Source organism: Rhodococcus tukisamuensis NBRC 100609, from assembly GCF_001894985.1.
GTDB lineage: Bacteria > Actinomycetota > Actinomycetes > Mycobacteriales > Mycobacteriaceae > Rhodococcus_G > Rhodococcus_G tukisamuensis.
Genome location: NZ_BCXG01000003.1, coordinates 286,677 through 333,206 on the forward strand (window position 1 = coordinate 286,677; position 46,530 = coordinate 333,206).

General features: G+C 69.0%; 42 protein-coding genes and 1 pseudogene (1 of these 43 cut by a window edge). 12 read left to right on the forward strand and 31 right to left on the reverse strand.

Annotated elements, in window-relative coordinates; genetic code table 11:
• On the forward strand, nucleotides 1–1,240 hold the end of the coding sequence (locus RT2_RS05295; protein WP_245709246.1) for an FAD-binding and (Fe-S)-binding domain-containing protein. Its footprint begins 1,574 nt before the window's first position; 1,240 of the gene's 2,814 nt are visible here — the last part of the coding sequence; its start codon lies off the left edge, out of view; it ends in the stop codon at nucleotides 1,238–1,240.
• Between the two features lie 90 nt (nucleotides 1,241–1,330).
• Entirely contained in the window at nucleotides 1,331–1,708 is a 378-nt protein-coding gene (locus RT2_RS05300; protein ID WP_371851142.1) for an SHOCT domain-containing protein, read from the forward strand.
• A gap of 177 nt (nucleotides 1,709–1,885) precedes the next feature.
• Here RT2_RS05300 and RT2_RS05305 read toward each other — a convergent pair whose 3' ends face one another.
• The 8 genes from RT2_RS05305 to RT2_RS05340 form a co-directional block, all read right to left on the reverse strand.
• Nucleotides 1,886–2,287, reverse strand: coding sequence for a DUF1801 domain-containing protein (locus tag RT2_RS05305; RefSeq protein ID WP_072843464.1), 402 nt, complete (start codon nucleotides 2,285–2,287; stop codon nucleotides 1,886–1,888).
• 109 nt (nucleotides 2,288–2,396) lie between these two features.
• Entirely contained in the window at nucleotides 2,397–3,185 is a 789-nt protein-coding gene (locus tag RT2_RS05310; RefSeq protein WP_072843465.1) for an SDR family NAD(P)-dependent oxidoreductase, read from the reverse strand.
• A gap of 108 nt (nucleotides 3,186–3,293) precedes the next feature.
• Nucleotides 3,294–3,944 (reverse strand): PaaI family thioesterase, encoded by a 651-nt coding sequence (locus tag RT2_RS05315; RefSeq protein ID WP_072843466.1) that lies wholly within the window; start codon nucleotides 3,942–3,944, stop codon nucleotides 3,294–3,296.
• Nucleotides 3,941–4,813 (reverse strand): MaoC/PaaZ C-terminal domain-containing protein, encoded by an 873-nt coding sequence (locus RT2_RS05320; protein ID WP_072843467.1) that lies wholly within the window; start codon nucleotides 4,811–4,813, stop codon nucleotides 3,941–3,943. Before RT2_RS05320 ends, RT2_RS05315 begins: the two co-directional genes overlap by 4 nt.
• A 2-nt stretch (nucleotides 4,814–4,815) precedes the next feature.
• A complete protein-coding gene (locus tag RT2_RS05325; RefSeq protein WP_072843468.1) occupies nucleotides 4,816–6,030 on the reverse strand; it encodes a lipid-transfer protein in 1,215 nt (404 codons plus the stop codon).
• Between the two features lie 20 nt (nucleotides 6,031–6,050).
• Nucleotides 6,051–8,246 carry an acyl-CoA dehydrogenase family protein gene (locus tag RT2_RS05330; RefSeq protein WP_072843469.1) on the reverse strand — a complete coding sequence of 732 codons (2,196 nt, stop codon included), beginning with the start codon at nucleotides 8,244–8,246 and terminating at the stop codon, nucleotides 6,051–6,053.
• 82 nt (nucleotides 8,247–8,328) lie between these two features.
• Nucleotides 8,329–9,492: a steroid 3-ketoacyl-CoA thiolase gene (locus RT2_RS05335; RefSeq protein WP_072843470.1), complete on the reverse strand. Its 1,164-nt coding sequence runs from the start codon at nucleotides 9,490–9,492 to the stop codon at nucleotides 8,329–8,331.
• 216 nt (nucleotides 9,493–9,708) lie between these two features.
• Nucleotides 9,709–10,332, reverse strand: coding sequence for a TetR/AcrR family transcriptional regulator (locus tag RT2_RS05340; protein ID WP_072843542.1), 624 nt, complete (start codon nucleotides 10,330–10,332; stop codon nucleotides 9,709–9,711).
• Nucleotides 10,333–10,513: 181 nt separating this feature from the next.
• Here RT2_RS05340 and RT2_RS05345 point away from each other — a divergent pair, with 181 nt between their 5' ends.
• Nucleotides 10,514–12,046 (forward strand): FAD-dependent oxidoreductase, encoded by a 1,533-nt coding sequence (locus tag RT2_RS05345; RefSeq protein ID WP_072843471.1) that lies wholly within the window; start codon nucleotides 10,514–10,516, stop codon nucleotides 12,044–12,046.
• A gap of 68 nt (nucleotides 12,047–12,114) precedes the next feature.
• Here the strand turns inward: RT2_RS05345 and RT2_RS05350 are convergent, their stop codons facing one another.
• From RT2_RS05350 to RT2_RS05375, 6 genes are all read right to left on the reverse strand, one after another.
• Nucleotides 12,115–12,756 carry a CoA transferase subunit B gene (locus tag RT2_RS05350; RefSeq protein WP_072843472.1) on the reverse strand — a complete coding sequence of 214 codons (642 nt, stop codon included), beginning with the start codon at nucleotides 12,754–12,756 and terminating at the stop codon, nucleotides 12,115–12,117.
• Nucleotides 12,753–13,499 (reverse strand): CoA transferase subunit A, encoded by a 747-nt coding sequence (locus tag RT2_RS05355; RefSeq protein ID WP_072843473.1) that lies wholly within the window; start codon nucleotides 13,497–13,499, stop codon nucleotides 12,753–12,755. The genes RT2_RS05350 and RT2_RS05355 overlap by 4 nt, the downstream gene beginning before the upstream one ends.
• Entirely contained in the window at nucleotides 13,496–14,683 is a 1,188-nt protein-coding gene (gene fahA, locus RT2_RS05360; protein ID WP_072843474.1) for a fumarylacetoacetase, read from the reverse strand. The genes RT2_RS05355 and fahA overlap by 4 nt, the downstream gene beginning before the upstream one ends.
• Entirely contained in the window at nucleotides 14,680–15,558 is an 879-nt protein-coding gene (locus RT2_RS05365; RefSeq protein ID WP_072843475.1) for a hypothetical protein, read from the reverse strand. The genes fahA and RT2_RS05365 overlap by 4 nt, the downstream gene beginning before the upstream one ends.
• The gene (locus RT2_RS05370) at nucleotides 15,555–16,754 is read right to left on the reverse strand and encodes a homogentisate 1,2-dioxygenase (RefSeq protein WP_072843476.1); all 1,200 of its coding nucleotides are present in this window, start codon (nucleotides 16,752–16,754) and stop codon (nucleotides 15,555–15,557) included. The genes RT2_RS05365 and RT2_RS05370 overlap by 4 nt, the downstream gene beginning before the upstream one ends.
• Before the next feature lie 224 nt (nucleotides 16,755–16,978).
• Nucleotides 16,979–17,569: a MarR family winged helix-turn-helix transcriptional regulator gene (locus RT2_RS05375; RefSeq protein ID WP_072843477.1), complete on the reverse strand. Its 591-nt coding sequence runs from the start codon at nucleotides 17,567–17,569 to the stop codon at nucleotides 16,979–16,981.
• 290 nt (nucleotides 17,570–17,859) lie between these two features.
• On the opposite strand from RT2_RS05375, the gene RT2_RS05380 reads away from it, so the two are divergent.
• The 3 genes from RT2_RS05380 to RT2_RS05390 all read left to right on the forward strand — a co-directional run bounded on the left by RT2_RS05380 (nucleotide 17,860) and on the right by RT2_RS05390 (nucleotide 22,485).
• On the forward strand, nucleotides 17,860–18,543 hold the full coding sequence (locus RT2_RS05380) for an IclR family transcriptional regulator (protein ID WP_072843543.1): 684 nt from the start codon (nucleotides 17,860–17,862) through the stop codon (nucleotides 18,541–18,543).
• 246 nt (nucleotides 18,544–18,789) lie between these two features.
• Nucleotides 18,790–21,096 (forward strand): cytochrome P450/oxidoreductase, encoded by a 2,307-nt coding sequence (locus tag RT2_RS05385; protein WP_072843478.1) that lies wholly within the window; start codon nucleotides 18,790–18,792, stop codon nucleotides 21,094–21,096.
• Between the two features lie 39 nt (nucleotides 21,097–21,135).
• Entirely contained in the window at nucleotides 21,136–22,485 is a 1,350-nt protein-coding gene (locus RT2_RS05390) for an MFS transporter (protein ID WP_072843479.1), read from the forward strand.
• 133 nt (nucleotides 22,486–22,618) lie between these two features.
• Here the strand turns inward: RT2_RS05390 and RT2_RS05395 are convergent, their stop codons facing one another.
• From RT2_RS05395 to RT2_RS05420, 6 genes are all read right to left on the reverse strand, one after another.
• Complete coding sequence (locus RT2_RS05395; protein ID WP_072843544.1) at nucleotides 22,619–23,104, reverse strand: nuclear transport factor 2 family protein; 486 nt, start codon at nucleotides 23,102–23,104, stop codon at nucleotides 22,619–22,621.
• Between the two features lie 23 nt (nucleotides 23,105–23,127).
• Nucleotides 23,128–23,937 (reverse strand): SDR family NAD(P)-dependent oxidoreductase, encoded by an 810-nt coding sequence (locus tag RT2_RS05400; RefSeq protein ID WP_072843480.1) that lies wholly within the window; start codon nucleotides 23,935–23,937, stop codon nucleotides 23,128–23,130.
• A gap of 83 nt (nucleotides 23,938–24,020) precedes the next feature.
• Nucleotides 24,021–25,367, reverse strand: a complete 1,347-nt coding sequence (locus RT2_RS05405) for an MFS transporter (RefSeq protein WP_245709198.1) — start codon at nucleotides 25,365–25,367, stop codon at nucleotides 24,021–24,023.
• Nucleotides 25,368–25,413: 46 nt separating this feature from the next.
• Nucleotides 25,414–26,865: an FAD-dependent oxidoreductase gene (locus RT2_RS05410; RefSeq protein ID WP_072843482.1), complete on the reverse strand. Its 1,452-nt coding sequence runs from the start codon at nucleotides 26,863–26,865 to the stop codon at nucleotides 25,414–25,416.
• 164 nt (nucleotides 26,866–27,029) lie between these two features.
• Nucleotides 27,030–27,866, reverse strand: coding sequence for an SDR family NAD(P)-dependent oxidoreductase (locus RT2_RS05415; protein WP_072843483.1), 837 nt, complete (start codon nucleotides 27,864–27,866; stop codon nucleotides 27,030–27,032).
• A 91-nt stretch (nucleotides 27,867–27,957) separates the two neighbouring features.
• Complete coding sequence (locus RT2_RS05420; RefSeq protein WP_072843484.1) at nucleotides 27,958–28,395, reverse strand: nuclear transport factor 2 family protein; 438 nt, start codon at nucleotides 28,393–28,395, stop codon at nucleotides 27,958–27,960.
• Nucleotides 28,396–28,529: 134 nt separating this feature from the next.
• On the opposite strand from RT2_RS05420, the gene RT2_RS05425 reads away from it, so the two are divergent.
• A complete protein-coding gene (locus RT2_RS05425) occupies nucleotides 28,530–29,255 on the forward strand; it encodes an IclR family transcriptional regulator (RefSeq protein ID WP_072843485.1) in 726 nt (241 codons plus the stop codon).
• Between the two features lie 146 nt (nucleotides 29,256–29,401).
• On the opposite strand, the gene RT2_RS05430 is transcribed toward RT2_RS05425, so the two are convergent.
• From RT2_RS05430 to RT2_RS05440, 3 genes are all read right to left on the reverse strand, one after another.
• Nucleotides 29,402–31,312, reverse strand: a complete 1,911-nt coding sequence (locus tag RT2_RS05430) for an FAD-dependent monooxygenase (RefSeq protein WP_072843486.1) — start codon at nucleotides 31,310–31,312, stop codon at nucleotides 29,402–29,404.
• A 2-nt stretch (nucleotides 31,313–31,314) separates the two neighbouring features.
• Nucleotides 31,315–32,640 (reverse strand): MFS transporter, encoded by a 1,326-nt coding sequence (locus tag RT2_RS05435; RefSeq protein WP_072843487.1) that lies wholly within the window; start codon nucleotides 32,638–32,640, stop codon nucleotides 31,315–31,317.
• Between the two features lie 126 nt (nucleotides 32,641–32,766).
• A complete protein-coding gene (locus RT2_RS05440; RefSeq protein ID WP_072843488.1) occupies nucleotides 32,767–33,702 on the reverse strand; it encodes a LysR substrate-binding domain-containing protein in 936 nt (311 codons plus the stop codon).
• A 132-nt stretch (nucleotides 33,703–33,834) separates the two neighbouring features.
• Between RT2_RS05440 and RT2_RS05445 the strand changes: the two genes are divergently transcribed.
• Nucleotides 33,835–35,790, forward strand: a complete 1,956-nt coding sequence (locus RT2_RS05445) for an acyl-CoA dehydrogenase family protein (protein ID WP_072843489.1) — start codon at nucleotides 33,835–33,837, stop codon at nucleotides 35,788–35,790.
• 48 nt (nucleotides 35,791–35,838) lie between these two features.
• Here the strand turns inward: RT2_RS05445 and hsaA are convergent, their stop codons facing one another.
• Nucleotides 35,839–37,005 carry a 3-hydroxy-9,10-secoandrosta-1,3,5(10)-triene-9,17-dione monooxygenase oxygenase subunit gene (hsaA, locus tag RT2_RS05450; protein ID WP_072843490.1) on the reverse strand — a complete coding sequence of 389 codons (1,167 nt, stop codon included), beginning with the start codon at nucleotides 37,003–37,005 and terminating at the stop codon, nucleotides 35,839–35,841.
• Between the two features lie 176 nt (nucleotides 37,006–37,181).
• On the opposite strand from hsaA, the gene RT2_RS05455 reads away from it, so the two are divergent.
• The 3 genes from RT2_RS05455 to RT2_RS05465 are packed head-to-tail and all read left to right on the forward strand — an operon-like array spanning nucleotide 37,182 to nucleotide 39,392.
• On the forward strand, nucleotides 37,182–38,342 hold the full coding sequence (locus RT2_RS05455; RefSeq protein ID WP_072843491.1) for a 3-ketosteroid-9-alpha-monooxygenase, oxygenase component: 1,161 nt from the start codon (nucleotides 37,182–37,184) through the stop codon (nucleotides 38,340–38,342).
• A gap of 16 nt (nucleotides 38,343–38,358) precedes the next feature.
• Entirely contained in the window at nucleotides 38,359–38,586 is a 228-nt protein-coding gene (locus RT2_RS05460) for a hypothetical protein (RefSeq protein ID WP_371851139.1), read from the forward strand.
• A 14-nt stretch (nucleotides 38,587–38,600) separates the two neighbouring features.
• Nucleotides 38,601–39,392 carry an SDR family NAD(P)-dependent oxidoreductase gene (locus RT2_RS05465; protein ID WP_072843493.1) on the forward strand — a complete coding sequence of 264 codons (792 nt, stop codon included), beginning with the start codon at nucleotides 38,601–38,603 and terminating at the stop codon, nucleotides 39,390–39,392.
• An 85-nt stretch (nucleotides 39,393–39,477) separates the two neighbouring features.
• On the opposite strand, the gene RT2_RS05470 is transcribed toward RT2_RS05465, so the two are convergent.
• A complete protein-coding gene (locus tag RT2_RS05470) occupies nucleotides 39,478–39,846 on the reverse strand; it encodes a VOC family protein (RefSeq protein WP_072843494.1) in 369 nt (122 codons plus the stop codon).
• Between the two features lie 174 nt (nucleotides 39,847–40,020).
• On the opposite strand from RT2_RS05470, the gene RT2_RS05475 reads away from it, so the two are divergent.
• The gene (locus RT2_RS05475) at nucleotides 40,021–41,169 is read left to right on the forward strand and encodes an alpha/beta hydrolase (RefSeq protein ID WP_072843495.1); all 1,149 of its coding nucleotides are present in this window, start codon (nucleotides 40,021–40,023) and stop codon (nucleotides 41,167–41,169) included.
• Between the two features lie 58 nt (nucleotides 41,170–41,227).
• Here the strand turns inward: RT2_RS05475 and RT2_RS05480 are convergent, their stop codons facing one another.
• The 6 genes and pseudogenes from RT2_RS05480 to RT2_RS26290 all read right to left on the reverse strand — a co-directional run.
• Nucleotides 41,228–41,959, reverse strand: coding sequence for a flavodoxin family protein (locus tag RT2_RS05480; RefSeq protein WP_072843496.1), 732 nt, complete (start codon nucleotides 41,957–41,959; stop codon nucleotides 41,228–41,230).
• Nucleotides 41,960–42,027: 68 nt separating this feature from the next.
• The gene (locus tag RT2_RS05485; protein WP_083577090.1) at nucleotides 42,028–42,645 is read right to left on the reverse strand and encodes an RBBP9/YdeN family alpha/beta hydrolase; all 618 of its coding nucleotides are present in this window, start codon (nucleotides 42,643–42,645) and stop codon (nucleotides 42,028–42,030) included.
• 20 nt (nucleotides 42,646–42,665) lie between these two features.
• The gene (locus RT2_RS05490; protein ID WP_245709197.1) at nucleotides 42,666–43,985 is read right to left on the reverse strand and encodes an MFS transporter; all 1,320 of its coding nucleotides are present in this window, start codon (nucleotides 43,983–43,985) and stop codon (nucleotides 42,666–42,668) included.
• 346 nt (nucleotides 43,986–44,331) lie between these two features.
• Entirely contained in the window at nucleotides 44,332–45,315 is a 984-nt protein-coding gene (locus RT2_RS05495; RefSeq protein ID WP_072843497.1) for an NADPH:quinone oxidoreductase family protein, read from the reverse strand.
• A gap of 52 nt (nucleotides 45,316–45,367) precedes the next feature.
• A complete protein-coding gene (locus tag RT2_RS05500) occupies nucleotides 45,368–46,351 on the reverse strand; it encodes a phosphotransferase family protein (protein WP_072843498.1) in 984 nt (327 codons plus the stop codon).
• A 52-nt stretch (nucleotides 46,352–46,403) separates the two neighbouring features.
• A pseudogene (locus RT2_RS26290) lies at nucleotides 46,404–46,530 on the reverse strand (acyl-CoA dehydrogenase family protein); the annotation flags it as partial.

Sequence of the window (46,530 nt, forward strand, 5' to 3'; positions counted from 1 at the left end):
CGGGAAGTGCCGCGCCGACAACTCCGCGGCGGGCGGGTTCATGTGCCCGTCCTTCCTGGCCACCCGGGACGAGAAGGACAGCACCCGCGGCCGGGCCCGGGTGCTGCAGGAGGTGCTCAACGGGACGCTGGTGACCGCCGGGTTCGACGCCCCGGAACTCGCGGAGTCGCTGGACCTGTGCCTGTCATGCAAGGCCTGTGCCTCGGACTGCCCCGCCGGGGTGGACATGGCGGCCTACAAGTCGGAGTCGCTGTACCGAAAGTACAAGGGCCGCAGGCGCCCGGCCGCGCACTACACCCTGGGCCGGCTCCCGCTGTGGACCCGCCTCGGCGCCCGGGCGCCCGCACTCGCCAACACGGCCACGGGACTCGCGCCGGTACGCCGCGTCGCTCTCCGGTTGGCCGGCATCGACCCGCGCCGCGACGTTCCGGCGCTGGCGCCGCAGTCATTCCGGAAGTGGTGGGGGCGCAGGGGCGATTCGCCGAGCCGCGGCACCGAGGTGCTGCTGTGGATCGACACCTTCACCGACGCCTTCTCGCCGGCTGTGGCGAAGGCAGCGGTCGCCCTGCTCGAGGATGCCGGGTACCGGGTGCTGGTCACCGAGCGTGCGGCGTGCTGCGGGCTCACCTGGATCAGCACCGGCCAGTTGGACGGGGCGAGAAGACAACTCACCGCCACCCTCGACCAGCTGCAGCCACACGTGCGGGCCGGTCGTCCGATCGTGGGACTCGAGCCGTCGTGCACCGCGGTGCTGCGCTCCGACCTGCTCGAACTGCTGCCCGACGACCCGCGCTCACGCCTGGTCGCCACATCGACGCATACCCTGGCCGAGTTCCTCACCGCCACAGTCGGACCCGATGGCGAGCCGTGGTCGCCGCCGCGACTGGACGGGGTGTGCGTCGTGGTGCAACCGCACTGTCACCAACACGCGGTGATGGGATTCGAGGCGGACCGGCGACTGTTGGAACGGTCCGGTGCGACCATCACCGAACTGGCCGGATGCTGTGGCCTGGCCGGGAACTTCGGCATGGAACGTGGGCACTACGACGTCTCGGTCGCGGTGGCGGAGAATGCTCTGCTCCCGGCGCTGCGCGAGTCGGGTCCCGACGTGGTGTTGCTGGCGGACGGCTTCTCGTGTCGAACCCAGGCCGACCAGTTGGCGGGCCGCCCCGGCGTCCACCTTGCGGAGCTGCTGAACGAACAGGCGCAACGGCTGATCTCACCCCTGCAGGACGGCTGAAGTGGGCGCCCGCCGAAGAGTCTGCTACGAATTAGCTGCGGTCACCGTCCCGAATCCGGGACACGCGCCTGAAGGGGGAATTTCACTGTGATGGATTCGATCTGGGATCTGCTCTGGTACACGCTCTTGGTTTTCGCGTTTGTCGCCTACCTGCTGGTCCTGTTCCAGGTCCTCACCGACCTGTTCCGCGATCGAAAGATGTCGGGCGTTGCCCGCGTCCTGTGGATCATCTTCCTGATCCTCCTGCCGTACCTCACTGCCTTCGTCTACCTGCTCACCCGCGGCAAGGGCATCGCGGAGCGGAACCGCGAGGCAAACGTCGAGGCCAAGCAGGCCGCCGACAGCTACATCCGCGAGGTCGCCGGCCAGTCCGGGGCCGCCCAGATCGCCGAGGCGAAGACACTGCTCGACGCGGGCACCATCACGCAGGCCGAGTTCGAGCAGCTCAAGGCCAAGGCCCTGGTCTGACGCTCGGCTGCGGCTGATCGTTCACCCGTCCGATGTCGGTGGGCGCCATGTCTCCTGCGCCCACCGACCGGCCGAAGCGGCGCTCCCTTCGGAGACAGCCGCATCAGCGGCACTGGGGTCGGGTCACGAGCGAGCACCTGTCCGACGCCCAGTGACCGCCGAATGGCGCTAATCGCATCACTTCCCGCGGCGCGTGCCTGCCGACGACGTGTTCAGTGCCACGGCGGCATGAACGAGTGCCTTCAATGCCTCTTCGTCGACTGCATCGCCCTCATGGAAGTCGATGGCACGCCTGGTGTTGCCTTCGAGGCTGGAATTGAAGAGGGAGGCCGGGTCGGCCAACGACGCGCCCTTGGCAAAGGTCACCTTCACCGCGCTCTTGTACGTCTCACCGGTGCAGATCATGCCGGCGTGCGACCACACCGGGACCCCTCGCCACTTCCACTCCTCCACCACGTCGGGGTCGGCCTGGTGGATGAGACGCCGGATCCGGTCGAGTGTCTCGCCCCGCCAGTCGTCCAACTCCTGGATTCTCGCGTCGATCAGCTGAGAGGGAGTACCTCCGCCTTCTCCGTCCATCGAGCAGCTCCTCACCGGTCGTCCTCGTCACGATTGTCGTCCGTCGATTCGAGTATCCGCGCCGACCGCCGTGACCGCATCGCGAATCGGTTCGGGCCGGGATGACAATTCAGTCCACCTGCGGCGCCCACTGCACACCGTTGATGTGTCCGCCGCCGTCGACGAACATCGTGTTCCCGGTGACGTACCGCGACTCGTCACTCGCCAGGAACGCCACCACCGGACCGATGTCGTCGAGCGGGTCGCCGATGCGTCCCATCGGATTGGCCGAGGCCATCGACGCGGCCATCTCAGGATTGGCGTCGGCCACCCGCTGGTATGCCGCACTCTGCGCGCCGGGGCAGATCACGTTGCAGCACACCTGCTTCGGTGCCCACTCCCGGGCAGCTGTGCGGGTGAGGGTGCGCAGAGCCTCCTTGGCCGCGTTGTAGGACACGGAGTACATGTGCGCATTGACGCCGTTGAGACTGCACATGTTGACCACCCGCCCGGTGCCGTGCTTCGCGAGTTCCGGAAATGCGCGCTGCATCGACCAGAACGCGGCCATCACGGCCATGTCGAAACCGGCGCGCATACTCTCCGCGTCGGTCCTCTCCAGGCGGTCGTACCCGAGTGTGCGCCAAGCATTGTTGACCAGGATGTCGAGCCGGCCGAACTCCTCGACCGCCGCGTCGACCATGGAGTGCACCTGGTCCTGCTCCGTGACGTCGGTGCTCACGAACCTGGCCCGCACGCCCCACTCGTCACGCAGCCACCTTGCGGTGTCGGCGCCCGCACGGGCGTCGATCTCCGCGACCAGCACGTCCGCGCCCTCGCGCGCCAGCGCACCCGCGACGCCGCGGCCGATGCCCATGCCCGCACCGGTGACGATCGCGACCCGTCCGGCCAACTTGCCCATGCTCGCACTCCTCTGCAACAGAAACTTCGGCTCGCTCCGGTCAACCGAATGTCGCATTCGTTCATCTGGACTGAACAAATGCGACATTCGGTCGGGTGCGGGGGTGGGTCAGCGGGGGCGCGGCACCGCCGCGTCGATGAACAGACCCTCGACCGAGACGCACACGTCGCCGGTCTCCGTCTTGATGTCGCCGACGGTGTGGATCTTGCGACCCTCCACCGACATCTGCTTGCCGGTGATCGTCAGCGGCTCGAACAGCGGGGTCGGGCGGTGGTACCGCACGTTCAGCTGCGCGGTCATGCCCGCCTTGCCGCCCCACGCGTTCGCGACGCCGAGCACATGGTCGAGGATCAGCGCCGAGACTCCGCCGTGCACGCACCCGGGAGGTCCCTGGTACGGCAGGGTCAGCGTGACGACGCCCTGTACCGAGCCGTCATCGAGTCCCGCCAGCACCAGCGGCGGCGCGATCGCGTTCTCCGGTCCGGTCACCGGGTCGTGGCGCGTGACGCCCTCGCCACCCCACATGTCGATGAGCCGTTCCGCCACCTCGGGAGCGTGCTCCTCGAGATGGTCGGCGATGCTGTTGAGCTCCTCCGCGACCCGGTCCAGGTTCGCATTGCCCCGGTCGGTGCGCAGCATCGCGTCGATCACGCGGCGGGCCGCGGCGGTCGCCCGGTCCACCGGCGCGTCCTGCGGCGCCGACGTCAGCACCGTCCCGTGTGCGTGGGTCTGGGCGGTGGGGTGCTCGCCGACGTTCAAGACCGAACCTCCATGGTTGCGTGGGTCAGCACGGTCGAGCCGTCCCGTTCCGGACAGGTCGCGAGCAGGGTCAGGCTGTCCCCGTCCCGCCAGACGGAGGTCTCGATCGTCTCGCCCGGGTACACCGACCCCGCGAAGCGCACCGACAGGCTGCGCACCCGCGACGGGTCGCCGTCGAGCAGCCCGTCCACGACCGCCTTGCAGACGATGCCGAACGACGCGAGCCCGTGCAGGATCGGCTGCTCGAACCCGGCCATCTTCGCGAACGCGGGGTCCGCGTGCAGCGGGTTCATGTCGCCGCTGAGCCGGTAGACCAGCGCCTGCTGCGGGCTGGTCGCCGACACCAGCACCGTGTCGGGCGCACGCTCGGGTACGGCCGCGGAGGCCTCGGGTCCGGCGTCCCCGCCGAAACCGCCCTCACCGCGGGCCCAGATCTGCATCTCGGTGGTCCACAACGGGTTTCCGTCGAGGTCTGCGGCGGCCTGTTCGAGCACGATCATCGCGGCCTTGCCCTTGTCCCACACGTTCGCCACCCGGGACGAGACCCGGGCCGCGCCGTTCGCGGGGATCGGGGCGTGCACGGTCAGCGACTGCCCCGCGTGCAGGATCTTGCGCAGGTCGATGTCGATGCCCGGCATGTTCATCCCGGCAGGCTTCAGGTTGCCCGCCGAGACGCCCTGGCCGGCGACCATCGCGAACGTCGGCAGCACCCGCAGGCCCTTTTCGTAGACCCAGCCGAGCTCGGCCGGATCCAGCGAGTTCACACCGGCACCCAGGCCCAGGTGGTAGAGCAGCACGTCGCGCTCGGTCCAGTTTGCCTCGCGGACAGTGGGTTCGGCGGCCAGTGCGGCCGCCACATCGATCGGCATGCTTACTGAGACTCCTTCGAGATGGTGCCGGCCCGGTACAGCGTGACCACGCACGCGCCACCGAGGCCGAGGTTGTGTTGCAGGCCCACGCGGGCGCCGTCGACCTGGCGGGCGTCGGCCTGGCCGCGCAGCTGCCAGGTCAGCTCGGCGCACTGCGCCAGGCCGGTGGCGCCGAGTGGATGCCCCTTCGAGATCAGCCCGCCGGACGGGTTGACGACCCACTGGCCGCCGTACGTGGTGGCGCCGGACTCGACGAGCTTGCCGCCCTCGCCCGCGCCGCACAGGCCGAGGCCCTCGTACGTGATGATCTCGTTGATCGCGAAGCAGTCGTGCAGTTCGATGACGTCGACGTCCTCGATGGTGAGGCCGGACTCGGCGAACACCTGCTCGGCCGCGGCCCGCGTCATCGGGGCCCCGACCACGTCGATCATCGACTGCTCCCCGAACGCCTCCGCGGTGTCGGTGGTGAGCGCCTGGGCGACGATCTCGATCGCCTGGTCCTCGAGGCCGTGCTCGCGCACGAAGCGTTCGCTGACCACGATCGCGGCGCCCGCACCGTCCGAGGTGGGCGAGCACTGCGAGCGGGTGAGCGGGGCGTGGATCATCTTGTCTTCCAACACCTGTGCCAGCGTGTACTCGTCACGGAACTGCGCGTACGGGTTGTTCACCGAGTGCTTGTGGTTCTTCACCGCGACGGACGCGATCTGCTCGACGGTGGTGCCGTAGCGCTCCATGTGCTCGAGCGCCGCGTTGCCGAACAGCTGCGCCGTCATCGGGCCGCGACCCCACTCGTGCTTGGCGGTCATGACCTTGAGGTGGTCGTCGAGCGTGGAGACCTTGGGCACCTCACCGGTTCCGGTGAGGGCCGTCTTGGTCATCTTCTCGAAGCCCACCGCGAGCGCGACGTCGACGATGCCACCCTGCACCCACTCGCGGGCCATCATCAGAGCCGACGACCCGGTGGCGCAGTTGTTGTTGACGTTGACGATCGGGATGCCGGTCAGGCCCGTCTCGTACAGCGCGCGCTGGCCGGCGGCCGACGGCTGGAAGACGTAGCCGACCGCGGCGCGCTGCACCTGGTCGTACGAGACGCCGGCGTCGGCGAGGGCGGCACCCACGGCCTCGGACACCATGTCCGGGTACTGCCAGTCACGAGACTCGATCTTCTCGAACTTGGTCATGCCGACGCCGACGACGAAGGTTCGGTTGGTCCGCATTTGATCCGACACAGTAGAACTCACTTTCCGGGCTCGGGGTCACGCGGGAGCCCGAGGATCCGCTCGCCGATGATGTTCAGCTGAACATTGGTGGTACCACCTGCGATGGACATGCACTGGGAATTGAGGAACATCTGGGTCGCCGACATCCGGTGCTGGTCGCCGAGCAGCGAGGACGGCCCCGCCCACTCCATCGCGACGTCCCACACCTGCTGCAGGTGCTCGACACCGATCAGCTTGGCCACCGAGGACTCCGCGCCCGGCTGGGCGCCGGTGAGCGAACGCAGGGTGGTGCGCAGGCCCAGCAGGCCGCCCGACTGCGCGTCACACAGCACCTTTCCGAGGACGGTGAGCTGCTCGGCGTCGATGCCGCCGGGGAGCGTGTCGACGAGGTCGAGCAGCGCCTCGCCGCCGGAGCCGAGGGACGAGTCGTTCGAGAGCGAGACCCGCTCGTTGGCCAGGGTGGTGCGGGCCAGCTTCCAGCCGTCGCCCGGCCCGCCGACCAGCAACTCGTCCGGGACGAAGACGTCGTCGAAGAACACCTCGTTGAACAGTGCCTCGCCGGTGATTTCGCGCAGCGGCCGGATGTCGAGGCCCTCGGTGTTCCGCATGTCGATCAGGAAGTACGACAGGCCCTTGTGCTTGGGCACGTCGGCATCGGTGCGCGCGAGGCAGATGCCCCAGTGCGCGTCGCGGGCCATCGACGTCCAGACCTTCTGGCCCTGCAGCTTCCAGCCGCCGTCGACCTTGGTGGCCTTGGTGCTCAGGCCGGCGAGGTCGGAACCGGCGCCCGGCTCGGAGAACAGCTGGCACCAGACAATGTCGCCGCGCAGCGACGGCGGCACGAAGCGCGCCAACTGCTCGGCGTTGCCGTGCGCGATCAGGGTCGGGACGACCCAGTTGCCGATGATCATGTCGTGCGGTTCGAGCTCCGCCGCGCGCAGTTCCTCGGCGATCACCAGCTGGCTGACCGCGTCGGCGCCCTTGCCCCAGGGCGCCGCGAAGTGCGGTGCGGTGTAGCCCTTCTCGGCCAGGTACGCGGTGCGCTCGGCACCGGAGAGCTCGACCGCGGCGGCCAGCTCGGCGCGCACGTCGGTGCGCACCTGCTCGGCCTCCGGCGGCAGTTCGACGCTGAGCACGCGACGGGTCCCGTCGACTGTCAGCTGGGCGACGCGGCGACGCCAACTCGCGGTGGAGCCGAGCAGGATGCGCAGCGACTGCGCGCGGCGTAGGTACAGGTGCGCGTCATGCTCCCAGGTGTAGCCGATTCCGCCGAGCACCTGGATGCAGTCCCGGGTGACCGAGAAGCCGGCCTCGACCGCGGTGGCGCCGGCCACGGCCGCCGCGAGGGAGGCCTCGCCCGCGGTGACACCGTTGCCGGGGGTCATCGCCCGCGCCGCGTCCCACGCGCAGACCCGGGCCTGCTCGGCCAGGGTGAGCATCCGCGCGGCCTTGTGCTTGACGCCCTGGAACTGCCCGATCGGCCGCCCGAACTGCTGACGCACCTTCGCGTACTCCGCGGCGGTGGTGACCGCCCAGTCAGCGAGGCCGGACGCCTCCGCGGCGAGGAGCGTCGCGGCCAGGTCCAGCACCCGTTGCGGGTCCACCGCGAGCAGTTCGTCTGCAGCGAGCTCGAGGCCGTCGACGGTGAACTCCGCGTTGCGACGGACCACGTCGTGACTGGGCAGGTCGGTGAGCTCGAGGCGGTCCCTGCGCAGCAGCACCCACGCGGTGACGTCGCCGTCGCGGGCCGCGACGAGGAGGAGGTCCCCGACTTGCCCACCGAGCACGTGGCTGGAGGTGCCCGTCAGCCGGACACCGCCGCCCTCGCGAACCAGGCGCAGCGTCCCCGGCTGCAGCGCGACCGCGCCCAGTGTGGAGCCGTCCGCCAGGCCGGCGAGCTCGCCGGTGCGGCCGGCGTCCGCGAGCACCGCGCTGACCAGCACGGTGGGCAGGAACGGGCCGGGGACCATCGAGCGTCCGAGTTCCTCGACGGCCACGGCGAGCTCGACCAGCCCGTAGCCGGCGCCGCCGACCTCCTCCGGCAGGTGCAGTCCGAGCAGCCCCTGCTCCGCGAGCGCCGCCCAGTACCCGGGACGCTCCTCGCGCTTGGCCTCGACGGCGTCCCGGACGACGGCGGGCGTGGCGTGGCGCGCGGCCCAGCCCCGCACCGAGTCGCGGAGGTCGCGGTCTTCGTCACTCAGTCCAATGGTCATCGACAGTCCTCAAAAAGTAGAAGAAATTCTATAGATCTCGGCGAGCATGGCCCACCCCCGAGGGGTCGGCCGGACTCTCCGGTCAGATGCGTTCGATGACGGTGGCGGTCGACAGGGCGCCGCCGGCGCACATCGCGATCAGCGCGGTGGAGGTGTCCGACCGCTCGAGCTCGTGCAGCGCGGAGGTGATCAGCCGGGCGCCGGTGGAGCCGACGGGGTGGCCGAGCGCGATGGCGCCGCCGTTGACGTTGACTTTGCTCATGTCGGCCTCGAGCACCTGGGCCCAGGACAGCACGACCGCCGCGAAGGCCTCGTTGATCTCGACGCGGTCGATGTCGCCGAGGGTCATGCCGGCCTTGGCCAGCACGTGCCGGGTGGCGTCGATCGGGCCGTCGAGGTGGTAGTACGGGTCGGATCCGACCATGCCCGAGCTGACGATCCGGGCGCGGGGACGCAGGCCCAGCTCCGCGGCCTTCTCCTCGCTCATCAGCAGCACCGCCGCCGCGCCGTCGCTGATCTGCGAGGAGTTGCCCGCGGTGTGGACGCCGCCCTCGACGACCGGCTTGAGCGCAGCCAGGGCCTCGGCGGTGGTCTCGCGCAGGCCGCCGTCGCGGGTGACGGTGACGATCTCGCCGGAGGGGGTGCCCTCCTTGTCGACGACGGGCGCCTGCACCGGCACGATCTCGCGATCGAAACGCCCCTCGGCCCAGGCCTGGGCTGCCCGCCGCTGGGACTCGAGCCCGAGGGCGTCGACGTCGCCGCGATTGATGCCGCGGTTGATCGCGATCCGCTCGACGGACGTGAACTGGTCACCCAGGTCGATGTTCCAGTCGGCCGGGTAGGGCAGGCCGGTGCCCGGCGCCAGCGCCTGCCCGAGGAACACGCGGCTCATCGACTCCACGCCGCAGCCGATGCCGGCGTCGATCTGGCCCGAGGCGATGAGGCCGGCGACCAGGTGCACGGCCTGCTGCGAGGAGCCGCACGCGCAGTCGATCGTGGTCGCTGCGGTGGTGTGCGGCAGTCCCGCGTGCAGCCAGGCGTTTCGCGCGACATTGTTGGACTGCTCGCCGACCTGGGTGACGGCGCCGCCGATGATCTGGCCGATCTGCTCCGGGGCCACCCCGGCACGCTCGAGGACGCCGCGCTGCGCGGCACCGAGCAGTTCGGTGGGGTGCAGGCCGGCCAGGGCGCCGCGGCGACGGCCGATCGGCGTCCGGGCGGCCTCGACGATGACGACATTGCTCATGACAGTTCCCCTTGCTCAGATGCCGACGCACGGCGCCGGGACCGGGGCTCGACCGCGGCGCAGTTCGAGCTCATTTCTGGAATGTATTCTATTTAACATTCGGTGGCAATGGCCGGTCCACACGCCCGTCGTGGCGACGCCTCGAGCACCCCGGACACGACGCGACCCCGGTGCCGCGAGCGGCGACCGGGGTCGTGGACGGGAAAGTGCGAGTGGTCAGCCGCGCCCGGGCGAGCTGGACAGGTCCACCAACAGCAGGTCGCAGGCCGTGCGCAGGTCCGACTCGGTGTCCGGGATCGACGCCCGACCGTTCAGCCCCGACTGGATCAGGCCGAACCACAGGGCGACCATCAACCGGATGACGGTGGTGTCCCGGACGGTCGGCTCCACGATCCCCGCAGACCGGAGCAGCATCGCCTCGAAGTGCCGGTCGATCTTCGCGACGTCCGGAATGGTCGCCGCGTTCGAGCTCGCCGTCGACTGGATCATCGCGGTCGCCAGCTTGGGACGGCGCATCAGCGCACGGTTCGCCCGCAGCAGCAGGTCGTACACCCCGTCGGCCGGCGACGCGAAGGTCCGCGGTCGCCGCGCGAAGCCGTCCGCCATCTGGTCGATCTGGTCCACCATCACCGCGACGAACAGGTGTGTCTTCGACGGGAAGTACCGGTAGAGGGTGCCGATCGCGACCCCCGCCAGCTTCGCCACCTCGTGCATCTGGACCCGCTCGAGGTCCTTCTCCGCTGCAAGCTGCGCGGCCGCGTCCAGGATCCGGCCGTGCCGGGCCACCTGTTCCACCGAACTCGGTTCGGCCGCGTCCCGCGCTTCCGAAAGCCTCGGCATGATCCCCACCTTCTGTTCACACTTCACATACGCCGGTCAATCCTTACATCTGTAGAGCATGCACGACCCCGGGTTCCGCTCAGTGGGAATACGGGTCCCGCCGAGGACCCTCCTGCGATTGCCTTTTGCCGGTGAGTCGACACTGCCCAGTGCGTCGACCGGCACGATGGAGGGAAATCCAATGCAGGCTTGGACCGACGAGTTCGACGTGGTGGTGGTGGGGTCCGGCGGCGGCGCCCTGACCGGTGCATACGCTGCGGCGTCACAGGGGCTGCGCACCGTAGTGCTGGAGAAGACCGACCTGTTCGGCGGCACCTCCTCGTACTCTGGCGCCTCCATCTGGCTGCCGGGCACTCAGGTCCAGGAGCGCGCGGCCCTGCCCGACTCCACCGAGAACGCCCGCACCTACCTCCGTTCCCTGCTCGGCGACGCCGAGGCGGCGCGGCAGGACGCCTACGTCGACACCGCCCCCGCCGTCGTCGCGCTGCTCGAGCAGGACCCGAACATCGAGTTCGAGTTCCGGGCCTTTCCCGACTACTACAAGGCCGAGGGCCGGATGGACACCGGCCGCTCGATCAACCCGCTCGACCTCGACCCGGCCGCCATCGGCGACCTGGCCGACCAGGTGCGTCCCGAGCTGGACCAGGACCGCACCGGGCAGGGCCACGCACCCGGCCCGATGATCGGTGGACGGGCCCTGATCGGACGCCTGCTCGCCGCAGTGGTGGGCACCGGGAACGCCGTGCTGCGCACCGGTGTCCGGGTCACCGGCCTCGTCGTCGAGGACGGTCGCGTGGTCGGTGTCGAGGCGGAGAGCAACGGCGAGAAGCTGCGCATCGGCGGCAGCCACGGCGTGCTGATGGCCGCCGGCGGCATCGAGGGCAACGCGGAGGTGCGCGAGCAGTCCGGCACCCCCGGCAAGGCGGCCTGGAGCATGGGTCCGTTCGGCGCCAACACCGGCGAGGCGATCGCTGCCGGCGTCGCGGCAGGCGGCGCCACCGCGCTGCTGGACCAGGCCTGGTTCTGCCCCGGCGTCGAGCAGCCGGACGGCTCGGCCGCGTTCCTGGTCGGCATCCGCGGCGGCATCGTGGTCGACGCGACCGGCGAGCGCTACCTGAACGAGTCGCTGCCCTACGACCAGTTCGGCCGGGCCATGCACGCACGCAACACAACCGGCGATGCCGTCCCGTCGTGGATGATCTTCGACTCGCGCGAGGGTGGCGGGCTGCCCGGCATCAGCATCCCGAACACCGCGCCCGCGAAGCACCTCGAGGCCGGCACCTGGGTGCAGGCGGACACCCTCGAGGAACTCGCCGCCAAGACGGGGCTGCCCGCGGAGGCGCTGCGCGCCAGCGTCGAGCAGTTCAACGGCTTCGCCAAGACCGGCGTCGACGAGCAGTTCCACCGCGGTGAGGACCCGTACGACGCGTTCTTCTGCCCGCCCAACGGCGGCCCGAACGCGGCCCTGACGGCGATCGAGAACGGCCCGTTCTACGCGGCGCGGATCGTACTCAGCGACCTCGGCACCAAGGGCGGCCTGGTCACCGACGTCGACGCCCGGGTGCTGCGCGCCGACGGCACCGTCGTCGAGGGCCTCTACGCGGCCAGCAACACCAGCGCCTCGCTGAGCGGCGCCTTCTACCCCGGCCCCGGCGTCCCGCTGGGCACCGCGATGGTGTTCTCCTACCGCGCGGCGCAGCACATGGCACGCTGACCACCTGAGCGGAACACGACGACGGCCCCGCCCGACCGAGAGGTCGGACGGGGCCGTGGCCTTCCGGTTCAGACTGTCAGTTCGACGACCAGCTCGGCGCCGGTCGATTCCTGCACCTGCTCGACCGTCACGCCGGGCGCGAGTTCACGCAGCACCAGTTTCTCGCCCTCGACGTCGATCACGGCCAGATTCGTGATGATCCGCTGCACCACGCCCTTACCGGTCAACGGCAACGTGCACTCGTCCACGATCTTGGCGCCGCCGTCCCGGTCGGTGTGTTCCATGACCACGATGACCCTCCGGGCGCCGTGCACCAGGTCCATCGCGCCGCCCATGCCCTTGACCATCTTGCCCGGCACCATCCAATTGGCGAGGTCGCCGTTCCGCGAGACCTGCATGCCACCGAGAACCGCGGTGTCGATGTGCCCACCGCGAATCATGCCGAACGACAACGCCGAATCGAAGAACGCCGCACCTGGATTCACCGTGACGGTCTCCTTGCCCGCGTTGATCAGGTCCGGGTCGACCTTGTCCTCCGCCGGGTACGGACCGGTGCCGAGGATGCCGTTCTCCGAGTGCAGAACCACCTTCACACCGTCGGGGAGGTAGTTGGGGATCAAGGTCGGCAACCCGATCCCCAGGTTCACGTACTCGCCGTCAATCATCTCGGCCGCGGCGCGCGCGGCCATCTGCTCCCGTGACCAGCTCATGCCGACACCGTCCGCTTCTCGATTCGCTTGTCCTGCAGGCCCGTCTGCACCACTCGCTGGACGAACACCCCCGGCAGGTGCACCTGCGCGGGATCGAGTTCACCCGGCTCGACCAGCCTCTCGACCTGGGCGATGGTGACCCGGCCGGCCATCGCGGCCAGCGGGTTGAAGTTCATCGCGGTCTTGTTGAACACCAGGTTGCCCTCGGTGTCGCCGATCTCGGCGTGCACCAGCGCGTAGTCCGCGACGATCGACTCCTCGAGCACGAAGGTCTTGCCGCCGAACTCCCGCGTCTCCTTCGCCGGTGACGCGATCGCGACCGAACCGTCGGCGTGGTAACGCCACGGCAGCCCACCCTCGGACACCGGGGTGCCGACGCCGGCCGGGGTGAAGAACGCGGGGATCCCCGCGCCGCCGGCCCGCAGCCGCTCGGCGAGCGTGCCCTGCGGCGTCAACTCCACCTCCAGCTCACCCGAGAGGTACTGACGGGCGAACTCCTTGTTCTCGCCGACGTACGACGCAGTCACCCGGCGGATCTGACGCGCGGACAGGAGAATTCCCAGACCGCAGTCGTCGACGCCACAGTTGTTGGAGAACACCTCGAGCCCGGACACACCGCGCTCGGCGAGCCCGTCGATCAGCGCGTTCGGGATTCCGCACAGGCCGAACCCGCCGACGGCCAGCGAGGCACCGTCCTGAACGTCCGCGACGGCCTCGGCCGCGCTCGCGTAGACCTTGCTCATCGGGCACCGTCCGTCACGGCCGGGAGGATTCGGGCGCGGACCTCGCCGAAACCGATGCGGGAGCCGTCGGCGCCGGGGGCGGTCGCGGAGATCGAGACCTCGTCCCCGTCCTCGAGGAAGGTGCGCTGCTCGTCACCGACGGCGACGGGTTCGGCCCCGCCCCAGGTCAGTTCGATGAACGCGCCTCGCTGATCCTTCTCCGGACCCGAGATGGTGCCGGACCCGAACAGGTCGCCCGTGCTGGCCGCGGCACCGTTGACGGTGGTGTGCGCGAGCATCTGCGCGGGCGACCAGTACATCTGCGCGTACGGCGGGCGCGAGACGACGTGCCCGTTCCACTCGACCTGGAGATCGATGTCCAGGCCCCACTTCTCGTCGCCCTGCAGGTACGGCAGCGGCGTCGGATCCTGGGCCGGGGTGTCGACGCGGGCCGCCTCGAGGGCGAGCAGCGGGACGACCCACGGGGAGATGGAGGTCGCGAAGCTCTTGCCCAGGTTCGGGCCCAGCGGCACGTACTCCCAGGCCTGGATGTCGCGGGCGGACCAGTCGTTGAGGATCACGGCGCCGAAGCAGTGCTCGGCGAACTGGTCCGGGGTGATCGACGAGCCCATCGGCGAACCGACGCCGACGACGAAGCCCATCTCGGCCTCGATGTCGAGGCGGATCGACGGACCGAACGACGGCGCCGCGTCGGCCGGAGCCTTGCGCTGACCGCACGGGCGCACGATGTCGGTGCCCGACACCACGACGGTGCTGGAGCGGCCGTGGTAGCCGACCGGCAGGTGCTTCCAGTTCGGCATCAGCGCAGCGGAATCCGGGCGGAAGAGCCGTCCGAGGTTGGTCGCGTGGTTCTCCGATGCGTAGAAGTCGACGTAGTCCGCGACCGCAATCGGCAGGTGCATCGTGACGTCGCCGATCCCGAAGACCGCGGCGTCGGCGATCTCGCCGGCGACCAGTTCGGTGATCTGTGCGCGGACCGCGACCCAGCGTTCGCGGCCCTGGGCCATGAAGGCGTTGAGGGTCGGCTGCGCGAACACGTCGTCGCCGAGGGCCTTCGCGAGGTCGACGACGCTGTCGCCCACCCGGACACCCACCCGTGGGCCGGAATCCGCCGTCGAGAAGACGCCGTACGGCAGGTTTGCGACGCCGAAGAGCGATTCGTCGGAGATGGAGATGACTGTCATGCGATGGATCCTTCGTCGAGGGTCGTGGAAACAGTGGCGGGCACCAACCCGAGGTCGACCAGTTCGGTCAGCGGGTCACCGATGCTGCAGGTGCCGAAGGACAGGAAGCACGCACGCAGCGTGTCCACCGCCTCGGCGGGCAGGGCTGCCAGTTCGGCGGCCAGCCGAGCCCCGTCCCGGTCGGCGAGCGTCGCGGCGATCTCCTCGGCACCCGCACCGACGGCGGCCCGATGGGTGGCCAGCATGACGTTGAGGAAGCCATGCTGCTCGAATCCCGTGTCCGGGTCCGTGTTCCGGACTGCGTGGTGCAGTCCTGCGGTCGCCTTGAATCGCCCGCCCGATCCAGCGACGGCCGAGATCGCGGCGGCCAGTTCGGCCTCGTCCGGGTAGGCGGCAGCCACGACGCCGCCGGTGCGGAACTTCGCCGCGTATGGCGTGCCGGCCAGTCCGCCGAGAACGTCGGCGCGACGGTCGTCCCGCGGCACCTCGACAAAGATGTCCACACCCGGTGCCGCCGTGGCGATCTCGTCGAGCGCAGCGAACAGGTCCGCCGTGGCCTGCCCCTCCGGCACGGCGATCTCCATGGCGACCAGCGTCGCGCCGTCGATGGCGCGCAGCTTCTCGAGCGCCGCCGGAACGGCGTCGGTGCCGCCGGGCACGGTCAGGCTCAGCTCGAGCTTGCCGGCCTGCGCCGCGACGATCGCGGGCAGCTCATCCAGCCGCGGCGCCGGAAACACGAACGGCCCCACCAACGCAGCGTGGTCACTGCACAGGTGGGCGAGGTGCGCGGGCACCGCGGCGTCCATCGGCGCATTCCCGGGGGGAAACAGCGCCGCGTCGTCGCACAGGCCCTTCAGCAGAGGAGAAATGGTCACTTGGCGGGCCCCCGTCCTGACCAGGACCACGCGTAGGCGTCGTCCTCACAGGCCAGCGCGCCCTCCCCCAGCTCGAGCGGACGGAAGGTGTCGACCATGACCGCAAGCTCGTCGAAGAACTCGACGCCGATGCTGCGCTCGTACGCGCCCGGCTGCGGGCCGTGCGCGTGACCGCCGGGGTGGATCGAGATCGAGCCCTGGCCGATGCCCGAGCCCTTGCGGGCCTCGTAGTCGCCGCCGACGTAGAACATGATCTCGTCGGAGTCCACGTTGGAGTGGTAGTACGGCACCGGGATCGACAGCGGGTGGTAGTCGACCTTGCGCGGCACGAAGTTGCAGATGACGAAGTTGTCGCCCTCGAACGCCTGATGCGCCGGCGGCGGCTGGTGCACGCGACCGGTGATGGGCTCGTAGTCGGAGATGTTGAACGTGTACGGGTACAGGCAGCCGTCCCAGCCGACGACGTCGAACGGGTGCGTCGGGTAGACCATCCGGGTGCCGACGATGCCCCGGGAGGTGCGGTGCTTGACCAGGACCTCCACGTCGGTGCCCTCGGCCAGCAGGGGCGCCGCGGGGCCGTGCAGGTCACGCTCGCAGAACGGGGCGTTCTCGAGCAGCTGACCGAACCGGGAGAGGTACCGCTTGGGCGGCACGATGTGACTGTTCGCCTCGATGGCGTAGGCACGCAAGGCCTTCTCGCCCTTCGGGATCCAGCGGTGGGTGGTGGCCCGCGGGATCAGCACGTAGTCGCCTTCGCGGGCTTCGAGCACGCCGAAGACGGTCTCGACGGTCGCCTCACCGGATTCGACGTAGACCATCTCGTCGCCGATCGAGTTGCGGTAGAGCGGCGACTCATTCGCCGCGACCACGTACGACAGGCGCACGTCGGCGTTGCCGAGGATCAGCCGGCGACCGGTCACGACATCGGTCTCGGCCCAGGTCTCCTCCGGGAAGAGGTCGTGGAGCTTGAGGTGACGCGGCTTGAGCGGGTGGTTCGGGGTGGTGCTCTGGTCCCGCAGTTCCCACACCGTCGCGTCGACGATGGCCGACGGAATCTCGCGGTGGTAGAGCAGCGAGGAGTCCGAGGAGAAGCCCTCCTCTCCCATCAGCTCCTCGAAGTAGAGGGCTCCTGCGTCGTCCCGGTGCTGGGTGTGACGCTTCGGCGGAACATTGCCGAGCTGCCGATAGAACGCCATGGCCGGCCTCCTGTGTCGTCGTGCCCCGGTCGAACCGAGGTGGGTGGTCGTCACGTCGGCGGAGCCGCGACGCGAGCGGCGCCCGCCGGTCTCAGGGCGAGCGATGCTCGCAGATTCCCACCGAAGTTAGTAAACAGATTAACTAATTCGCCGGCATGGGCGCAACCATCGGACCGATCCAATTTTCGGAATGCGACCGGACCCGGGCGCCGGGCCGGGAAGCGTCAGTTCCGTCCGCGGACGTCGAACTGGCTACGGTTGGTGATCAACTTGTCCAGCAACATCACGAGAATGTGCTGCTCAGCCTCGGTGAGCACGCTCGCCCACGCGTACTCGCGCTCGTTGTGCTCCCGGTAGGTCTCGGCCATCTCCCGCCGGCCCTTGTCGGTGAGGGACAGCTGCACCGACCGACCGTCCCGCTCGTCCGGCGCCCGGTCCAGCAGACCGCTCGCGACCAGCGACTTCGTCAGGTTCGAGACGGCAGCGCGACTCATCCCGGTGAGGCCGGCCGCGGTCTTGGACTCGATCGGACCCGCCAGCCAGGTCACGAACAACAGCCGGAACGCGGACCATGACAACCCCCTGGGCCGGTGCACCGAGGACTCCAGGTCGTAGGTGACCACGTTCGCGGCGCGATTGAGGGTGAGCAGGACCTGCGTCGCCAGCTGGTGACTGGACCCGTACTCGGTGCTCAGCCGCTGGTTGGCGAGGTCGATGAACGACCAGAAGTCGAGCGGGCCGGGCGCGGCCTCGGCCGGCTCCCGGGCCTCCGTCGCGCCGCCCTGGTCCCTCGTCACACCTTCGCCCCTGGTCATCAGTCCACCCTCTCGCGGCCACCCTATCGCGGCGCAACCCCCGGCCCGCACGGCTCGTGCGGCGTCCGCAAGTGTGTGCCATCGCGAACATTTAGTATATCCCTGAACTATTTCCCTGGTCGGTAACCCGGCCAGGCGCCGCGGCCGGGGATTTCCACGAGCCGCCCACCCGGACCGCGGCACAGACTGTGCCGCAAGGGGTTATTCGCCCCGGCTACTGTCTGCACACAGGACTTCCCCTCGAATTCCGCCTCGACAACGAGCGCGGACGAAACCCCGACAGGATGAACATGAGCACCCTGCAGACCCTCGATCGTGGGCTGCGCGCGCTCGACATCGTCGCCCAGGCGCCCGCCGGAATCTCGGTCGCGGACCTGGCGAAGGAGCTCGACGTGCATCGGGCGATCTGCTATCGGATCGTCGCCACCCTGGAGGCGCATGCACTCGTAACCCGCGCCGAAGACGGCCGCATTCGGCTCGGGGTGGGCGCCGCGGTGCTCGCCTCCCGCTTCGAGCCGCAGTTCGCCCGCGACGTCCAACCGCTGCTCCGCGCCCTCGCGAACGAGACGCGGGCGACCGCCTTCGTCTCCGTCGCAGAAGCCGCGGACTGCGTGGTCATCATGGTCGCCGAACCCGAGGGCACCCTGCTGAAGGTCGGCTACCGCGTCGGCAGCCGGCATCCCCTCGACCAGGGCGCCGCTGGAATCGCGATCCTTGCGATGCGGCCTGAACAGCCCCGCGACTCGGACGCCGTGCGGCAGGCGCGCGCCGACGGCTTCAGCCTCACCCGTGGCCAGCTCGAACACGGCGCCGTGGGTATCGCGGCCGGAATCGTGCTGCCCGCCAACCTCGCCGCCACCGCCGGGTTCGAGCGCAGCGTCGGCGTCGTCGCGATCGACGGCCTCGACACCGACCAGGCCGCCGTGGCCGTGCAGCGGACCGCGCGGCGACTCGCGGTACTGGTGGCCGTCTGATCCCGACCGCCTGAGCAGACACGACCGCAGGCCGGCGCCCCACTGGGGGCGTCGGCCTTCTTCGTCTGCCGCGCACGCCCTCGCCGCGCAAACCGGGAGTCGCGGACCAGCCCGTTCGGGCCGCTGAGCGGGGCCGCCTTGACCCCGAATGTGACCGCGCTTACTCTGTGCGAAGTTCGCTCACCGATACAGGATGTGCGCTATTAGTAACTTTGCAGTTCAAGACAGTTCGGAGAAGTCAAAGTCATGAGCCTGTGCCCGATCGACCACACCGCCCTGCAGAACACGGGGTGCCCGGTTTCCGCGAATGCCGCCGCCTTCGACCCGTTCGAGGGCCCGTACCAGGTGGACCCTGCCGCGTCGCTGCGCTGGTCGCGCGACGAGGAGCCGGTGTTCTTCAGCCCCGAAACCGGCTACTGGGTGGTCACCCGGTACGAGGACGTCAAGGCCGTGTTCCGCGACAACATCCTGTTCTCGCCGTCGATCGCACTCGAGAAGATCACCCCGGTATCCGACGAGGCGACGGCGACGCTCGCGAAGTACGACTACGCGATGTCACGCACCCTCGTGAACGAGGACGAGCCCGCACACATGCCGCGCCGGCGGGTGCTCATGGACCCGTTCACCCCCAAGGAACTCGTCCACCACGAGCCGATGGTGCGGCGCCTCACCCGCGAGTACGTGGACCGCTTCGTCGAGACCGGCCGCGCCGACCTGGTCGACGAGATGCTCTGGGAGGTCCCCCTCACCGTCGCCCTGCACTTCCTCGGGGTGCCCGAGGAGGACATGGACGAGCTGCGCAAGTACTCCATCGCGCACACCGTCAACACGTGGGGCCGGCCCGCACCCGAGCAGCAGGTCGCGGTCGCCGAGGCGGTCGGCAAGTTCTGGCAGTACGCCGGCCAGGTTCTCGAGAAGATGCGCAGGGACCCGTCGGGCCACGGCTGGATGCCGTTCGGCATCCGCATGCAGCAGGAGCAGCCTGATGTCGTCACCGACTCCTATCTGCACTCGATGATGATGGCGGGAATCGTTGCGGCACACGAGACCACGGCCAACGCGTCGGCCAACGCCTTCCGTCTGCTGCTCGAGAACCGCGGCGTCTGGGAGGAGATCTGCGCCGATCCGAGCCTGATCCCCAATGCCGTCGAGGAGTGCCTGCGCCATTCGGGTTCGGTGGCAGCCTGGCGCCGTCTGGTCACCGCCGACACCACGATCGGCGGGATCGACATCCCAGAGGGCTCGAAGCTGCTGATCGTCACGTCGTCCGCGAACCACGACGAGCGGCACTTCGACAACGGCGACGAATTCGACATCCGCCGCGAGAACTCCAGCGACCACCTCACTTTCGGCTACGGAAGCCACCAGTGCCTGGGCAAGAACCTCGCCCGCATGGAGATGCAGATCTTCCTCGAGGAGTTCACCAAGCGTCTGCCGCACATGGAGCTCGTGCCGAACCAGGAGTTCACCTACCTGCCCAACACCTCGTTCCGTGGACCGGACCACGTTCTGGTGCAGTGGGATCCGGCGAAGAACCCGGAGCGCACCGATCCGTCGATCCTCGACAACCGCCAGCCGGTCAAAATCGGCGAACCGTCCAAGACCAACCTCGCCCGGACCGTCACCGTCGACGCGATCACCCCGGCCGCCGACGGCGTCGTGCGCGTGACCCTGTCGGATCCGTCGGGCAAGGCGCTGCCGAAGTGGACCCCGGGTTCGCACATCGACGTCGACCTCGGCGACCTGTCCCGGCAGTACTCGCTGTGCGGCGACCCGAACGACCTGTCCACGTACGAGATCGCGGTCCTCGAGGAGCCCGAGAGCCGCGGCGGTTCGCGCTACGTGCACCGCACTCTCGAGGCCGGCCACACCCTGAGGATGCGCGGTCCGCGCAACCACTTCAAGCTCGATCCCGACGCCGAGCGTTACGTGTTCATCGCCGGCGGCATCGGCGTCACACCGATCACCGCGATGGCCGACCACGCGAAGGCCGTCGGCCGGGACTACGAGATCCATTACTGCGGACGCGATGTCGCGACGATGGCACTGCTCGACCGGCTGACCGCCGACCACGGCGACCGTCTCACCGTGCACGCGAGCGCCGCCGGCAACCGCCTCGACATCCCGGCCCTGCTCGCGACGCCGGTGGACGGCACCCAGATCTACTCGTGCGGGCCCGAACGCCTGCTGTCCGCCCTCGAGGAGGCCTGCGCGCACTGGCCCGAGGACTCGCTGCATGTCGAGCACTTCACCTCAAATCTCGCGACCCTGGACCCGGCCAACGAGCACTCCTTCGAGGTGGAGCTCCGCGACTCGGGTCTGACCATCCAGGTCGCTGCCGACCAGACGGTGCTCGACGCCCTGCGGGCGTCGAACATCGACATCCAGAGCGACTGCGAGGAGGGACTGTGCGGATCGTGCGAAGCCCCCGTCCTCGACGGCGAGGTGGATCACCGCGACATGGTGCTCACCAAAGCCGAACGGGCTCAGAACAAGTCGATGATGACCTGCTGCTCCCGCGCGTGTGGCACAAAGGTCACCCTCGCGCTCTGACCCACCTCCCCTCCTCTTCAGCACCCGAAAGGATCCATCATGGGATCACCGACCGTCATCGAGCCCGCTGTGCCCCCGGGCTCACCTGTGAGTGACCAGCCGTCCAAGTCCAGCTTCAAGCGCGTACTCACCGGCAGCATGGCCGGCGCAGTGCTCGAGTGGTACGACTTCGCCATCTACGGCATTCTCGCCGCGACAGTCCTCGGACCGCTGTTCTTCCCCGGCGAGGACGGCATCACGAAGTTGCTGCTGGCGCTGGCCACCCAGGGCCTGGGCTTCGTCGCACGCCCGCTGGGCGGCGTCGTCTTCGGCCATCTCGGCGACAAGTACGGCCGCAAGCCGATGCTCGTCACGACGTTCATCTTGCTGGGCACCGCGACCGCCGCCATCGGCCTGCTGCCGACCTATGACCAGATCGGCATCTGGGCCACCGTCCTGCTCGTCGTGCTGCGCATGATCCAGGGCTTCGCGCTCGGCGGCGAGTTCGGCGCCGCGGTGCTGCTGGTCAGCGAGTACGGCGAACCGAAGAGGCGCGGCTTCTGGGCGTCGTGGCCGCAGGCCGGCGCGCCGATGGGCACGGTCCTCGCGACCGTCGTCGTCTCGGTCCTCGCGTTCTTCCTCGCGGACGACGCGTTCGACCAGTGGGGCTGGCGCGTCGCCTTCCTGTTCGCGATCCCGCTGCTGATCGTCGGCTTCTGGGTGCGCCGCGGCGTGGAGGAGTCGCCGGTCTTCAAGGCCGCGCAGGAGCAGGCCGCCAGGGCGCCGCAGGTGGAGGAGCGCTCGAGCATCCTCGAGGCACTGTCTCGGCCGCGTGCCGTGCTCACCGGCCTCGGCATGCGCCTCGGCGAGAACATCGCGTTCTACGTCTACACCGTGTTCGTGATCGCCTACGCCACCACGTATTTCGACTTCCATCGCGGCGACGTCATCATGGCCGTCACGTTCGCCTCCCTGTTCCAGTTCGTCGGCATGATCGGCGGCGGCGCGTGGTCCGACCGGGTGGGCCGCAGGACCGCGATGCTGGTCCCCGCGGTCATCCTCGTGGTGTGGGCACCGGTGTTCTTCTGGCTGGTCCAGCTCGAGAGCCTGCCCATGCTGTGGCTGGGTGTGTGCGTGGGTGCGTTCTTCCACGGCATGCTCGCCGGCCCCGAGGCAGCTTGGATCACGGAGCTGTTCCCGACCCGCTACCGCTACGCCGGATCGTCGCTTGTTTTCCAGGGCTCGTCGATCATCGCCGGTGCCCCCGCGCCGTTCATCGCGGTCTGGCTGATCGACAACTACGGCGTCGGTATGGTGGTCGGCTACCTGGTGGTCACCATGTCGATCACCGTGATCGCCCTACTGCTGAGCCGCGAGACCAAGGGCGTCGATCTCGACGAGATCGCCTGACCGCGACGGCTCGGTCCGACGGGCCGTGGCCGCCGCGGACACCAGACAGCGCCGGCACCCCGAGGACGGGGTGCCGGCGCTGTCTGGTTTGTCGGGGAGGTGGTGCGTCGAGTGTGGTCGTGGACCGCGGCCCTCAGGGCTGCCGGGTGAAGACCGGGTCCTCGGAGGACCGTCGCGACCGCACCCAGGCGGGGTCGAGGACGTCCTCGACCGGTTCCGTCACCGACTCGTCGAACACGACGATCCGGTCGGCGATCCGCCACTTTCCGTCGCGGCGCTCGAAACGGTCGACGTAGCGGCACTTGATGGTCGCCCGGGCCTGACGCCCGTCCGGGCCCGGATCCTGACGCAGGTAGCACAGGCAGTACGACTCCACGTTCGCCACGTCGCCGACGAGGTCGACGAGCACGTTGGTGACGAAGTGCATCGACGAGTCGATCGTGCGGTGCCGCACCTTCATGTCCGCGATCAGTCCCTCGACGGTCCCGACGTAGCCGCCGTGGTTGTCGATCGCATCCGAGAAGTAGCAGTCCGCGACGGCGTCGAAATCCTTGCGGTCCACCGCACGCGCGTAGCGGTGGAGGACCTCGGTGATCTCCAGCTTGTCGGTCAGTGACACGGTGGCACTCTCCTCCGGGTCGCTCACGCGTCGCCGCGCTCGCGCAGGTCGCTGAGGATCCTGTGGTAGATGCCGCCGGACGTCAGGCCTCCGTCGACGACGATCTCCGTCCCGGTGATGTACGTCGAGCTGTCCGAGAGCAGGAAGAGCACGGTGTCCGCGATCTCGTTCGGGTCCGCCACCCGGCCTGCGGGGACCCCGCGCAGGCTCTCCTCCACGAACGCGGAGGAACCGGAGTTCAGCAGCGGGGTCTCCACCAGGCCCGGGTGGATCGAGTTGACGCGGATGCCCAGGTCGGCGAATTCGAGGGCGGCCGTCTTGGACAGCCCGCGCACGCCCCACTTGCTGGCCGCGTAGCCGGCGGCGAAGTAGCCGAGGAGTCCGGAGATCGACGAGACGTTCACGATCGATCCGCCGCCGGCCCGGGCCATCAGCGGCGCCAGCGCCCTCATCCCGTAGAACACGCTCGACAGGTTGACGTCCATCACCCGGCGCCAGTCCTCGTCGGTGGTGTCGAGGATCCCGAATCGGTGGCTGACGCCGGCATTGTTGACCAGGCCGTCGAGCCGGCCGTCGCGCTGCTCGACCTCGTCGACGAACCGGGCCCACGCGGCCGGATCGGTCACGTCCAGTTCCACGAATCGGGCCGAACCACCCGCGGCCTCGATCTCACGGGCCACCGCCGAGCCGCTCTCCGCCGAGATGTCCGCGACCCACACGGTCGCGCCCTTTGCGGCCAGCGCGAGCGCCTCGACCCGGCCCATGCCGCTGCCCGCACCCGTGACGACCGCGACCCGGCCGTCGAACGCGCGATCGGAAACTTCTGTCTTCACTGCAAATTCCTTCGAATGTAGGTGTCCGGATACGCAAAAGGCCGGGTGGGCACGTAGTTCCTGCCCACCCGGCCTGGGGACGACTAGTCCGCCCGGAGCTCGATGCCCTTGGTCTCCTTGACGAAGAACACCGTCACGAGCGTCAACACGGCGCAGAACACGAAGTAGCCCGCCGGCGCCAGGGAGTTCCCGGTGACGCTGATCAGCCAGGTCGCGATGAACGGCGCGGTGCCACCGAGGAGCATGTTGGTGATGTTGTTGCCCAGGGCCAGTCCGCTGTAGCGCACCGATGCCTTGAGCATCTCGACGTAGGTCACGTACGAGGCACCGTTGACGACGGAGACGGTGATGAACAGCACCGACTGCCCGAGGACGGCCTGCCACACGCTGCCGTTCTGCATCAGCATGAACATAGGCACGCCGAGCACGACCGCCGCCGCGCTGCCGGCGAAGAGCACCGGTCGGCGGCCGTACCGGTCGGCCAGGTAGCCCGCGATCGGCAGGGTGATCACGCCGAGCACCAGCGCCAGCGAGGTGGACAGGAACGCCATCGAGGACGAGTGCCCGCCACTCTTCTGCAGGTAGGTGGCCGCGTAGACGGAGGCGATGTAGTAGCCGCCGGTGATGAGCGCGCCGAGGAAGACGATCTTGACCAGGCTGACGCCGGAGGTGGTCAGCAGCTCGACGATCGGCAGCTTCTTGGTCTCGCCCTTGTCCTCGAGCTCCTTGAACTGCGGGGTGTCCTCCATGTGGTTACGGATCCAGATGCCGACGACACCGATCACGACGCTGAGCAGGAAGGGAATGCGCCATGCCCACGACAGGATCTGGTCGTGGGTGAACACCGTGGTCAGCGCGAGGGCGGTGAGCGAGGCCACCAGCGAACCGATGTAGGTACCCGAGTTGACCATCGAGGTCTGGAGGGCACGCCACTGCCGCGGCGCGGACTCGGACACGAAGGCGTTGGCACCACCGAGTTCACCGCCGGCCGCGAAGCCCTGCAGGCACCGCGCGAGCACCAGGATCGCGGTGGCCCACACGCCGAGCGTGACGTAGGTGGGCATCATGCCCATCGCCGCGGTGGCGACCACCATCAGCAGAATCGTCCAGGACAGCGCGTTCTTGCGGCCGTACTTGTCGCCGATGTGACCGAAGAAGATGCCGCCGGGGACCCGGAGGAAGAATGCGACCGCGAAGGTCGCGAACGTCCCGAGGAGGGCCGCCGTGTCGTTCTCGGACACGAAGAACAGCGCCGCGATGATGGTGGCCATGTAGCCGTAGATGCCGAAGTCGTAGTACTCGACGACGGTGCCCACCACGGCCGCGCGGATGACCTTGACGGTCGACTGCTTCGGCGGCTCGGCGGCGGGGTCGGTGCCCTGTACGTCGCGGTCAAGGTCCGCGGTCGCCAAAGTGTCGTTTCCTTGCATGAGTGGTCCTTCGTAGGTCTGAGGGTTGCAACACGGGTGATCGGTGTCAGATTCCTGCGGTCGCCAAGTCCGCCGAGCCGCTGCGCGCGAACCGCGCGGCGTTGCCGCCCGCGATCCGGCCCATGGTCAGTGCATTCGCCACGGCGTTGCCGCCGCCGACGTACCGGAGCCCGAGGATCCCGGCTCCTGCCTCGCCCGCCGCGTACAGCCCCTCGACCGGGCTTCCGGTCCGGCCGAGAACCGCTGCGTCGCTGTCGATCTCCAGGCCGGCGTGGGTGCACACGAGCTCGGCCGAGAGCAGCCGCACGGCATAGAACGGGCCGCGGCCGATCGGGTCCGGGTTGGCGGCCGAACCCTTGTTCGCCAGGGTGCGGTGACGCAGGAAGTCGTCGTCGAACCCGTTCGGCAGCTGGGCGTTCCATCGCGTCACGGTGGCATCCAGCGCATCGACCGGCACCCCCATGACCTCGGCGAGGCCGGAGAGACTGTCGGCACGCAGCGTGCGCCCCGCTTCCGCCTCCTCGGCGACCCGCTCCGCGTCCCAGTCGGCATATCCGGCAGGGAGATTCATCCGGGCCGTCTCGTCGAACACGGCCCAGGAACCACCGACCTGTGCGTCGATGATGCCGGTCGACACCGCGTACGAGGCGTCCTCGTCCATGAAGCGGCGGCCGTGGCCGTTGACGTAGATACGCGACTTCGGCGGGAAGCCGGACTGCCAGTGGTGGAACCGCTGGAAGTACGCGGTCGGCAGTATCAGGCCCCAACCGTCACCGGCGATCGCGGAACCGACCTGCGCGCCGAAGGCCATGTGGTCGCCGCGGCTGCCGGGGGCCGCGACCACGAACATCGCGTCCCCCGCCTCGTTCGCGACCGGGTAGTAGCGGTCCACCAACTCCGGGTTCTGCGCGAACCCGCCGCTCGCGACGACCACCGCGGCCGCGCGGACCTCGATGTCGTCGGCGACGACGCCCACCACGCGACCGTCCTCGACGACCAGTGACTGGACCCGGGTGTTCAGGATCGCCTCGATGCCGTGGCCGCGCCGCGCCTTGTCGAGCACCTGAACCAGGCCGTAGCCCTGGTCCTTCGGCACGTGGCCGCGCCACACGTCCTCGACGCCGGCCTGGCACAGGCCCGGCATGTGCGCGTTGGCGGACTCGCGGGCGGGGATCTCCACACCCAGGTCGATCAGCCACTCGAGAGTGGGGCCGGCGTGCTCGCAGAATGCGCGGATCAGGCCCGGCTTGAGCATCCAGTGGTTGAGGTCCATGTAGTGCTGGAAGAACTTCTCCGCGGTGTCCTCGATGCCCAGGCCGCGCTGGACGCTGGTGCCGGCGGCGGTGAACAGGCCCGCGGAGAGCTGTGTCGATCCACCGAGCTCCCCCTCCGACTCGAACAGCAGCACGGACGCTCCGTGCTCGGCCGCCGTCACCGCCGCCGCGAGTCCCGCGCCGCCGCCACCGACGACGATGACGTCCCAGTTGTCGTCGCTCATCAGAGTGAATCTCCAGTCTCCGCACGGATGCGGTTGTTCAAGCCGTTCGAGTCGAGGCCGCCGGCGAGGTGGCCTCGGTGCCTTTGCGTTGGATGGACGACAAGTGGTCGCTCACCCCCGACGTCGCGCCTGAAGATCGGCGCGACGCCTGGGCCAGATCGCGATCAGACGTGGCGCGAGCCGCCGTCGACGGCGATGGAGTTGCCGGTGACGTAGCGCGCGCTGTCCGAGAGCAGGAAGAGCAGTGGCCCGAAGACCTCCTCCGGCGAGCCCAGCCGGTGCAGCGGCACCACGTCCAGTGCGTGCGCGAGCGCCGCCGGATCCTCGCGCACCCAGCGGGTCATCTCGGTGTCGATGTAGCCGGGCGCGATCGCGTTGACGCGGATCCCCTTGTCGCCGAGCTCGACTGCCAGCGACTCGGTCAGGTGCGCGACGGCGGCCTTCGAGGTGCAGTAGGCACCGCGACCGCGTCGGATCCGGGTGGCCGAGACGGAGGACATGTTGACGATCGCGCCACCAGCCTGCATGTGACGGGACGCGGCCTGCGACCCGAACAGCACACCCTCGACGTTCACGTCGAGGACCGCCGAGATCTGCTCGGGCGAGATCTCGTCGACCAGCGCGAACGGGAAGATGCCCGCGTTGTTGATCCAGAAGTCGATGGCGCCGAACTCCTTCAGCGCGATCTGCGCGAGGGCCTCGTGCTCGGCTGCGTTCGTGACGTCCACCCGGGCACCGACGACCCGACCGGGCTTGTCCGCCAGCGAGCTCACGGCGAGCGCGTCGTTGATCTCCTGCGCGGTCGCGGCCATCTGCTCCTCGTTGATGTCCGCGCCGACGACATTGACGCCGCGGGTGGCGAGACCGGCGGCGAAGCCGGCGCCCATACCCTGCGCGGCACCGGTGACCACCGCGACCTTGCCGGCCATTTCGGGGTACAGGGCGAGCATCTGCTCGGCGTTGGTGCGCCCCGGGTTCTCGGCCTCAGCGTGTGCGGTCATGACTTGACTTCCTCCAAAGATACTGTCGTTCAAATATTTTCATGATGCGCCGGTGATGCTTCCGACACTCCCCGGCGGGTGCCCGATCCGGTCAGGCCCCGTCGTCCCGGCGGACGCAGCGACGCGCGATGCGCCACTGCCCGCCCTCGCGCACCACCCGGTCGGTCACTGTGGTGAACCGGACCAGCCGAGAGTCCCCACCGACCGCGGTGGCCATGATCTGCAGGTAGGCGCCGACCTCGAGCTCGTCGTCCGTCACCCGACCGACGAAGAGGTTCGTCAGCACGTGCCGGTGCACCTCCCCCGCATCCGCGGCCCCGGCGAAGAAGTCCCGGGCGAATTCGGCAAGATCCGATGCCCCGACCACCGGCGCGGGGTAGCTGGGCGAGTGGAACTCGCCAAACACGGTGAACGTCTCCGCCCATCCCTGCGCCGAACCCTCGTCGATCAGGTGGCTCTGCCGGCCGTACAGCTGGTGGATCTCCAGCACGGTCGCGGCGTCGACGCCGCCAACTTCTGTCCCGCTCATGACGTGAACTCCTCCGGCGCTCCGGCACGAAGCCGGAATTGCACCAGTTCTCAATTTGTGCGATAATCGCACGGCTAGTGCGATTAAGGTGAAGCGTAGGTGTCTCACCTCACACACGTCAAGGGAGGGGTGGCATGACTTCGAGCCAATCGGGGTCCGAGCAGCAGAAAGCGGCAGTTCAGCTGGATTCCGGCATGTCCAAGACGCTGCACAACGGACTCGAGATTCTCGAACTCCTGACGCAGCATCCGTACGGGCTGACGATCACCGAGATCGCCGAGGGCATCGGAGTGCACCGCACGGTGGCGCACCGACTGGTCCGCACGCTCGAGGCACATCGGGTGTGCCGGCGCGGCGACAACAAGCGAATCCTGTTGGGCTCAGGCCTGGTCACGCTCGCCGAGCCGGTCGAGCAGGACCTACGCAAGCTGGCACGCCCCATCCTCGAGGAACTCGCGGATGCCGTCGAAGCCACCGCCCACCTCGTGGTCCGCGAGGGCGAGGACGAGGTCCGTGCGCTGATGGTTATCGCGCCGCGCAGTGCCCGAGCGCACGTCGCGTTCCACCCGGGCCAGGTCGATCCGATCAACCGTGGATCGGCCGGCCTGGCGATGCTGGCGGCGATGGCGCCGCGCGAGGATGAGCGTCCGGAGGTCGCGCGTGCCCGGGAGCGCGGATTCGCGGTGACGTCGGGCGAGGTGACCCAGTCGGTCACCGGCATCTCGGCAGTCGTACCGAACCGGCGGCCGGACAGCCTGGTGAGCATCGGCGTATCGGTCTTCGACTCGACCGGGGAACAGGCGTTGGGCGAGGCGGTCATGTCGGCAGCTCGCCGTCTCGGTCCCCTGCTGCTGCGCTGACGGCCTTGGTGCGGGTCAGCGAGAATCCCTGGCCCGCACCGCGAGACCGGCCCGCAGGCTCACCGCCGCCGGCCCCGCCGGCCCCGTCGACGCCACCGGCGCAGACGCGCCGGCACTGTCGGCGACTGCCGGGTGAAGTAGGACTCTCAGGTGCTGACGGCGGCGCTCGCATCCGCGGGAACGATCAGCGACGGGTCCGTCGCTGCCGCGACGGCCTCCTCGAACTCGCGCTGTCCCACCTGCGAACCGAGCACGAGGGCGAGCCGGGCGAGGAAGCCCTCGCGGTCGTGCTCGCCGACCTGGTCGAGCGCGTCGGACAGGCCCATCCACACGTTCTCGCGGCGCAACTCCGCCGGATCGATCGCGGGCCCGTTGTCGACCGTCGCCGACGCACCGGCCGGGGCGTTGCCCAGGCTCAGGTGACGGACGACGTCGTCGATGCGTCCGACACCGTCGACGCGGCACAGCAGCACGCCATCGGGTCGAATTACGAACACCTCGCCGTCGCGGGCACCCAGCGCGGCGGCGACCTGACCCTCGGTGTCAGGGACCACCGCGACCGCGGCGTCGGAGTTGTCCGAGCCAATCAGGATGGCGCGCACCGACTCCGGTGCCAGCGCGCCGGCGAGGGTCGCGGTCGCGGCGGCCAGCGCGGCGGCGTCGACGCGCACGCCCAGTACCGCGAAGCCGTTGCCGCGCAGCACGTTCAGGGACGACTTGCTGCCGTCGGCCACCTGGACCCGACGGTCCTCGACCGGGTCACCGGCGGCGACACCGTCGGCGTCGGCCGGGGTGGGCCAGGTGAGCGGGGAGATCCGCGCGTTGGTGGCGCTGGACTGACGCGGGTTGATCAGGTGGCTGAACTCGGGGCGGTCGACGGCCAGCGCGAGGATCGCGTCGCGCGTCGTCTGGTAGCCGTGGCTGCCGGGCGACATGATCAGCGTGCTCTTGCCGGCGTTCGCGATGTTCTGCCGCCACGCGTCGTGGCGCTCCACCGAGTACGCCTGCAGCAGTTCCTCTCCGGCGTTGCCGTGGATCACCGATGCCAACTGCCATGCGAGGGTCTCGGCGTCCTCCATGCCCGAGTTGAGGCCCCGCACACCGAAGATCGGCACCAGGTGCGCCGCATCGCCGGCGAACAGTATGCGGCCGTGCGTGAAGTCCTCCAGCGCCAGCGCGCGAGCGCTGTAGAAGCCGTGCCACTCGAGGGTCCACGGCAGATCGTTCTGCAGCCACTCCAGATGCCGCGTGATCCTGTCGCGGATGCGGTCTTCCTGGGTCTCCAGTTCGGCGTCCTCCGACGGGTCGAGCTGGTAGTCGATGCGCCAGATGTTCTTGGGCTGCTTGTGCATGATGATCGTCGAGCCCGGGTTGCTCGGCGGGTCGAACCAGACCATGCGCTCGGCCGGCAGTGCCGACTCCCAGTGGATGTCGGCGATGACGTAGCGTCCCGAATAGTTGGTGCCCTGCATGCGAATACCGGCGAGCTCGCGCAGGCGGCTGCGGCCACCGTCGGCGGCCACGACCCAGCGGGCGCGCAAGTGTCGCTGGCCGAACGCAGTGTCGACCTCGAGGGTCACCTCGTCGTCGGCGCGCAGCACGCCCGCGATGCTCGCGGACCAGTGCAGCGTGATGAGCGGGTTCGCCTCGAGGGTGTCGACCATGATCTGCTCGAACTCCGACTGCGAGACGTTGACCATCGGCGGCCGGACGTCGTGGTCGGCGTTGCGCATCTCGAAGTGCAGCACCTGCTGGTCGCGGTAGAAGCTGCGGCCGCCGACCCACGGGAGCACGATCTTCTCGAGTGCGGCCCCGAAGCCGAGCCGCGCCGCGGCCTCGAGGCTGTGGCGGGAGATGCAGATGGCGCGGCTGCCGAACGAGACCTGATCGGACGCCTCGAGAATCGTGACGGGGATGCCGCGCTGCGCGAGGCCGAGGGCGGCGGCCATGCCGACGGGTCCGGCGCCGACAACGACGACGGGCAGGGCCTCGTCGGTGGGCGTCATCGACACGACGTCCGACGCCGGGTACTTCGGGGGCTGGTAGTAGGTCGACATGATCAGACCCCTTCCTGCTCGGACGGACGGGAGGATGGGGTACCGGGCACCTTCAGCACGAGAATGCTGGCGAGGCTGATCAGCGCGATGAGCACGAAGTAGCCGGTGATCGCGAGCGACGTCTCGAAGCTCGCATACAGCGCAGTGGCGATGATCGGCGCGAGGCCGCCGCCGAGGATGGCGCCGACCTGGTAGCCGAGGGAGGCACCCGAGTAGCGGATCGCCGGGGGGAACAGCTCCGCGAACAGCGCGGACTGCGGGCCGGCGCAGCAGCCGAGGGTGAAGCCCAGGCCGATCATCGCGACCGCCATGATCGGCAGCACGGCGGTGTCCATCAGCGGGAAGAACACCGCGGCGGCGATCACCAGCCCGATCGAGCTGCGGACGTAGACCGTCCGGCGTCCGAGAGTGTCGGACTTCCACGCGCTGAATGCCATGCCGGCCATCCAGAACGGGCACGATCCGATCAGCAGGAACAGCATCGTGGTCTTGCTGAAGCCGAGGGTCTTCTCGCCGTACTTGAGGACGTAGACCATGTAGGCGTACGCAATGCCGTTCGTGGCGATGAACGTTCCGCCCGCCAGCAGGACCGTCCGCCAGTGCTTGGTGAGGACCTCGACGATCGGCAGTTTGGTCTCCTGCGGCCGGTCCCTTGTCGCCTGGAACTCGTGGCTCTCCTCGAGTCCGAGTCGGATCCACATAGCGACCAGGACGAGAACGGCGCTGAGCAGGAATGGAATCCGCCAGCCCCACGCGGCGAACGTCTCGTCGCTCATGAACGCGGTCAGCGGCAGGTAGACGAGGTTGGCCAGGAGGACGCCGGCCGGGACACCGATCTGCGGCGCCGCTCCGTACAGGCCCTTGCGGCCCTCGGGGGCGTTCTCCGTGGCCACCAGGACCGCGCCGCCCCACTCGCCGCCGACGCCGAGGCCCTGGACGAAGCGCAGCGTCACCAGCAGGATCGGGGCGAACACACCGATCGCATCGTAGTTGGGGAGCACACCGATACCGACGGTCGCGAAACCCATGAGCAGCAACGAGATCACGAGCATCGACTTGCGGCCGACGCGGTCACCGAAGTGGCCCATCACGATGCCACCGATGGGGCGAGCGAGGAATCCGACGGCGAGGGTCGCGAACGCGGCGAGGGTGCCGGCCAGTTCCGAGCTTCCGGGGAAGAACTGGCTGCCGAGTACGAGTGCGGCGGCCGTGCCGTAGATGAAGAAGTCGTACCACTCGATCGCGGTGCCGACGAAGCTGCCCAGCGCGGCCTTGCGAGCCCTCTGGTGCAGTGCCTGCGGCGCAGTCGCCGAGACGGTAGCCGTCATGAGTTGGTGCCTTTCACGTCTGGAAGCGCAGGGACGTAGCCACCCGCGCGTGCCGACAAAGCGGCCCGCAGAACATCTTGACCTGGATCACATCGCGTGAAAAGCGCAAGAATCCGAGGTGAATCCTCAGGAAATCTGCGGATTCGGTCCGGCCTCGGCCGCCGCGTAGGCGACGAAGGCCCTGCCCACCCGGCTCAGCAGCGCGTCCTGCGGCCACACGAGAAGAATGTCGACGGCGGCCAGGGGCGGGTGCACGTCGGGCCGGACCACCACCCCCAGGCCCTCGTAGGTGACGTCGAGCTGGGGACGCTGGATCAGCAGTGTCCAGCCCAGCCCGCGGCCCACGAGGGCGCGCGCAGTCTCGAAGTTCTTCGGCCTGAACCGCACCTGCGGCGTGAACCCGGCCTGGCTGCACATGTGCAGCGCATGAAACGAGCTCGGCGGCGCGTCGAGCAGCACCATCGGCTCGTCGGCCAGCGCCGCGAGTTCGAGCACCGGCTCGTCCGCGAGCCGATGCCCGGGGGGCAACAAGATCGTGGGCTGACGCGTGTCGATGCGGGCGCGGCGCAGCGCGGGCGGCAGATCCAGGTCGTAGACGATCGCGAGGTCGAGCTCACCGGACAGCATCCGCTGCGCGAGCCGATCCTGGGTGTCCTCCACGAACTCGACCGTGACCTCGGGGTGCAGCTTGTTGAACTCGAAGAGCAGCCGCGGCAGCAGGGTCGGACCCAGCGAGGAGTAGCAGCCGATGGCGAGCGGCCCGGTCAGCACGCCCTCGGCCCCGGAAGCCTCGGCCGCGAGGTCCCCCGCCTGCTCGAGGAGCGCCTTCGCTCGCATCACAACGCGCTCACCGGTCGGGGTGAGCTGGACCCCGTGCGCGCGCCGCCGCACACAGAGCTGCGCGCGAAGCCCGCGTTCGAGTTCGGTGACCGCGAGGGAGACCGCCGACTGCGAGATGTGCAGCCGGTCGGCCGCCGCCCGGATGGTGCCGGTCTCGGCGACGGCCACGAACACGTACAGCTGGCGCAGTGTGTACGCCGGCGGTCTAGCCGAACTGGCCATCGTTACCTCCCGGCCGATTCTCCCACCCCCGGGCCTGCCGGACCGGCCGGGCGAGACGGGGGGTTGTCGGTGGCGCGGCCCGGGGGAATACTCGCCAGTAGGTTCTCCGATCGCCCGTCGAGGAGGCGGATCATGGTTGCACCGGTCCAGGTCACGGAAGAACAGGCCCGCGCGGTCGCGGAGGAAGCCCGGGAGAGTGGCTGGGACAAACCGTCCTTCGCCAAGGAGCTGTTCCTCGGCAGGTTCCGACTGGACCTGGTGCACCCGTTCCCGCGGCCCGCCCCCGAGGAGGACGCGCGGACCGACCGTTTTCTCGCCGAGCTCACCGAATACTGTGCGGGCCTTGACGGTTCGGCGATCGAACGGGAGGCTCGCATCCCCGACGAGTACGTCCGCGGCCTCGTCGAGCTCGGCTGCTTCGGGCTGAAGGTGCCACCGGAGTACGGCGGTCTCGGCCTGTCCCAGGTGGCCTACAACCGGGTGCTGATGCTCGTGGCCTCCGTGCACCCGAGCCTCGGCGCGCTGATTTCCGCACACCAGTCGATCGGCGTGCCGGAGCCGCTGAAACTGGCCGGCACCGACGCCCAGAAGCGAGAGTTCCTGCCCCGGTGCGCCAAGGGTGCGATCTCGGCGTTCCTGCTGACCGAGCCCGACGTCGGTTCCGACCCGGCACGGATGGCCTCGGCCGCCACCCCGACCGCCGACGGCGAGGCCTACCTGCTCGACGGCGTCAAGCTCTGGACCACCAACGGCGTGGTCGCCGAGCTCCTGGTGGTGATGGCGCGGGTGCCGCGCAGCGAGGGTCACCGCGGCGGCATCTCCGCGTTCGTGGTCGAGGCGAACGCGCCCGGCATCACCGTCGAGCGCCGCAACGCCTTCATGGGTCTGCGGGGCATCGAGAACGGCGTCACCCGCCTGCACCAGGTGCGGGTGCCGCGGGAGAACCTGATCGGCCGGGAGGGCGACGGCCTCAAGATCGCGTTGACCACCCTCAACGCCGGGCGCCTGGCGATCCCTGCGATGTGCGCGGCCGCCGGGAAGTGGTCGCTGAAGATCGCCCGGGAGTGGTCCGGGCAGCGGGTGCAGTGGGGCCGGCGGGTCGGCCTGCACGGCGCGGTGGCCGCCAAGATCTCCTTCGTCGCGGCCACCACCTACGCGCTCGAGTCGGTGCTCGAGCTGTCCGGTCAGATGGCGGACGAGGGCCGCAACGACATCCGGATCGAGGCGGCGCTGGCAAAGCTGTGGGCCAGCGAGATGGGTTGCCTGATCGCGGACGAACTGGTCCAGATCCGCGGCGGGCGCGGCTACGAGACGGCGGACTCGCTGGCCGCGCGCGGCGAACGCGCGGTCCCCGTCGAACAACTGCTGCGGGACCTGCGGATCAACCGGATCTTCGAGGGCTCGAGTGAGATCATGCGGCTACTGGTCGCCCGGGAGGCGGTCGACGCGCACCTGACCGCGGCGGGCGACCTCGCGGACCCGAAGTCGGACCTGCAGCACAAGGCGAAGGCCGCACTCGGCGCCAGCGGGTTCTACGCGAAGTGGCTGCCGCACCTGGTCTCCGGAAAGGGACAGCTACCCAACTCGTACGGCGAGTTCGACACGCTCGCAACACATCTGCGGTTCGTCGAGCGCAACGCCCGCAAGCTGGCCCGCTCCACCTTCTACGGGATGGCCCGCTGGCAGGCGGGGATGGAACAGCACCAGCAGTTCCTCGGCCGGGTGGTGGACATCGGCGCCGAACTGTTCGCGATGTCCGCCACCTGCGTGCGGGCCGAGATGCAGCGGCGCGAGGAGGCCGCCGACGTCGGCGCCGAGGCCTACGAGCTCGCCCACGCGTTCTGTCAGCAGTCCCGACTGCGGGTGGACCGGTTGTTCGCGGCGCTGTGGGACAACACCGACGAGGTCGACCAGACCCTGGCCGCGTCGGTCCTCGGCGGCCGCTACACCTGGCTCGAGGCCGGGGTGCTGGACCAGAGCGAGGGCACCGGGCCGTGGATCGCCGAGTGGACCCCGGGCGCCTCGACCGAGGAGAACGTCGCGCGGCGGGTCGAGGCGCCGGCCACCGAGCCCGCCGCCGGGGAGTAACCCCCCCCCCCGGCGGATCATGTTGCCCCGGAACGCGCGGCCCCGGCCTCAGACCATGTTGTCCTCGACCGGCAGTCCGAACGCGCCTCGCCCGTAGAGTTCGAGCGCGCGCTCGGTGTCGTTGGCGACGTGCACGCCGCCGGCATGGGCGTCGCGCCACGCCCGCTCGATCGGGTTGCCCCGGTCCAGGGACTGACCGCCCGCGGTCTTGAACAGCTTCTCCATGGCGTCGAGGGCACGCTCGGTGCCGAGCACCTGGTCGCGCCGCGCCCGCAGCCGCAGCCGCATCGGGATCTCCTCGCCGGCGGCCGCCGCGCCGTACAGCGCCCGGATGTTGCGGTCCATCTGCAGGATCGAGGCGTCGATCTCGGAGGCCGCCCGGGCCACCGTCACCTGCGCGTACCTGGTCTCGGCGAACCGGCCGCCGCCCAGGCTCAGCCGCACCCGGTCCCGCATGGTCGCCAGGTACGTCTCATAGCAGCCGGCCACCACCCCGACCACCGGCGAGGCGATCGCCGTGGTGAACACCGCCGCGAACGGGATCCGGTACAGCGGGCCGGTGTTGACCTCCTGGCCCGGCCCACGCAGCTGCGAGAACTCGAAGTTGCGCATCACCCGGTGTGACGGCACGAACACCGAATCGACCGCGATCTCGTTGCTGCCGGTGCCCCGTAGTCCGACCGTGTCCCAGATGTCGCGGATCTCGTAGTCCGCGCGCGGCACCAACATGGTGGTGAAGTCGACCGTCTCGCCGTTCGCCCCGACCAGCACGCCTCCCAGCAACGCCCAGTCCGCATGGTCCACGCCGGAGGAGAACCGCCACACCCCGGAGACCTCGTACCCTCCGGCGACCGGCCTCATCGTGCCGACCGGGGCGTACGACGAACAGATCAGGGTGTCCGGGTTCTCGCCCCACACCTCCGCCTGCGCGCGATCCGGGTAGAGCGCGAGATGCCACGGGTGCACGCCGAGCACGGAGGCCACCCAGCCGGTGGACCCGCAGGCGCCGGACAACGCGCGGACCGTCTCGAAGAAGTGGACCGGATCGGACTCGGTGCCGCCGTACCGAACCGGCTGCAACATTCGAAACACGCCGGCGTCGGTCAGTGCGCGAATGGTCTGTACGGGGATCCGCCGGGCTTCTTCCGTTGCCCTGGCGTCATCCGCGATGCCCGGAAGAAGGTCACGAACAGCCTCGAGAACCTCGTTGTCCATGTCAACAGATCTTATCGGCGACCCCGGCGCGCCCGAACGGCGCACTCGGTCAGGAGGTCCCGGCCAGTGAGATCGGGCGAAAACCCCGTGACCGCCCTCACTAGCGTCGCCGACAACGATCGCCAATGGTCTTTCGCCGCAGTCCAGGCGGCATCGCTCGAAGGGATGGAACAACCGTGACCACCACGCAGTCCGCAGACGATGAGATCCGCGTCATCGACGCCGGCGCCGCACCGAGCAGGTTTGCGCGAGGCTGGCACTGCCTCGGCCTCGCCAAGGACTTCCGCGACGGCAAGCCGCACGGCGTCGAGGCCTTCGGCGGCAAGCTGGTGGTCTTCGAGGACAGCGAGGGCAAGCTCAGCGCCCTCGACTCGTACTGCCGCCACATGGGTGGCGACCTCAGCCAGGGCAGCATCAAGGACGGTTCCGTCGCCTGCCCGTTCCACGACTGGCGCTGGGGCGGCAAGGGCAAGTGCACCGGCATCCCCTACGCCCGCCGCGTCCCGCCGCTGGCGCGCACCCGATCCTGGACCACCCTCGAGCAGGACGGCCTGCTGTTCGTCTGGCACGACTCCGAGGGCAAGGCCCCGGGCGAGCAGGACATGTACATCCCCCGGATCGAGGGCGCGCTGTCCGACGAATGGTCCGACTGGGTCTGGTACACCACCGAGGTCGACACCAACTGCCGCGAGATCGTCGACAACATCGTCGACATGGCGCACTTCTTCTACGTGCACTACTCGTTCCCGACGTACTTCAAGAACGTCTTCGAGGGCCAGGTCGCGAGCCAGTTCATGCGCGGCACCGCCCGCGAGGACGCCCGCCCGCACGCCGCCGGCACCCCCAAGATGGTCGGCAGCCACTCGGACGCGTCCTATTTCGGTCCGTCGTTCATGATCGACGACCTGACCTACGAGTACGAGGACCACAACGTCGAGTCCGTTCTCCTCAACTGCCACTACCCTGTCAGCCCCGACAAGTTCGTGCTGATGTACGGCATCATCGTCAAGAAGTCCGAGAAGTTCCAGGGCGAGGCGGCCGCGGAGATGGCCGCCAACTTCGGCACCTTCATCGCCAAGGGCTTCGAGCAGGACATCGAGATCTGGAAGAACAAGACCCGTATCGAGAACCCGCTCCTGTGCGAGGAGGACGGCCCGGTCTACCAGCTGCGCCGCTGGTACGAGCAGTTCTACGTGGACGCCGCCGACGTGCAGCCGGAGATGGTGGAAAGGTTCGAACACGAGATGGACACCTCCAAGGCCGTCGCGTCGTGGCGCAAGGAAGTGGACGCGAACCTCGAGCAGAAGGCACGGGAGAATGCAGCCGCTGGCGTGTGAGCGGTGCGGGGCCTGTGTGCAGGTCCAGAAGCACAGCTGGGAACACACCGCGGTGCAGTGGAACGAGGCCGCCCAGCAGTCGTGCCGGGAGATCCACTCCTGGGAAGGCCGGGAAGGCCGTCCGGGCGCGCCGGTGATGCGGTGTGAGTCGCTGACCGCGTCGATCCACACCGCGGCGGTCGAGGGTCGACTCGCCGTCACCGACGAGGACCCCGTGCCCACCCCCCAGATCGCCGACCACTGACGAAAAGGACCGACATGATCGACAAGAACCAGTACGGCCCGTGGGCCGTCATCGCCGGCGGCTCCGAGGGCGTCGGTGCGGCCTTCGCCGACGAGCTGGCGCAGGCCGGCCTGAACCTCGTGCTGATCGCCCGCAAGCCGGGCCCGCTCGAGGAGACCGCGGAGAAGGTCCGCGCGCACGGGGTGGAGGTCCGGACGCTGTCGCTGGACCTGCTGGCCGCCGACGCGATGGATCAGGTCCGGGCCGCGACCGACGACGTCGAGGTCGGCCTGATGATCTTCAACGCCGGCGCGAACAGCTACGGTCACGAGTTCGTCACCGGCGACCTCGACGGTTTCCGTGGCGTCATCGACCTGAACATCACCCGCCAGCTCGAACTCTCGCACCACTTCGGCGCGAGGATGAAGGACCGCGGTCGCGGCGGCGTCATGCTGCTCGGCTCGCTGGCCGGCTACATGGGCTCCGAGCACCAGAGCATCTACGCGGCGTCGAAGGCGTTCAGCCGGGTGTTCGCGGAGAGCCTGTGGCTCGAGCTCGAGCCGCACGGCGTGCATGTCGTCGAGCTGATCCTCGGCGTCACCCGCACCCCGGCGATGGTGCGCGCGGGCCTGAACTTCGACATCCCGGGCATGCTCGTCGCCGAGCCCGAGGACGTCGCCCGGGAAGGCCTCGAGCACCTGGCCGACGGCCCGGTGTGGGTGGCCGGCGGCAACTACGAGGCCGCCGAGAAGCGCAGCGGCTTCCCGCGTGACCGGATGGTCAAGGGCGCGGCCGAGGCCATGCGCAAGCTGCTCAACCGCAAGTAGCACCCCCGAACCGCCTGGATCAGATCGTGGCCGCACCCCCCTACCGGGTGCGGCCACGATCGTCTGCGGCCACCACCGGGCCGCTCTACGGCCTGGTGAGGATCTCCATGAAGTGGCCCGACGGGTCCTCGAAGTAGACGCCGCGGCCCCCGTTGTGGGTGTTGACCTCCCCGCGCACCGACCGCCGCGGGTCGGCCCAGTGTTCGAGACCGCGCTCCACGATCCGGCCGTAGACGGCGTCGAACTGGTCCTCGCTGACGTGGAAGGCATAGTGCTGGGACTGCACCTCGTCGAGCGGACCGTCGAAGTCCAGGGTGACGTCGTTGTCGAGGCGCACCGAGAGGAACACCCCGGTCGGCACCGCGTCCGGAAGCCCGAACAGGTCGGTGAAGAACGCCGCCGAACGGTCTCGGTCCTTCGCGTAGACGATCGTGTGGTTGAACGAGGTGGACATGGCGGCCCCCTGTCGGTGCGACGGTGCCTCCAGCGTGCCGCGCGCGCCGGGCGGCGGCAACCGCGACCGTGTCCGGTCACACAAACGCAGTTCGTCGGATTTGTCGTGGTACCCGGGGTGGCCACGGTACGTTCGGGCCAATCAACTTGGATCTTTCGTGGGGGAAGTTCTGTCATGTGGAGTTCAGTCTCGGGGCGCTCGGTGCGCCGCACCCTTCAAACGGGGATCCTCGGCATCTCGGTCGCGTCGCTCGTCGCGCTGCCGATGGGTCCCGCGGCGGCCGCGTCCGACACCGGGAGCGCCGGCAGTTCGAGCGGCAGCCTCGGCAGCGTGTTCGGGAGTTCCGACGGGGGCAGTGTCACTGCCGGGTCGACGATTCCCGGTCCGCTCCAGAACGAGCACCCGCCACTGCCCGCGCTCCGCGACGACATCACCGTCGCGGCGATCGTCGGGGAAGAAAAGAAATCCGATCAGATGGTCCGATTCACCGTGGCCTCGCCGGCGATGCGCCGCGACATCGGGGTGGAAGTCGTCCTGCCGAAGGACGACTCCGTGCCCCGACCGTCGATCTATGCGCTCGAGGGCGTGGACGCGGGGGAGGACAGCAGCGGTTGGGTCTGCTGCGGCGGCGCTCCGCAGTTCTTCGCGGACAAGAACGTCAACCTCGTGATGATCAACGGCGGCGTGTCCGGCATGTACACCGACTGGGACAGAATCGATCCGAGTGTCGGCCTGCACAAGTGGGAAACCTTCATCACCAAGGAACTACCGCCGTTGCTCGACGCGCGGCTGAAGACCAACGGCGTCAAGTCGCTGATGGGCGCCTCCATGGGGGCGCAGGGCGCGATGATGCTCGCCCATCGGTACCCCGAGATGTACCGCGGCATTGCGGTGTTCAGCGGCTGCTACTCGACTAAGGACGACGCGGGACGCCTCAGTGTGCAGGCGACGGTGTCCTCTCGGGGCGGCGACCCTGCAAACCTCTGGGGCGAGGTCGGCGGACCGCGATGGACCGAACACGACTCGGTACGCAACGCGGAAGCACTGCGAGGCAAGGACATCTACGTCTCGGTTGCGTCGGGAGCGCCGGGTCGGTACGAGACCCCCGACATCGCCAACTACACCGAACGGGTGGTGGTGGGCGGATCCATCGAGGCGATGGCGAACGTCTGCACCCGCAAACTGCAGTCCGAACTGAAGGACCTGCGCATTCCGGCAACCTTCGACTTCGAGGCGACGGGCACCCACGCCTGGGCCTACTGGGTGGACCAGTTGCCCAAGGCCTGGCCGACGCTGGCCCGCTCGCTCGGCCTGCCCGCCTGACCGAGAACCCGAACGCGCCTGTGGCCGCACTCCTCACGGGGGTGCGGCCACAGCGTTGTCAGCGGTAGTCGGGATTGGCGAAGCTCGGGTGGCAGCCCGCGTCCCACAGCGAGCGCTGATTCCCGTACGCGGGAATTCCGCCCTCGCGGCGGAGCATCGCCGCCAGGTGCATCAGGTTGTACGTCATGAATGTCGTGTTGCGATTGGTGAAGTCGTTGTCGGGTCCACCCGAACCCTCGTCGAGGTAGGACGGCCCCGGACCGGCCTCCCCGATCCAGCCGGCATCGGCCTGTGGCGGGATCACGTAGCCCAGGTGCTGCAGGCTGTAGAGCACGTTCATCGCGCAGTGCTTGACGCCGTCCTCGTTCCCGGTGAACAGGGCGCCGGCCACCCGCCCGTAGTACGCGTACTGCCCCTTGTCGTTGAGGATCGACGAGCACCCGTACAGCCGCTCGATCACCCTCTTCATCACGGAGCTGTTGTCTCCCAGCCAGATCGGTCCGGCCAGCACCAGGATGTCCGCGGCCACGATCCGCTCGTAGAGCCGAGGCCACTCGTCACTCGGCCAGCCGTGTTCCGTCATGTCGGGGTAGACGCCGGTCGCGATGTCGTGGTCGACCGCCCTGATCTGGTCCACCGCCACCCCGGCGCCACGCATCAACTCGACGCTGCGGTCGATCAGCCCCTGCGTGTGGCTGCGCTCCGGGGACCGCTTCAACGTGCAGTTCACGTAGACCGCCAGCACCCCCTCGAAACTGGGTGCCGGATCCGATACGGACGGACTGGCCATGTCGAGACTCCTCCCAGAGGTGGACCCGACTCCTCACGATATGCGCCGGCGCTGCCGGAGAGAAGGCCTCACCCTCCCGGCGCGCCAACCGATCCGGCCAGGATCTCGGCCGGCCGCGCGGCGTGGCGGACCAGATCCCCGAGCAGCTCACGCCCCTGCGGAAGCGGGCCGTGCCCGGATGCGGGATCGAGATGGCCCACCTCGCCCAGCACCACCAGCCGGCTACCCCAGTCACGCGCCATCCCGACGACGCGCCCGTACGCCGCGAGCGGATCGTTGGTACTGGCCGCCACCAGGGACGGGAAGGGCAGGCGTTCACGCGGTGTGGGCACCCAGCCGTTGTCCGACAACGCCTCCGGGCTCGGATGGCCCGCGGGCAGGGGTACGTCCGGGTCCGGAGGACACACCAGCAGCGCGCCCTGAATCGGCCGAGAATGCCGCTGCGCCCAGTGCACGGCGATCAGCGCACCCGCGCTGTGCGCGACCAGGAACACCGGACCGGACAACCCGGCCAGCACCTTGTCGAGGGCGGCAACCCGCGCGTCCCGGCTCAGACCGTCCCGCACGAGCGGAGGTACCGTGACCACGCCGTCCAACTCCGTCGCCAGCAGGGCCTGCCAGTGATCCGCCACGTGGCCCCGTAGTCCGGGGACCATCACGAACGTCGGCGGCTTGGCGTCCGCCATCGTCAACGCCGGTTCCACCCTCAGTGCGATGAACGTGCCGACAGTTCCGCGAGGATGCGCAGGCCTGCGGGATAGGTCTTCTTGCCGACCACCAGCACGGCAATCGCCAGCAGGTAGACCAGCGCGGCGAGCTGCAGGCCCGAGGCCAGCCCGAATCGGTCGGCCAGCATCCCGACGATCATGGGACCCAGCGCCAGCCCCAGCAGGCTGTTGGCCAGCGTCAGCGTGCCAAGTCCCGTGGCCCGCACCGATGCGTGAGTCAGACTGGCAACCATGGCGGTCGCCGGACCGGAGGAGCCCGCCGAGAAGAATGCGCCGACCGCCATCAGTCCGAGCTGGACCGGACCGTTGTCGATGCCGAAGGCGATGCCGAACGAGGTCATCGAGATGAGGCAGTAGGCGATGGCACTGGTCCACTTGCGGCCGCCGTCGAACTTGCTGACCCGGTCGGTGATCATCCCGCACAGCACCATGCCGACGCCGATGAACAGGACGAAGAACGAGGCGACCGCGCCTGCCCTGTCGGGCTCCATGCCGTAGTAGCGGTTGAAGAAGCTGGGCAGCCACGCCAACAGACTGGCGGACATGAACAGCTGCAGGCCGCTGCCCGCGTAGGCGCACAGCACCGCGGTGCTGCTGAACAGGCTCCGGAACGGGGCTCGGTAGCCGGGCTGCGCCTCGACACCCTCCTCCGGCTCGTCGGTCGAGTACCGCCCGAGCCTCTCCTCGGTGACGGCGGCCCGGAAGGCCGCGGCCAGGACGAGACCGAGCACCGCCATCGCGACGAACGACCAGCGCCAACCGAACTGGACGGCGATGAACCCGCCGAGGCCGACTCCCACCACCGAGCCGAACGAGCCGCCGGCCATGAAGGCGCCGCCGATACTCGACCGCATGTGCGGCGCGAAGACACACATCACCAGGGCAATGCCGACACTGCCGTAGGCGGCCTCGCCGATGCCGACCAGGAACCGGGCGCCGAGCATCTGCCCGTAGCTGGTGGCGATCGCGCACAGCAGAGTCGCCAGGCTCCACAGCACCGCCATCAACACCAGGCTCTTCACCCGCCCCCAACGGTCGGCCAGGATCGAGATCGGCAGCGTCAGCAGCCCGACCATCAGCGCCACCACGCTGGTGAGCGATGCCAGTTGCGAATCCGAGAGCGCCCACTCGGTCTTCAGGTAGGGGAAGACCGCACTGAGGACCTGCCGGGACATGTAGTCCGACAGCAGCAAACCGAACGCCAGGATGAACACGATCCAGGGATAGAACCGGGACCTGGGCCGATCGGTCTTGCGATCGGCGTCGGGTATTTCCGGCGCGGCAGTGCTCAGAGTCACGGCTTCTCCTCTGGTCGGACTGAACGATGGTGGTGCGATCAGCCTCGGGATGGAAGCGTGATGCGGCGGTCGGCGAATCGGGCCGACCAGCGCGGGCGATCGAGATCTGCCCCATCTCCCGCGGAGCGAGCGGCACCAAAATTAAGCGCCACTCTGTGATGCGGACAACATTAGGGGCAAGAAGCGACGTGCACTTAGCGCATGGGGACGCAGCAATTACCACTTGGGGACAAATAGCGCGTAAGGCTGCTCACTTCCACGATTCGATGTAACGAAGTCGCCCGCAACCTCGGAAATCGAGGTTGCGGGCGAACTCGGATCAACGTGATGGATCGGACCGCTGGGGTCAGGGGTGGAACACCATCCGTCCGATGCTCTTGCCCTCGCCAAGCTTGGCAAGGCCTTCCGCGACGTCGTCGAAAGACAACCGCTCCGAGATCAGCGGCTTGATCTCACCCGCGTCCGCCATCCTGGTCAGCTCGGCGTGGCAGTCGTAGATCGCCTGCTGGTTGTATCGCTTGTACAACCCCCAGTGCAGTCCGATGATCGAGTAGTTCTTGATCAGTGCGTGGTTGAGTCCCGGCGTCGGGATGGTGCCGCCGGCGAAGCCGATCACCAGGATCCGGCCCTCGAAGGCGATGCACTTGGTCGACTTCATGTAGGCATCGCCGCCGACCGGGTCGTAGACGACGTCGACCCCGCGGCCGTTGGTGAACTCGTTGACGACCTCCACGAAGTCTTCGCTTCGACGGTCGATCACCAGATCCGCGCCCAGCTGCCGGCAGTAGTCGGCCTTCTCCTGTCCGCCGACGACACCGATGACCGTCGCGCCCGCCGCCTTGCCGAGTTGGACCGCAGTGCTGCCCACACCGCCGGCCGCGGCGTGCACGAGAAGTGTCTCTCCCGGCTTGATCTGGGTGCGCCGATGCAGGGCAAACCAGCTCGTCTGGTAGCCGATGCTCAGCGCCGACGCCTCTGCGTCGTCCAGCGAGGACGGGGCGGGGTACGCGTTCTCCTCGGCCATCACCGTCAGTTCGGCGAAGGCTCCGGCGGGCAGCTCCGGATTGCCGACCACCCGATCGCCGACCTCAAACCGCGTCACGCCCGCGCCGACCGCGACCACCTCGCCACACAGCTCGACCCCGGGCGTGAACGGCAGCGGGGGCTTGATCTGGTACTCGCCTCGACAGAGCAGCACGTCGGGGAAGTTTGCCGGGGCGGCGAGCACCTTCACCAGCAGTTGCCCGGGGCCCGCTGTCGGGTCGACGACCTCCTCGAACCGCAAGACGTCGCGGGGTTCACCAAGCTCGTTGACGCGCCATGCCTTCATGGTTTCCTGCCCTTCTCTTGAAAGTTGGTGTGCACCGGTTCTGTCGGTGCGCTCAGATTCCTGCCTCGTCGGCCACCTGCAGGGCCGTTCGGATCAGTGCGTCGATCTGCTCCACCGTCGGGGTCCCGCCCGCGGCCCTGTTCTGCGGCTCGTCCAGCGCCCGGCGCATGACACCCTCGGCGATGACCGCGACCTTCCACAGCCCCAACGTGTGCCAGTACTTGAGCGCGGCGGGGTCCCGGCCGGTCTCCTCGAGATAGACCCTGGCCAGCTCCTCGCGGGTCGGGAACCCGTCGAGGGCGGTCGGCGCGGGCTCGCCGGTACCGGCATCACCGGCTTCCGTCCAGTACGCGAGCATGCTGCCCATGTCCGCCAAGGGATCGCCGAGAGTGGACAGCTCCCAGTCCAGGGCCGCGACGACCTCCCCCGTCTCGTGCGACGCGATGACGTTGCGGACATGAAAGTCGCCATGCACCAACGACAGCTCATGTTGCTCGGGTGTGGCCGCGACCAGCCGTGCTGTCAACGAGTCCAGGTCCGGGAGCTCCCGGGTCTTCGACTCCTCCCACTGCCTGCTCCACCGCTTGAGCTGCCGCCGCGCGTACGGCTTGTGGCTGGCCAGGTCGTCCAGCCCAACCCGCTTCACGTCCACCGCATGGATCTCGGCCAAGGTCCTCGGCAGTGCCAGACCGATCTCGCGACGACGGGCCGGCGTCAACGATTCGGCGACGGACATCCTGTCGACCACCACTCCGTCGACGAACTCCATCAACAGCAACGGGGCATCGGTGAACCGCGGGTCGTGGGTGAGCCCGAAGACCCGCGGTGTCGGGACCGCGGTGTCGCCGAGCGCGGCAAGAATGCGAGCCTCTCGCGCCACGTCGTGCGCCGACGCCAGCAGCTGCCCCAGCGGCGGCCGACGCAGCACCCACTTGCGACCGCCCTCGTCGACGACCAGGTACGTCAGGTTCGACTGGCCGAGCCCGATCCGGTCGAAACGCAGCGTCCCGGTGAACTCGACGCCGAGCGAGCCCATCCATGCCGTCACCGCATCACGGTCCACCCCCGGAGTCGGGGCCGCCACCAGGCTAGACACCGACCGGACTCCCGTTGTGCACGGCCGGCGTGGGGACACGGTCGCGGTACTTGCGCAGTTCCTGCCTGGCGATCGTGCGCTTGTGCACCTCGTCCGGACCGTCCGCGAGCCGAAGGGCA

What these genes read in the sequence shown, in the direction of transcription:
- RT2_RS05300 (WP_371851142.1), top strand. Translation starts at nt 1,331, where the DNA reads ATGGATTCGATCTGGGATCTGCTCTGGTACACGCTCTTGGTTTTCGCG.
- RT2_RS05305 (WP_072843464.1), bottom strand. Translation starts at nt 2,287, where the DNA reads ATGGACGGAGAAGGCGGAGGTACTCCCTCTCAGCTGATCGACGCGAGA.
- RT2_RS05310 (WP_072843465.1), bottom strand. Translation starts at nt 3,185, where the DNA reads ATGGGCAAGTTGGCCGGACGGGTCGCGATCGTCACCGGTGCGGGCATG.
- RT2_RS05320 (WP_072843467.1), bottom strand. Translation starts at nt 4,813, where the DNA reads ATGCCGATCGATGTGGCGGCCGCACTGGCCGCCGAACCCACTGTCCGC.
- RT2_RS05325 (WP_072843468.1), bottom strand. Translation starts at nt 6,030, where the DNA reads ATGCGGACCAACCGAACCTTCGTCGTCGGCGTCGGCATGACCAAGTTC.
- RT2_RS05330 (WP_072843469.1), bottom strand. Translation starts at nt 8,246, where the DNA reads ATGACCATTGGACTGAGTGACGAAGACCGCGACCTCCGCGACTCGGTG.
- RT2_RS05335 (WP_072843470.1), bottom strand. Translation starts at nt 9,492, where the DNA reads ATGAGCAATGTCGTCATCGTCGAGGCCGCCCGGACGCCGATCGGCCGT.
- RT2_RS05340 (WP_072843542.1), bottom strand. Translation starts at nt 10,332, where the DNA reads ATGCCGAGGCTTTCGGAAGCGCGGGACGCGGCCGAACCGAGTTCGGTG.
- RT2_RS05345 (WP_072843471.1), top strand. Translation starts at nt 10,514, where the DNA reads ATGCAGGCTTGGACCGACGAGTTCGACGTGGTGGTGGTGGGGTCCGGC.
- RT2_RS05350 (WP_072843472.1), bottom strand. Translation starts at nt 12,756, where the DNA reads ATGAGCTGGTCACGGGAGCAGATGGCCGCGCGCGCCGCGGCCGAGATG.
- RT2_RS05355 (WP_072843473.1), bottom strand. Translation starts at nt 13,499, where the DNA reads ATGAGCAAGGTCTACGCGAGCGCGGCCGAGGCCGTCGCGGACGTTCAG.
- fahA (WP_072843474.1), bottom strand. Translation starts at nt 14,683, where the DNA reads ATGACAGTCATCTCCATCTCCGACGAATCGCTCTTCGGCGTCGCAAAC.
- RT2_RS05370 (WP_072843476.1), bottom strand. Translation starts at nt 16,754, where the DNA reads ATGGCGTTCTATCGGCAGCTCGGCAATGTTCCGCCGAAGCGTCACACC.
- RT2_RS05375 (WP_072843477.1), bottom strand. Translation starts at nt 17,569, where the DNA reads ATGACCAGGGGCGAAGGTGTGACGAGGGACCAGGGCGGCGCGACGGAG.
- RT2_RS05380 (WP_072843543.1), top strand. Translation starts at nt 17,860, where the DNA reads ATGAGCACCCTGCAGACCCTCGATCGTGGGCTGCGCGCGCTCGACATC.
- RT2_RS05385 (WP_072843478.1), top strand. Translation starts at nt 18,790, where the DNA reads ATGAGCCTGTGCCCGATCGACCACACCGCCCTGCAGAACACGGGGTGC.
- RT2_RS05390 (WP_072843479.1), top strand. Translation starts at nt 21,136, where the DNA reads ATGGGATCACCGACCGTCATCGAGCCCGCTGTGCCCCCGGGCTCACCT.
- RT2_RS05405 (WP_245709198.1), bottom strand. Translation starts at nt 25,367, where the DNA reads ATGCAAGGAAACGACACTTTGGCGACCGCGGACCTTGACCGCGACGTA.
- RT2_RS05410 (WP_072843482.1), bottom strand. Translation starts at nt 26,865, where the DNA reads ATGAGCGACGACAACTGGGACGTCATCGTCGTCGGTGGCGGCGGCGCG.
- RT2_RS05415 (WP_072843483.1), bottom strand. Translation starts at nt 27,866, where the DNA reads ATGACCGCACACGCTGAGGCCGAGAACCCGGGGCGCACCAACGCCGAG.
- RT2_RS05420 (WP_072843484.1), bottom strand. Translation starts at nt 28,395, where the DNA reads ATGAGCGGGACAGAAGTTGGCGGCGTCGACGCCGCGACCGTGCTGGAG.
- RT2_RS05425 (WP_072843485.1), top strand. Translation starts at nt 28,530, where the DNA reads ATGACTTCGAGCCAATCGGGGTCCGAGCAGCAGAAAGCGGCAGTTCAG.
- RT2_RS05430 (WP_072843486.1), bottom strand. Translation starts at nt 31,312, where the DNA reads ATGTCGACCTACTACCAGCCCCCGAAGTACCCGGCGTCGGACGTCGTG.
- RT2_RS05435 (WP_072843487.1), bottom strand. Translation starts at nt 32,640, where the DNA reads ATGACGGCTACCGTCTCGGCGACTGCGCCGCAGGCACTGCACCAGAGG.
- RT2_RS05440 (WP_072843488.1), bottom strand. Translation starts at nt 33,702, where the DNA reads ATGGCCAGTTCGGCTAGACCGCCGGCGTACACACTGCGCCAGCTGTAC.
- RT2_RS05445 (WP_072843489.1), top strand. Translation starts at nt 33,835, where the DNA reads ATGGTTGCACCGGTCCAGGTCACGGAAGAACAGGCCCGCGCGGTCGCG.
- hsaA (WP_072843490.1), bottom strand. Translation starts at nt 37,005, where the DNA reads ATGGACAACGAGGTTCTCGAGGCTGTTCGTGACCTTCTTCCGGGCATC.
- RT2_RS05465 (WP_072843493.1), top strand. Translation starts at nt 38,601, where the DNA reads ATGATCGACAAGAACCAGTACGGCCCGTGGGCCGTCATCGCCGGCGGC.
- RT2_RS05470 (WP_072843494.1), bottom strand. Translation starts at nt 39,846, where the DNA reads ATGTCCACCTCGTTCAACCACACGATCGTCTACGCGAAGGACCGAGAC.
- RT2_RS05475 (WP_072843495.1), top strand. Translation starts at nt 40,021, where the DNA reads ATGTGGAGTTCAGTCTCGGGGCGCTCGGTGCGCCGCACCCTTCAAACG.
- RT2_RS05480 (WP_072843496.1), bottom strand. Translation starts at nt 41,959, where the DNA reads ATGGCCAGTCCGTCCGTATCGGATCCGGCACCCAGTTTCGAGGGGGTG.
- RT2_RS05485 (WP_083577090.1), bottom strand. Translation starts at nt 42,645, where the DNA reads ATGGCGGACGCCAAGCCGCCGACGTTCGTGATGGTCCCCGGACTACGG.
- RT2_RS05495 (WP_072843497.1), bottom strand. Translation starts at nt 45,315, where the DNA reads ATGAAGGCATGGCGCGTCAACGAGCTTGGTGAACCCCGCGACGTCTTG.
- RT2_RS05500 (WP_072843498.1), bottom strand. Translation starts at nt 46,351, where the DNA reads ATGGGCTCGCTCGGCGTCGAGTTCACCGGGACGCTGCGTTTCGACCGG.